The 57,061-nt window shown below is 41.9% G+C and carries 60 protein-coding genes, 2 tRNA genes and 2 pseudogenes (2 of these 64 only partly in view); 37 read left to right on the plus strand and 27 right to left on the minus strand.

Annotation, left to right across the window (positions count from 1 at the left end):
* Positions 1-243, minus strand: the start of a protein-coding gene (gene lnt, locus IKB69_RS06135; protein ID WP_290947397.1) for an apolipoprotein N-acyltransferase. It extends 1,254 nt beyond the left edge of the window; the window shows 243 of its 1,497 coding nt (coding positions 1-243); it begins with the start codon at positions 241-243; its stop codon lies off the left edge, out of view.
* Positions 244-321: 78 nt separating this feature from the next.
* Between lnt and IKB69_RS06140 the strand changes: the two genes are divergently transcribed.
* From IKB69_RS06140 to IKB69_RS06200, 13 genes are all read left to right on the plus strand, one after another.
* The gene (locus IKB69_RS06140; protein ID WP_290947400.1) at positions 322-918 is read left to right on the plus strand and encodes a CvpA family protein; all 597 of its coding nucleotides are present in this window, start codon (positions 322-324) and stop codon (positions 916-918) included.
* A gap of 19 nt (positions 919-937) precedes the next feature.
* On the plus strand, positions 938-2,539 hold the full coding sequence (lysS, locus tag IKB69_RS06145; RefSeq protein ID WP_290947612.1) for a lysine--tRNA ligase: 1,602 nt from the start codon (positions 938-940) through the stop codon (positions 2,537-2,539).
* 9 nt (positions 2,540-2,548) lie between these two features.
* Positions 2,549-3,799, plus strand: coding sequence for a serine hydroxymethyltransferase (locus tag IKB69_RS06150; protein WP_290947404.1), 1,251 nt, complete (start codon positions 2,549-2,551; stop codon positions 3,797-3,799).
* 9 nt (positions 3,800-3,808) lie between these two features.
* Positions 3,809-4,351 (plus strand): DUF1882 domain-containing protein, encoded by a 543-nt coding sequence (locus IKB69_RS06155; protein WP_290947407.1) that lies wholly within the window; start codon positions 3,809-3,811, stop codon positions 4,349-4,351.
* A 16-nt stretch (positions 4,352-4,367) separates the two neighbouring features.
* Positions 4,368-5,219 (plus strand): SPOR domain-containing protein, encoded by an 852-nt coding sequence (locus IKB69_RS06160; protein WP_290947411.1) that lies wholly within the window; start codon positions 4,368-4,370, stop codon positions 5,217-5,219.
* Between the two features lie 47 nt (positions 5,220-5,266).
* Positions 5,267-5,342: transfer RNA gene (locus IKB69_RS06165), tRNA-Glu, on the plus strand.
* A 257-nt stretch (positions 5,343-5,599) separates the two neighbouring features.
* Positions 5,600-6,049 carry a flagellar basal body rod protein FlgB gene (gene flgB / locus IKB69_RS06170; RefSeq protein ID WP_290947414.1) on the plus strand — a complete coding sequence of 150 codons (450 nt, stop codon included), beginning with the start codon at positions 5,600-5,602 and terminating at the stop codon, positions 6,047-6,049.
* Between the two features lie 10 nt (positions 6,050-6,059).
* Positions 6,060-6,554, plus strand: coding sequence for a flagellar basal body rod protein FlgC (gene flgC / locus IKB69_RS06175; RefSeq protein WP_290947417.1), 495 nt, complete (start codon positions 6,060-6,062; stop codon positions 6,552-6,554).
* A gap of 80 nt (positions 6,555-6,634) precedes the next feature.
* Complete coding sequence (gene fliE, locus IKB69_RS06180) at positions 6,635-6,949, plus strand: flagellar hook-basal body complex protein FliE (RefSeq protein WP_290947420.1); 315 nt, start codon at positions 6,635-6,637, stop codon at positions 6,947-6,949.
* A gap of 19 nt (positions 6,950-6,968) precedes the next feature.
* A complete protein-coding gene (locus tag IKB69_RS06185) occupies positions 6,969-8,741 on the plus strand; it encodes a penicillin-binding protein 2 (protein ID WP_290947423.1) in 1,773 nt (590 codons plus the stop codon).
* A complete protein-coding gene (locus IKB69_RS06190; RefSeq protein WP_290947426.1) occupies positions 8,738-9,517 on the plus strand; it encodes a hypothetical protein in 780 nt (259 codons plus the stop codon). Before IKB69_RS06185 ends, IKB69_RS06190 begins: the two co-directional genes overlap by 4 nt.
* 9 nt (positions 9,518-9,526) lie before the next feature.
* Complete coding sequence (locus tag IKB69_RS06195; RefSeq protein ID WP_290947429.1) at positions 9,527-9,940, plus strand: type II secretion system protein; 414 nt, start codon at positions 9,527-9,529, stop codon at positions 9,938-9,940.
* A 139-nt stretch (positions 9,941-10,079) separates the two neighbouring features.
* Positions 10,080-12,311 (plus strand): TonB-dependent receptor, encoded by a 2,232-nt coding sequence (locus tag IKB69_RS06200; RefSeq protein WP_290947432.1) that lies wholly within the window; start codon positions 10,080-10,082, stop codon positions 12,309-12,311.
* 46 nt (positions 12,312-12,357) lie between these two features.
* Here the strand turns inward: IKB69_RS06200 and IKB69_RS06205 are convergent, their stop codons facing one another.
* A complete protein-coding gene (locus IKB69_RS06205) occupies positions 12,358-13,269 on the minus strand; it encodes an NAD(P)H-dependent glycerol-3-phosphate dehydrogenase (RefSeq protein WP_290947435.1) in 912 nt (303 codons plus the stop codon).
* 176 nt (positions 13,270-13,445) lie between these two features.
* Between IKB69_RS06205 and argF the strand changes: the two genes are divergently transcribed.
* From argF to IKB69_RS06245, 8 genes are all read left to right on the plus strand, one after another.
* On the plus strand, positions 13,446-14,465 hold the full coding sequence (argF, locus tag IKB69_RS06210) for an ornithine carbamoyltransferase (protein ID WP_290947438.1): 1,020 nt from the start codon (positions 13,446-13,448) through the stop codon (positions 14,463-14,465).
* Entirely contained in the window at positions 14,441-14,887 is a 447-nt protein-coding gene (locus IKB69_RS06215) for a DUF2603 domain-containing protein (protein ID WP_290947441.1), read from the plus strand. Before argF ends, IKB69_RS06215 begins: the two co-directional genes overlap by 25 nt.
* Positions 14,884-16,281 (plus strand): oxygen-independent coproporphyrinogen III oxidase, encoded by a 1,398-nt coding sequence (gene hemN / locus IKB69_RS06220; protein ID WP_290947444.1) that lies wholly within the window; start codon positions 14,884-14,886, stop codon positions 16,279-16,281. Before IKB69_RS06215 ends, hemN begins: the two co-directional genes overlap by 4 nt.
* Positions 16,278-17,594 (plus strand): (Fe-S)-binding protein, encoded by a 1,317-nt coding sequence (locus IKB69_RS06225; RefSeq protein WP_290947447.1) that lies wholly within the window; start codon positions 16,278-16,280, stop codon positions 17,592-17,594. The genes hemN and IKB69_RS06225 overlap by 4 nt, the downstream gene beginning before the upstream one ends.
* A gap of 33 nt (positions 17,595-17,627) precedes the next feature.
* The gene (locus tag IKB69_RS06230) at positions 17,628-19,346 is read left to right on the plus strand and encodes a hypothetical protein (RefSeq protein WP_290947450.1); all 1,719 of its coding nucleotides are present in this window, start codon (positions 17,628-17,630) and stop codon (positions 19,344-19,346) included.
* A 61-nt stretch (positions 19,347-19,407) separates the two neighbouring features.
* Positions 19,408-19,602, plus strand: a complete 195-nt coding sequence (locus IKB69_RS06235) for a hypothetical protein (RefSeq protein ID WP_290947453.1) — start codon at positions 19,408-19,410, stop codon at positions 19,600-19,602.
* On the plus strand, positions 19,599-19,979 hold the full coding sequence (locus IKB69_RS06240) for a type II toxin-antitoxin system death-on-curing family toxin (protein ID WP_290947456.1): 381 nt from the start codon (positions 19,599-19,601) through the stop codon (positions 19,977-19,979). The genes IKB69_RS06235 and IKB69_RS06240 overlap by 4 nt, the downstream gene beginning before the upstream one ends.
* Positions 19,979-20,860 (plus strand): hypothetical protein, encoded by an 882-nt coding sequence (locus IKB69_RS06245; protein ID WP_290947459.1) that lies wholly within the window; start codon positions 19,979-19,981, stop codon positions 20,858-20,860. The genes IKB69_RS06240 and IKB69_RS06245 overlap by 1 nt, the downstream gene beginning before the upstream one ends.
* Positions 20,861-20,902: 42 nt before the next feature.
* Here IKB69_RS06245 and IKB69_RS06250 read toward each other — a convergent pair whose 3' ends face one another.
* Together IKB69_RS06250 and IKB69_RS06255 are read right to left on the minus strand one after the other, a co-directional pair.
* Positions 20,903-21,595: a 16S rRNA (uracil(1498)-N(3))-methyltransferase gene (locus IKB69_RS06250; RefSeq protein WP_290947463.1), complete on the minus strand. Its 693-nt coding sequence runs from the start codon at positions 21,593-21,595 to the stop codon at positions 20,903-20,905.
* Complete coding sequence (locus IKB69_RS06255) at positions 21,595-22,014, minus strand: hypothetical protein (RefSeq protein ID WP_290947466.1); 420 nt, start codon at positions 22,012-22,014, stop codon at positions 21,595-21,597. The genes IKB69_RS06250 and IKB69_RS06255 overlap by 1 nt, the downstream gene beginning before the upstream one ends.
* A 93-nt stretch (positions 22,015-22,107) precedes the next feature.
* Here IKB69_RS06255 and hemH point away from each other — a divergent pair, with 93 nt between their 5' ends.
* The 5 genes from hemH to IKB69_RS06280 are packed head-to-tail and all read left to right on the plus strand — an operon-like array spanning position 22,108 to position 28,304.
* A complete protein-coding gene (hemH, locus tag IKB69_RS06260) occupies positions 22,108-23,094 on the plus strand; it encodes a ferrochelatase (protein ID WP_290947469.1) in 987 nt (328 codons plus the stop codon).
* Between the two features lie 9 nt (positions 23,095-23,103).
* Positions 23,104-23,688 carry a thioredoxin fold domain-containing protein gene (locus IKB69_RS06265; RefSeq protein WP_290947472.1) on the plus strand — a complete coding sequence of 195 codons (585 nt, stop codon included), beginning with the start codon at positions 23,104-23,106 and terminating at the stop codon, positions 23,686-23,688.
* A 24-nt stretch (positions 23,689-23,712) separates the two neighbouring features.
* On the plus strand, positions 23,713-26,793 hold the full coding sequence (ccsA, locus tag IKB69_RS06270; RefSeq protein WP_290947475.1) for a cytochrome c biogenesis protein CcsA: 3,081 nt from the start codon (positions 23,713-23,715) through the stop codon (positions 26,791-26,793).
* Between the two features lies 1 nt (position 26,794).
* Positions 26,795-27,859 (plus strand): hypothetical protein, encoded by a 1,065-nt coding sequence (locus IKB69_RS06275; RefSeq protein ID WP_290947479.1) that lies wholly within the window; start codon positions 26,795-26,797, stop codon positions 27,857-27,859.
* Complete coding sequence (locus IKB69_RS06280) at positions 27,789-28,304, plus strand: hypothetical protein (protein ID WP_290947482.1); 516 nt, start codon at positions 27,789-27,791, stop codon at positions 28,302-28,304. The genes IKB69_RS06275 and IKB69_RS06280 overlap by 71 nt, the downstream gene beginning before the upstream one ends.
* Before the next feature lie 121 nt (positions 28,305-28,425).
* Here IKB69_RS06280 and IKB69_RS06285 read toward each other — a convergent pair whose 3' ends face one another.
* The 6 genes from IKB69_RS06285 to IKB69_RS06310 all read right to left on the minus strand — a co-directional run bounded on the left by IKB69_RS06285 (position 28,426) and on the right by IKB69_RS06310 (position 31,961).
* Positions 28,426-28,566, minus strand: coding sequence for a hypothetical protein (locus IKB69_RS06285; RefSeq protein ID WP_290947485.1), 141 nt, complete (start codon positions 28,564-28,566; stop codon positions 28,426-28,428).
* A gap of 396 nt (positions 28,567-28,962) precedes the next feature.
* Positions 28,963-29,247: a DUF5710 domain-containing protein gene (locus tag IKB69_RS06290; RefSeq protein WP_363240332.1), complete on the minus strand. Its 285-nt coding sequence runs from the start codon at positions 29,245-29,247 to the stop codon at positions 28,963-28,965.
* 204 nt (positions 29,248-29,451) lie between these two features.
* Complete coding sequence (locus IKB69_RS06295) at positions 29,452-29,775, minus strand: hypothetical protein (protein ID WP_290947488.1); 324 nt, start codon at positions 29,773-29,775, stop codon at positions 29,452-29,454.
* Between the two features lie 318 nt (positions 29,776-30,093).
* Positions 30,094-30,184, minus strand: a tRNA-Ser gene (locus IKB69_RS06300).
* Positions 30,185-30,233: 49 nt separating this feature from the next.
* Entirely contained in the window at positions 30,234-31,391 is a 1,158-nt protein-coding gene (gene carA / locus IKB69_RS06305) for a glutamine-hydrolyzing carbamoyl-phosphate synthase small subunit (protein ID WP_290947491.1), read from the minus strand.
* Positions 31,392-31,409: 18 nt separating this feature from the next.
* On the minus strand, positions 31,410-31,961 hold the full coding sequence (locus IKB69_RS06310; RefSeq protein WP_290947495.1) for a DUF507 family protein: 552 nt from the start codon (positions 31,959-31,961) through the stop codon (positions 31,410-31,412).
* A gap of 19 nt (positions 31,962-31,980) precedes the next feature.
* Here IKB69_RS06310 and IKB69_RS06315 point away from each other — a divergent pair, with 19 nt between their 5' ends.
* The gene (locus IKB69_RS06315; protein ID WP_290947498.1) at positions 31,981-32,160 is read left to right on the plus strand and encodes a hypothetical protein; all 180 of its coding nucleotides are present in this window, start codon (positions 31,981-31,983) and stop codon (positions 32,158-32,160) included.
* On the opposite strand, the gene prpD is transcribed toward IKB69_RS06315, so the two are convergent.
* From prpD to IKB69_RS06335, 4 genes are all read right to left on the minus strand, one after another.
* Positions 32,103-33,557 carry a 2-methylcitrate dehydratase gene (gene prpD / locus IKB69_RS06320; RefSeq protein WP_290947501.1) on the minus strand — a complete coding sequence of 485 codons (1,455 nt, stop codon included), beginning with the start codon at positions 33,555-33,557 and terminating at the stop codon, positions 32,103-32,105. The two genes, IKB69_RS06315 and prpD, sit on opposite strands and share 58 nt — an antisense overlap.
* A gap of 347 nt (positions 33,558-33,904) precedes the next feature.
* Positions 33,905-35,059 carry a 2-methylcitrate synthase gene (prpC, locus tag IKB69_RS06325; protein WP_290947504.1) on the minus strand — a complete coding sequence of 385 codons (1,155 nt, stop codon included), beginning with the start codon at positions 35,057-35,059 and terminating at the stop codon, positions 33,905-33,907.
* Positions 35,060-35,080: 21 nt separating this feature from the next.
* Positions 35,081-35,959 (minus strand): methylisocitrate lyase, encoded by an 879-nt coding sequence (prpB, locus tag IKB69_RS06330; protein ID WP_290947507.1) that lies wholly within the window; start codon positions 35,957-35,959, stop codon positions 35,081-35,083.
* Positions 35,960-35,981: 22 nt separating this feature from the next.
* Positions 35,982-37,895, minus strand: a complete 1,914-nt coding sequence (locus tag IKB69_RS06335; RefSeq protein WP_290947509.1) for a propionyl-CoA synthetase — start codon at positions 37,893-37,895, stop codon at positions 35,982-35,984.
* A 175-nt stretch (positions 37,896-38,070) separates the two neighbouring features.
* Between IKB69_RS06335 and IKB69_RS06340 the strand changes: the two genes are divergently transcribed.
* From IKB69_RS06340 to IKB69_RS06375, 8 genes are all read left to right on the plus strand, one after another.
* Positions 38,071-39,003, plus strand: a complete 933-nt coding sequence (locus tag IKB69_RS06340) for a hypothetical protein (RefSeq protein ID WP_290947511.1) — start codon at positions 38,071-38,073, stop codon at positions 39,001-39,003.
* A 145-nt stretch (positions 39,004-39,148) separates the two neighbouring features.
* On the plus strand, positions 39,149-40,186 hold the full coding sequence (recA, locus tag IKB69_RS06345) for a recombinase RecA (protein WP_290947514.1): 1,038 nt from the start codon (positions 39,149-39,151) through the stop codon (positions 40,184-40,186).
* Between the two features lie 16 nt (positions 40,187-40,202).
* Positions 40,203-41,489 (plus strand): phosphopyruvate hydratase, encoded by a 1,287-nt coding sequence (gene eno, locus IKB69_RS06350; protein WP_290947517.1) that lies wholly within the window; start codon positions 40,203-40,205, stop codon positions 41,487-41,489.
* Between the two features lie 8 nt (positions 41,490-41,497).
* Positions 41,498-41,758 carry a hypothetical protein gene (locus IKB69_RS06355; protein ID WP_290947520.1) on the plus strand — a complete coding sequence of 87 codons (261 nt, stop codon included), beginning with the start codon at positions 41,498-41,500 and terminating at the stop codon, positions 41,756-41,758.
* Positions 41,755-42,369, plus strand: a complete 615-nt coding sequence (locus tag IKB69_RS06360; RefSeq protein ID WP_290947523.1) for an AMIN domain-containing protein — start codon at positions 41,755-41,757, stop codon at positions 42,367-42,369. Before IKB69_RS06355 ends, IKB69_RS06360 begins: the two co-directional genes overlap by 4 nt.
* Positions 42,366-42,887 (plus strand): shikimate kinase, encoded by a 522-nt coding sequence (locus tag IKB69_RS06365; protein WP_290947526.1) that lies wholly within the window; start codon positions 42,366-42,368, stop codon positions 42,885-42,887. Before IKB69_RS06360 ends, IKB69_RS06365 begins: the two co-directional genes overlap by 4 nt.
* A gap of 87 nt (positions 42,888-42,974) precedes the next feature.
* A complete protein-coding gene (locus tag IKB69_RS06370) occupies positions 42,975-43,841 on the plus strand; it encodes a peptidylprolyl isomerase (RefSeq protein WP_290947529.1) in 867 nt (288 codons plus the stop codon).
* A gap of 16 nt (positions 43,842-43,857) precedes the next feature.
* Positions 43,858-44,781 (plus strand): class II fructose-bisphosphate aldolase, encoded by a 924-nt coding sequence (locus IKB69_RS06375; protein WP_290947531.1) that lies wholly within the window; start codon positions 43,858-43,860, stop codon positions 44,779-44,781.
* Between the two features lie 46 nt (positions 44,782-44,827).
* Here the strand turns inward: IKB69_RS06375 and IKB69_RS06380 are convergent, their stop codons facing one another.
* The 13 genes and pseudogenes from IKB69_RS06380 to IKB69_RS06440 all read right to left on the minus strand — a co-directional run bounded on the left by IKB69_RS06380 (position 44,828) and on the right by IKB69_RS06440 (position 54,831).
* Positions 44,828-45,304 (minus strand): hypothetical protein, encoded by a 477-nt coding sequence (locus tag IKB69_RS06380; RefSeq protein ID WP_290947533.1) that lies wholly within the window; start codon positions 45,302-45,304, stop codon positions 44,828-44,830.
* 104 nt (positions 45,305-45,408) lie between these two features.
* Positions 45,409-46,311, minus strand: coding sequence for a stomatin-like protein (locus tag IKB69_RS06385; RefSeq protein WP_290947535.1), 903 nt, complete (start codon positions 46,309-46,311; stop codon positions 45,409-45,411).
* A 131-nt stretch (positions 46,312-46,442) separates the two neighbouring features.
* Positions 46,443-47,690, minus strand: coding sequence for a restriction endonuclease subunit R (locus tag IKB69_RS06390; RefSeq protein ID WP_290947537.1), 1,248 nt, complete (start codon positions 47,688-47,690; stop codon positions 46,443-46,445).
* Positions 47,690-48,453 (minus strand): annotated as a pseudogene (locus tag IKB69_RS06395) (site-specific DNA-methyltransferase). The gene IKB69_RS06390 and the pseudogene IKB69_RS06395 overlap by 1 nt, the downstream one beginning before the upstream one ends.
* Positions 48,443-49,117: a site-specific DNA-methyltransferase gene (locus IKB69_RS06400; RefSeq protein WP_290947615.1), complete on the minus strand. Its 675-nt coding sequence runs from the start codon at positions 49,115-49,117 to the stop codon at positions 48,443-48,445. Before IKB69_RS06400 ends, IKB69_RS06395 begins: the two are co-directional and overlap by 11 nt.
* A 24-nt stretch (positions 49,118-49,141) precedes the next feature.
* Positions 49,142-49,309, minus strand: coding sequence for a site-specific DNA-methyltransferase (locus IKB69_RS06405; RefSeq protein ID WP_290947539.1), 168 nt, complete (start codon positions 49,307-49,309; stop codon positions 49,142-49,144).
* A 71-nt stretch (positions 49,310-49,380) separates the two neighbouring features.
* Positions 49,381-49,581, minus strand: a pseudogene (locus IKB69_RS06410) (DHHA1 domain-containing protein); the annotation flags it as partial.
* Between the two features lie 33 nt (positions 49,582-49,614).
* Positions 49,615-51,276, minus strand: coding sequence for an O-antigen ligase family protein (locus IKB69_RS06415; protein WP_290947541.1), 1,662 nt, complete (start codon positions 51,274-51,276; stop codon positions 49,615-49,617).
* A 3-nt stretch (positions 51,277-51,279) separates the two neighbouring features.
* Positions 51,280-52,332, minus strand: a complete 1,053-nt coding sequence (locus IKB69_RS06420) for a hypothetical protein (RefSeq protein ID WP_290947543.1) — start codon at positions 52,330-52,332, stop codon at positions 51,280-51,282.
* 17 nt (positions 52,333-52,349) lie between these two features.
* On the minus strand, positions 52,350-52,712 hold the full coding sequence (gene dksA / locus IKB69_RS06425; RefSeq protein WP_290947545.1) for an RNA polymerase-binding protein DksA: 363 nt from the start codon (positions 52,710-52,712) through the stop codon (positions 52,350-52,352).
* A 21-nt stretch (positions 52,713-52,733) separates the two neighbouring features.
* Entirely contained in the window at positions 52,734-53,192 is a 459-nt protein-coding gene (locus tag IKB69_RS06430) for a 23S rRNA (pseudouridine(1915)-N(3))-methyltransferase RlmH (protein ID WP_290947547.1), read from the minus strand.
* Positions 53,164-54,039, minus strand: a complete 876-nt coding sequence (accD, locus tag IKB69_RS06435) for an acetyl-CoA carboxylase, carboxyltransferase subunit beta (RefSeq protein WP_290947549.1) — start codon at positions 54,037-54,039, stop codon at positions 53,164-53,166. The genes IKB69_RS06430 and accD overlap by 29 nt, the downstream gene beginning before the upstream one ends.
* Before the next feature lie 24 nt (positions 54,040-54,063).
* Complete coding sequence (locus tag IKB69_RS06440) at positions 54,064-54,831, minus strand: inositol monophosphatase family protein (RefSeq protein WP_290947551.1); 768 nt, start codon at positions 54,829-54,831, stop codon at positions 54,064-54,066.
* Between the two features lie 323 nt (positions 54,832-55,154).
* Here IKB69_RS06440 and IKB69_RS06445 point away from each other — a divergent pair, with 323 nt between their 5' ends.
* Both IKB69_RS06445 and katG read left to right on the plus strand, forming a co-directional pair.
* Positions 55,155-55,421: a hypothetical protein gene (locus IKB69_RS06445; protein WP_290947553.1), complete on the plus strand. Its 267-nt coding sequence runs from the start codon at positions 55,155-55,157 to the stop codon at positions 55,419-55,421.
* A gap of 291 nt (positions 55,422-55,712) precedes the next feature.
* Positions 55,713-57,061, plus strand: the 5' portion of a protein-coding gene (gene katG / locus IKB69_RS06450; RefSeq protein ID WP_290947555.1) for a catalase/peroxidase HPI. Its footprint extends 838 nt past the window's final position; 1,349 of the gene's 2,187 nt are visible here — the first part of the coding sequence; it begins with the start codon at positions 55,713-55,715; its stop codon lies beyond the right edge, outside the window.

The raw sequence follows: 57,061 nt of genomic DNA on the forward strand, positions 1-57,061 counted from the left end.
GAAAAATCCTGCAATAAGCGCAAAAACATAGAGCCACGCACAAAATCCTAGCGCATAAAGCAAGCCAAGCATAAGGCGTGTGAAAAAAAGAGCGCTAGAATCTTTGCTAAAAATCTTGCGCATTCTCACGCGTATGCTGGGGTTAAGAGCGTGAGATTTTAGTGTGATTGTGTGAAAAAGTAGGGAGAAAAAGTAGGGAGAAAAAGTAGATTCTAGCAAGCCTTGCGCAGAAGCTTTTTTCAAAATATTTACCTTGATTTTATGTATCTTTAGTTACAATGGTAGCCTTTTTAAGCTAAATTTTCCGTAAAAAGAGTGGTGATGAATTATATCGATGTCGCGCTGATTGTTATTATTGTCGTAATTGGATTTCGTGGGTTTGCCTCTGGGTTTGTCTCGGAGTTTTGTAGCTTAGTGGGAATACTACTTGGTGTGTATTTAGGCTCAGTATTTGCTAGTCCCATAGGGAATGCGCTGAAAAATGTCTATGATTTTGGCAGTGCCACGATCCATACGACTTTAGGATTTATCATCGTGCTACTTGTGTGCTGGGCGCTATTTACGCTACTTGGAGTTGTGCTAGCAAGCAAGCTTGTATTTTTGCGTTTAGATTTTCTTAACAAGGGCTTAGGCTTTGTGTTTGCTTCAGTTAAGGTGTTTTTCATCTTTAGCTTTATCGCCTATGCTGTATCGCAAATCAACTTTATCCGCGAGAATTTCGCACAAAGTGCTAGAGAAAAGAGTCAAGTGTATGTCAATATGATCAATGTTGCGCAAAAGATTATGCGCCTGCCAGTAGTCAATGAGACAAAGCAAAATCTAAGCAATATAAGCCAAGGCAAAGCAAGTGCGAAGAGCTTTGCGCAAGGAATTGAAGAAATCAAGCAAACTGCGCAGCAAAGCGTAAGTGGCAAGTAATCATCTGTGTGGTTGTGCTATGTTTGATAATACCTACATCGCTCAAAGAGTCCAAAAAGCTAACGCGCTAAGAGAGCTAGGACTCAACCCTTACTCCAACGCACTTACACGCACAATGAGCAATGCTGCATTTTTGCAATGCTACGCGCATTTGCTAGATTCTAACCCCAGCCAAGCTCTAGAATCCACCTCATCGCTAGAATCTACAACATCAAAATCCAATACCTCACAAACCAGCAAGTTAGAATCTAACGCAACAGAGTCGCAACCACTAGAGTCGATTGTGGGGCGCGTGAAGTTTATCCGCATTATGGGGAAAGCCTGCTTCATCAAAATCCAAGATGAAAGTGCGATCCTGCAAGCTTACTTGTCCAAAAATGAGCTAAGTGAGCAAGAGTTTTTAGTCGTTAAGAAATTGCTTGAAGTAGGCGATATTGTTAATATCACAGGCTATGCTTTTGTTACCAAAACAGGCGAGTTAAGTATCCACGCTAATGCGTGTAAGATTCTCACCAAGTCCATTATCCCACTCCCAGAAAAATTCCACGGACTTACTGATATTGAAGCACGCTATCGCCAGCGGTATGTGGATTTGATTATGAACCCTAGCGTGAAGGAGACTTTTATTTTACGATCGCGCATTATCGCGCTTGTGCGGAGATTTTTCGAAGAAAAGGGGTTTTTAGAAGTGGAGACTCCGATGCTCCATCCAATCCCTGGAGGTGCAAATGCCAAGCCCTTTATCACCCGTCATAATGCCTTAAATGTAGATCGCTACTTGCGTATCGCACCAGAACTATATCTAAAACGGCTTATTGTAGGGGGGTTTGAAGCAGTTTTTGAGCTTAATCGCAACTTCCGCAATGAGGGCATGGATCACTCCCACAACCCAGAGTTTAGTATGATTGAATTTTACTGGGCATATCGCACTTATGAAGAACTCATCACACTTACAAAGGAGTTTTTCGCCTACTTGCTAGAGAAACTCAATCTCCCTACGAAACTACCTTGGGGTGATGTGGAAGTGGATTTTAGCAAATGGAGTGTGCTAAGCTACAAGGAGAGTTTGCACTCTATTGGCAACATCCCAGAATCCGCACTAGAGAATGCCAAAAGCCTAGAAACCCATCTCTTGCAAAAGGGTGTAAAGCTAGAATCTAATCTCAACTATGGCAAGTTGCAAGATGTCGCCTTTAGTGAGTTTGTAGAATCTAAACTCATCCATCCTACCTTCATCACACAATACCCTATAGACATAAGCCCTCTAGCTAGGCGCAACGACGAAGATCCAAGCATTGCCGATCGGTTTGAACTCTTTATCGGTGGCAAGGAAATTGCCAACGGATTTAGCGAGCTAAACGATCCACTTGACCAATATGAGCGATTCCTTGCCCAAGTGCGCCAAAAAGATGCAGGCGATGAAGAGGCGCAATATATGGACGAAGACTTTGTCAATGCACTAGGCTATGGTATGCCGCCAACCGCAGGGCAGGGTATAGGGATTGACCGACTTGTAATGTTACTTACAAACAACAAAAGTATTAAAGATGTGCTACTTTTCCCAGCGATGAAGTCCCAAACAAAAGCTACTGACACAGAATCTAGCAAACCACTTACTTAAGGAGTTATAATGAGCTATGAGATAGAACGAGTTGATGCAGAGATTTATAATCTTATCAACGCGGAACTTACGCGCCAAAATGAGCATTTAGAGATGATTGCCAGTGAGAATTACACCTTTCCAGCAGTTATGGAAGCTATGGGTAGTGTGCTGACAAACAAATATGCTGAAGGCTATCCCAATAAGCGGTATTATGGGGGCTGTGAATTTGTCGATGCGATAGAATCTATAGCCATTGAGCGAGCCAAAAAGCTCTTTGGCGCGAAATTTGCCAATGTACAGCCACACTCTGGCAGCCAAGCAAACGGCGCAGTCTATAATGCACTACTTAAACCTTATGACAAGATTCTAGGTATGGATCTAAGCCACGGTGGACATCTTACGCACGGCGCGAAAGTGAGTATTACAGGGCAGATTTATCAAAGCTTTTTTTATGGCGTGGAGCTAGATGGTAGGATTAATTACGACAAGCTACGCCAAAGTGCGCTACTTGTGAAGCCAAAAATTTTAGTATGTGGCTTTTCTGCCTATACAAGAGAGCTAGATTTTGCCAAGTTTAGGGAGATTGCTGATGAAGTGGGTGCGATTTTGATGGCAGATATTGCTCATATCGCTGGGCTTGTGTGCGCAGGTGAATACCCCAACCCTCTCCCCCACTGCGACATAGTGACTTCCACAACACATAAAACATTGCGCGGTCCTAGAGGAGGGCTTATCCTGACAAATGATGAAGACATTGCCAATAAGATCAATAAAAGCGTATTCCCGGGCTTGCAAGGTGGACCGCTTATGCATATTATCGCAGGCAAAGCTGTAGGTTTTAAGGAGAATTTAAAGCCTGAGTGGAAGACTTATGCTAAACAGGTCAAGGCAAACATTGGCAAGATGGCTGAAGTGCTTGTAACTAGAGGGTATGATTTGGTGAGTGGCGGAAGCGATAATCATCTTATTTTACTAAGCTTTTTATCAAAAGATTTTAGTGGGAAAGACGCAGACATTGCACTAGGCAATGCTGGAATCACGGTAAATAAAAACACTGTGCCTGGCGAAAAACGAAGTCCATTTGTAACAAGTGGTATCCGCATAGGCTCTCCAGCACTGACAGCTAGAGGTATGAAAGAAGCAGAGTTTGAATGGATAGCACACAAAATCGCTGATATTTTAGATAATATTACCGATACAAAACTCCAGGAGAGTATAAAAGCGGAAATCAAGGAGCTAAATAGAGGGTTTGTGGTTTATCAAAAGCCCATTTTTTAAGGACGCAATATGACGGAAATGGAATTAAAGCTCATCAAAATGCACAGCGCGTTTTACTTCAAGAAGCTTGATGGTCTTGGTCAAAAGGTGCATTATAATGGGCGTTTGCTATTTGATAAATTCCAGCGCGTCAATAGTATCCTTACAAGCCAAATTATTAGAGATCACTTCGCACGCAAAATCATCATAGCCCATAGCTTGATTTTACCCGGTGATAAGGTAGAAAATATCGTATTTGATTATAATGGTAGAAGCCCTGATCGTTTCTATCACAAAGCACAGCTACTCTTGCGTGATGAAGGCTTTATCAACTTCACTGCATACAATACAAAAACTCCGGGTCATTTACATTTATATATCCATAAGGGACACACAGATTTGAGCGAAGGGCAGAGACTTGCGCGCACGCTTTCACTAAAACTTGGGCAAAAAATGCCACTTGAATGGCGCGTCTTTCCTAATCTTGATTTACCAAGAGACTTTAATATACTTGTTGTGCCCTATGAGGTTTATGCCAAGGAGCGTGGAGCTTCGTGGGCTAGACATATGTAACTAAGGAGAGTATAGTATGGAAGAAAGACAAGAATTAAGCGAAATCCTGCTAGGCAATAGCAAGCAGTCTTCAAGTGGAAAAAAAGCTGTATTTGTTGTCATAGCAGCGATTGTTATTGTAATTGTTGTGGTGTTTTTGGTGTGGAAGTTTCTCATCACTAAAGAAGAGCCACTACCCCAGCCAAAAATTATCGACACAGATGCGATGAAACCAGCAGATGATTTATTTAGTGGCAATTTTGGCACGCTAGATTTTGGGCAAGACATAAATAGCAGTGTGCCAGAACCTGTTGATACATATGGTGTGCCATCTATGCCACAAGATTTGAATTTAGGCTTTGAGCAAGAGCCCATCAATGCTCCTGATGACAAGACTAGCACTGATATTGATAGCGCACTTAATAACATTGAAGAAGTGATTGCTCAAGCTCCTAAGGTTACACCCAAGATAGAATCTAACCCCAAGCCTCAAACTCCTAAGCCGACAGAAAAGCCAAAACAAGAAGCATTAATAAAAAAAGCTCCAGAAGCTCCCAAACCGGCAACTAAACCTGCTACAGAGACACCCAAGATAGAATCTAACCCCAAGCCTCAAACTCCTAAGCCTAGTAGCACACCGACTCAATCTAATGGATCTGCGCCTACGCAAGGATTCTATTGGCAAGTTGGCGCGTTTGAAAAAGAGCCAAATGCAGAGTTTTTAGCACTGATTAAGAAGTATTCTTACAGAATTCAGCATATTGTCTTAGACAATAAACCAAATACGCGCTATCTCTTAGGACCATACAAGAGCAAAGCCCAAGCCCCAAGTCGCGAAGAGATAGCAAAGATTTTTAAAGAAAATCCAACGCCCCTTGAAATCCCATAATTTTGGGGTTTGGATTCTACAAATTCTTCTATAAACACTTTTCATAAGACCCTTTCATCTAGCGGTCAAGGATACTGCCCTTTCTAGGCAGTCACGGAAGTTCGAATCTTTCAAGGGTCGCCATCATTATAGCTTCATATTAAAATCATATTAAGTTCTCAAGCCAAACTCCGCCGAGATAGAATCTCAAAATTAGTTCTAGAGCTTTTGTGTTCTCTAAGTAGATTGCTTCACAAATCCTAAAGTGTTTGCTCGCAATGACAAAGAGCTAAAATCTAGTAAAGTCTCAAATATTAGATTCTATGTGTATAGAATCTAAAGCACCCAATATGGAATCAAATTTGCTTATAACGAGATGAAAAAGCCCCTAAGGAGTATAAATGATTTCTTTTGCGGTAGAGTCTAAAGTCTATTCTCTAGCATACAAGGCATTGGATTTTCGTTCTTTGCGACAAGATTTGATAGCAGGCAATATTGCTAATCAAAATACACCATTTTACCGCCCGAGAGATATAGAATTTACACAAATGCTAGCACTAGAGCAAGCAGAGATTCTTGAGCATAAAAAGCCGCCAATCTTGCATATAGCGCAGACAAAACCTAAGCATTTTAACCTAGACGATAGTCGCACTTCGCGTCATATTTACAAGCCTGATATGTTTTTCCGCGATGGGCATTTGGCAAGAAATGATGGCAATAGCGTGGATTTAGATATTGAGACGACAGAGCTTGGGAAAAATTCTGTTGTCTATCAGGGGCTAACCACCGCACTAAAAAAGCATAAAGGCATTTTAAATTACGCCATCGAAGCTGGTAAAAATATTTCATAAGGAGTAGGCTATGAACTTTTTCAACTCATTTGATATTAGCGGCTATGGGTTATCGGCTCAAAGAATCCGAGCCAACCTAATCTCTGCCAATATTGCTAATGCAAATACTACGCGCACTGATGAAGGCGGACCTTATAGGCGACAAATGATTTCATTCCGCGCATTTGACTTCAATAAAACTCTCAACCAAAAGCTTGAGAAAAACTCTAATGGTATAGAGTATGAAGACCCACTGAATGAAGGAGATTTAGGCAAAACTCCAAAGCCTGCTATAATGGGTGTTTATATCGATAAAATTGTGCGTGATGATCGTGCGCCGATTATGAAATATGAGCCAAACCATCCTGATGCAAACTCCGAAGGTTATGTGGCATACCCCAATATCAATCCCGTTGTAGAAATGGCGGATCTCATTGAAGCTACAAGGGCTTATCAAGCCAATGTTGCAGCGTTTCAAAGCGCGAAAACTATGGCTGGAAATGCGATTTTAATGATGCAAGCATAATGACTAAGAAGCATAGAGTAAATTGAGTAAAGTTACAAAAAACCGATATAATACACAAGATCACAAGCACGGAGAATACAATGGATGAGATTAAGACAATTAGCTTAAATCAAGCGCTTTCTACTACAAGCTCTACAAAGTCTCCCCGTGTCGCTGGGGATGGGAGTGTATCAAATGGAGAGTTCTCAAAGCTTTTGAAAAAGTCCATTGATGAGCTTAATCAAGTCCAAGAAACATCCGACAAAGCTCTTGCCGATATGGCAAGCGGGCAACTCAAAGATCTTCATCAAGCAGCTATTGCCATAGGCAAAGCAGAAACAAGTATGAAGCTTATGCTAGAAGTACGCAACAAGGCTTTAAGCGCATATAAAGAGATTTTACGCACCCAGGTGTAGTTGATTTAGATTCTCGCGCATGCAGTCAGAAAAATCTCGCAGGATTCTTGTTTTTTTTCTACTGCTTTTGGTTGGGCTTATTGTCTTTTTGGCTGTTGTGTATTTTAAGGTCGTTTTACCCCGTAAAATGCCTACTTTAATCATCACCAAGTCTGATATTGCTGTGCGTGGAAGCATTTATACCAAAGACAATTACTCTCTTGCGCGGAGCAAAAAGCTCTATAAGCTAAGCTTCAATCCACGCTCAATAGACCCGGATAAAAAAGAACTTTTCATCAAACTTCTAGAAATATACAGCCACATACCAAAATCCAAGATTTTAGAAGCTTTCGCCCAAACAAACTATACCACACTCTCTTATACCATAAGCCCCAACACTGCCGCTAATCTCAAAGCCCTTAATGGCAAACTGCTGGCTTATGATGTTTTCAAAGAGTATGAAGACAATAATGGCAAGCTTGTGCAAAAAATTGGACTTAGTATCGAAGTGAGCGGGATAGATAGGGAATACCCTTATGCAGACTTACTAGAACCTATTGTAGGCTACACAAAAAAGGAGCAAGAGCTCGGGCTCACAATTCCAAAAGGTGTCGATGGTATCGAAAAATCGCAAGACTCTGTTCTTAAAGCAGTGAGCCACGGGAAAATATCAGGTAGGCGCGACATAGGGTTTAATATCATTCAAAGCAAAGGCGCACTTCAGCAAAAGCGTTACGATGGCTTTGATGTGGTACTAGGCATTCCGCTTAAATTCCAGCAAAAGCTAGAATCTATCTTAGATGATGCCATTAGAGAATTTGACTCAGATGAAGTGATCGCGGGCGTGCTACACCCAAAAACAGGACAGATTCTAGCCCTAGCCACCTCCAATCGCTTCAATCCAAAAGCCATACGCAAGCAAGACTACACGAGCCTAAAAATCCGCGCGATAGAATCCTTTGAGCCCGGTAGCACGATTAAGCCCCTAGTCTACGCCCTATTGCTGGAGAAAAAGCTCATTAACCCTCTAAGTCCTATTGACTTAAACGATGGCTACTATCGCGTAGGACGATATATCATCAAAGATGACTCCATAATGCCCAAAAATCCCACGATAGAAGATGTCTTGTTACGATCAAGCAATGTAGGAATGGTCAAACTCTCAATGCTACTTAGTGGGAGAGAGTTTTATGATGGGCTCAAAGCATTTGGGTTAGCGCAGATTACAGGGGTTGATCTGCCTTACGAAAAAGATGGCATAATCCCATCCGTACGTGAGCTAAGCCAAGAATCTTCCGCGGCGAAGGCTTCAGTGTCTTATGGCTATCGCGTGCGCGTTACCTTTATGCAGCTTTTGCGCTCTTATGGGGCATTTGTTAATGGTGGATACTTGGTTACACCTCATATTACGCAGCATTTTATCGCTCAAGATGACTCCATCTATGTCTCCAATCTGCAAGCCCCAAAGCGCGCGATCTCTAGCACCACCGCACAAAAGATGCAAGAGCTACTCATCAAAGTTGTAGATTCTGGCACGGGTAAGGCAGCAAGAGTGGAGGAAATTATAGTCGGTGGGAAAACAGGCACAGCGCGCGTAGTTTCATCATCTGGAGGGTATGGCGAGACTTATAACGGCTCATTTTTTGGCTTTGCAAAAGATGATGAAAATGCCTATGTCATAGGTGTAGTAACCTTTGGCTCATCTGGGCAACATTACTATGGCTCACAAACTTCTGCACCTGTTTTCCAAAAAATCGCTAAAGAGCTTATCACTCAAGGATATCTTAAACCAATCAAAAAGGATAAAAAATGACCCAATACATTCGCTCACCGCGCGCTCATATTTTGCGCTTGCTTGCTTTTAGCACACTTTGTTTAGGTAGCTATGCAAACGCACTAGATTCTAAGCAGCTAGAATCTACTCTAGAAGCACAAGGGCTCTCTACCAAAGTCGCACTGACCCAAGACTCTGGCTTACAAGGATTATCCTTTGTCGTGGTAGAGCAAGAAGGTGGGCTTTGGATACCACTACTAGCAAATGATAGTGGCAAAATCGCCCTAGGCATATCGCAAAATTTAATCTTTACCACAGATGAGAATTTTAAAGCAAAGCTTGAAACACTTTTGCAAAAGGTAAGCCTAAACAATAAGCAAATCGTTGATAAGGGTGTGCTCGAAGTATTCAAACAGCACCCAAATAGCACGATCACCATCACCAATAAAGCAGCTAAATATACAACCTACATCGTGCTTGACCCTAACTGCCCATACTGCAGAGCTGAAGTAGAAAAACTTGAAGAGTATGCCAAGGATTCTACACTTAAGATTATGGTTGTAGGCATTATCGAGCAAAGCTCCATAAACAAAGCAGCAGCATTTGCCAAGCTTATCCAAGACGCTAAGACAAAGAATGAGCAAATATCGGTGTTAAAAAAGGTATTTAATAAGAGCTTTGACCCAAGTAGCGTGCGCTTTGATGAAGCAACAGAGCAAGGGAATATTAGTTCTACTCTTCTAATAATGGGTCTAAAGCTGCGAAAGGCAGGCTTGCAAGGTGTGCCCCATATCATCAAAGAGCCTATAAAGTAGATTCTATCTATGCGCTTAAGGGCGTTTAGTATGATTGAGCTAGTGTTTGTGATCGCAGTGATTGGTGTGCTAAGTGCCGCATTTATCAAGCAGCTAGATTTTGGCAAGAAAGCTTGCTATACCAAGCTAGCCCACACACTAGCTTCTATGCAAGAGCAGCTATCTATCGTGTATGCGCGCCACAGCCTGCTAGCCACTATACCCACAGAGGCTGAAGTGCGCGCACTTATCCAAGCTCACGCACTAGAATCCCCGCAGTGTCGCATAGGTTTTGTGCGCAATCGCTTCCGTGCAGAAGTAGCAGGTGTAGGAACAAACTTCACACTAGAGCCAAGTGATTTTAGTATCCAACCATCGTTTAAATGCGCATTTTCCAACAATATTGTCTGCAGAGAAATCCTACTACGCATCAAAAAGTTATAACTAATTGACTCTAGAATCCAAATAGATTTTTCTTTACTTGACTATATAAATATTACTTATATACTAAAATTAATACTGAGGTAAGAATAAAATTTATATAATCATATCAGTGTAAAATCTATTAGTTAAAGGCGAGAGAATGATAAAGCCTGTGTGCGTACTCTCTTGTATCCTGCTAGCAAGTGATCTTGACGCACAAGTCTTACACACCACATCTCCACAAGAGCAAAAACTACTTCAAGCAGTTACCACTATTACCACAAAGCTCCCAACTACCATAGAGCAAGCTCCGGGTAATACCACCATAATCAACAAGCACGATATTACAATCCGCCCAAACTATCGCTTCACTGACACCCTACAAGGCTATGAGGGAGTGCTTCAACCTAAGGGCAGAGGGCTAGAAACCTTTGATGGAGCGATGATTCGAGGTATTAACAATGGCGCACTACTTATGGTTGATGGTGTGGTGTTAAATGATATTAATAACAACACCAAAATGCTCACTGCTATGCGCGCTCACGATTTGGAGCGTGTGGAAATTACGCGTGGAGCTAGCTCGGCTCTGTATGGTTCCGGAGCACTTAGTGGTGTAATCAACTTCATCACCGCTATGCCAGATTCTCTAGCAGTATATGGAAGCCTAGGCTATGGAAATCCATTTAGTACAAATGGAGCACCAGAGAATCTAACAAATTGGTATCTAAGCGTGGGGGATAGCTTTTTTAACAAAGTTCTGCGGATTAAAGCTACCTATGGCGGAAGCTTCTCTAGTGGCTATAGCGCAGATAACGCGTGGGTTAATACAAGCGACAATGGCATAGATAACTTAAGCGGAGCTATGCCATCGCACAAAACTGATGGCACGCCGATCCTAATCGTAGGTGATATGGGACACCAGCGATATAACACACACGATGCTAGAATCAAAGCGCAAGCAGACATTGGGACAAGTGGCGTGCTAGATGCGTGGGTGCAGTACTCCAGCTACAACTATATCCATCACCGCCAGCAAAGCTTCTTACGGGATCATTCTGGTAGCGTGGCGTGGGGCAATAAGACAAGTGGCTTTACAAACTCTAATGCTAATGGTAGCGCACCTTATGCGTATGTGGGCGGTATGGGCAATGAGCGTTATAACCAAGTGATCTCTGCCCTAAGCTATAAACACTACTTCCGCAATAATCTTTGGCACACGAGCCTAAACCACATCTATGGCAATGACATTTGGGCAGGTCCTAGTAGCGGGGCTTCTCCCTTTGGAGGAGCAGGGAGTAAGCAAGACCACCACTATAATACCACAAACTTTGAAAGCTACTTCGCACTGTACTTTTCTAAGCACCACAGCCTACTCTTTGGCACGCAAAATCGGCTAAGTAACTACAAGCAAAATGCCTATAATCTTAGTGATTGGCGCAACTTTTCCTCTACTACCGCGCTTGCTAAAACAATCACAGGAGCGCATAATTTCCTGGGCGTGTTTTTGCACTATCAAGGGCAGTTTGGCAAATATCTTAGCACGGGGCTTAGTGGGCGATGGGACTTATGGCAGGGCTTTAACTATACAGACACTACCAAACCCAATGCACCAAATGCCACGCATAATCAGTTCTCACCAAAGTTTTCGCTAAATTTTACGCCATTTTCCAATAATTATGCGACAACTATTATCAAAGCTTCAGGGGGTAGCTCATTTCGCGCGCCAACCTTTAGCCAAAAATTCCGCGACTATGTACGCAATGATGGCGCCCAAACTTCTGGCAATCCCAACCTAAAGCCAGAAGAACTATATAGCTATGATATAGGACTGGAGCAAGCCATCTTTCTAAAATCTAACTTTAATGCACAACTCAAGCTCTACTATTTTGATAGCTTTTTCACTAATGCCATAACAACCATAGGCAAAAATTTAGAAAATGCCCAAAGAGCGCGCATAAATGGCATAGAGCTATCATATAGGCAAAAGCTTTTTGGCTATGGCGGATTGTTTGCAAGCTATACATTTTATAATGCCAAGCTCACCCAAGATCTAGTATCAAATAGTCAAGTAATAACAGCAGGTAATCGCTTGCCCGGGGTCCCAGAGCATTCAGGCTATGTGCAACTCTACTACGATGATAGCAAAGTCCTTGGCTCTTTATCGTGTGAGATGGCAAGCAAGCGGTATAAGGATTTAGCTAATATAAGCCAGAAAGTATGGGGCGTGTATTCTAGCAATGATGCCTACTATTTGCTTGATATGCGATTAGGATATAGAATGAAGTATCTTGAGCTAAGTGCTAATCTCACAAATTTACTAGATTACAAATACTACTCTTACTATCGTGCACCGGGCAGGGCATTCTACCTAGAAGTGGCGAGTAGATTCTAGGCTAGCTTTCAGTAGGCACCTGTTTCTTTGTAGCAAAGCTAAATTACTAGTCTCTTTGCGCCATAAGAGCTAGTATCCCCTCCTTACAAGCCTTGCCATCTAAAATCTGCACCACTTCATTGACAATGGGCGTGTAGATATTTTTACGCATAGCGATCGTGTGAATAGCACGCGCCGTGCGCACTCCTTCAGCCACTTCACCTATCTCTTCTAGCACGCTTTGCAATGCCCTACCCCGTGCAAGTCCTAGCCCCACGCGATAATTACGCGAGAGTGTTGAGCCAGCTGTCAAAAACAAATCCCCAGAGCCAGATAACCCCAAAAATGTCTCTGTCTTTGCTCCAAAAACCTGCCCAAATCGCTCCATCTCCACAAGCCCGCGCGCAAGCAAAGCGGCTTTAGCATTGTTGCCAAGCATTAAGCCATCGCTTATCCCCCCAGCAATAGCTATGACATTTTTATACGCCCCTGCGATCTCTGCACCTACTAAATCATCTCCCACATAAGTTTTCATAAATGCTGGAAAAAGTGTGCTAAAACTTTGGGCGATAAGTGGATCTCGCGCGTGGATAGCTATAGCGCAAGGTAGGCATTGGCGCACTTCTTTAGCAAAGCTTGGACCACTTAGTGCGCAAATCTTACTAGAATCCAAAAACTCCCCAGCAATCTCATGCACAAATGCCCCACTCTCTTCTTCTATGCCTTTTGAAGCAAAGAGATAGCGCGCATTTGGATTTCGTGGAATTGTGGCAAGAAAGTCGCGCAAATATGCCACGCTAATGGCAATCACCACAAGATTTTGTGTGCAAGCTTCTTCTAAGTCAACTTGCCGAATCGCAAAAGGCGTGTCCCAAGCAACATCTAACTTACGGCGTGAAAAAATCTGCACTTCTTGCTTATGCGCCAAAGCAAAAGCAAGCGCACTTCCCCACGCTCCACCACCACATACACTAATCATTGATCCACCTAATGTATTATTTGTGCTTATATTATAAACAAATTCCTAACACTTATGTGCAAGTTACAGGCAACTAGATATTAAGGCATTGATAGCAAACTAAGCAGTATTTTAGTGATTATTAAGTATATTTGAGCCTTCACACATCAATTTGGCTAAAGCTTCAAGGGATCTATATGCGACATTTTCTCACGCTCAAGGACTTTACTAAAGCAGAGCTTTATGAAATTATCGCGCTAGCTTTCGTGCATAAAAGAGCGAAATCCAACTTTAAGGACTTTGTGCCAGCACATTTACAAAAGGCTAGCTTACGCGATAAAAATGTCGCCTTAATTTTTGAGAAGCCCTCCACGCGCACGCGCGTGAGCTTTGAGGCAGGTATCAACCAGCTAGGCGGTAGGGCGATTGTGCTTATGGGCAAAGATACGCAAATCGGGCGTGGAGAGCCAATTAGCGATACAGCAAGAGTGCTTAGTGGTATGGTAGATATGGTGATGGTGCGCACATTCTACCAAGAGACTTTAGAAGAGCTTGCGCGCTTTAGCACCATCCCCGTAATAAATGGGCTCACAGACTCCTACCACCCAACCCAAGTGCTAGCAGATGTGCTCACAATGATTGAGTGTGGATTCTACCTTGATGATTTTTCACACTACTATGCCAATTTCACAAACGAGAATCCAAACACCCCAAAGCTCCCATCTCGTGTAGATTCTCCCATAGTCGCCTATATCGGCGATGGGAACAATATGGCACACTCGTGGCTTAATTGCGCGGCGATTTTGGGGCTAGATTTTAGGCTTGCTACACCTAAGGGCTATGAAGCACAAGCCAGCGTGCTAGCTTGTGCAAAAGAGCTTGCCAAGCACTCACAAGCTACAATCACTTGCACAAATGATCCAATCCAAGCGACAATGGGCGCGCATATCATCATCACTGACACTTGGGTATCAATGGGGCAAGAAGAGCAAAAGCAACGCAAACTCCAAGAGTTTGCAGGATTCTGTGTCGATAGCACACTTATGCGCCACGCGGATTCTAGGGCAATATTCTTACACTGCCTGCCAGCGTATCGCGGCTATGAGGTAAGCAATGAAGTCATCGAGAGTACGCAGAGCCAAGTGTGGCTAGAAGCACATAATCGACTCTATATCCAGCAAGGAATTATGCTATGGTTACTAGCTCAAAACAACTAAATACAGCGCAAATTTTCCATTCCAATAATCTTGCTAAAGCAAGTAAAATCTCTGACACGCAAATGTTGCTTAGTTTAGAAAAAGGCGAGTTTAATCCGCAAGAGGCGTGGCTTATCGAAGATGATGATGGGCAAGAGTATGTCGTAATTCCACAAAACATTTTAAAGCATATTATCGGTATTATCCGCACTGCCCACGAAGAGAAGCTCTACCTAGAACTCTCGCGCGATATTAGTCAAAATATCCCCATAGATTTTGATGATGTGATGGCAGTAGCACTTGAAAACATAGAGTCTAAACGCCTGCCCGATGGCTCTTTGCCCAAAATCAATACTAAATCCCTTGTCAAAACGATTAAAAAACAATATCCCAATCTCTTTCTCTCGCTATCAGAGCGATTTCTCTCAAAGGGTATGCGATGAAAGTAGATTCTAGTACTTCCATAGACTTTGCATTTTTAGCGCGCTACTCCACACAAGCACCGCGCTACACTAGCTACCCAACAGCCGTAGAATTCACACAAGACTTCAGCTATGAAGATCTAAAACAAGCCTTTATAAGAAATGATGAGAAAGCCAAGCAGGATTCTACCCCGCTCTCACTCTATGTGCATTTGCCATTTTGTCGCAGTGCTTGCTACTTTTGTGGTTGCAATGTTATCTATACAAGCAAAGAAGACAAGAAAGATCGCTATATAGGATATCTACAAAAGGAGCTAGCGATTTTATCAAGCCTGCTAGATACCAAGCGCGAAGTGGTGCAGTTGCACTTTGGCGGAGGGACACCAAGCTTTTTTGATGAGAAACAATTAGCGCGTGTGATAGAGCTTGTGCGCGAGACATTTCCAAATTTTGCAACCAATGCTGAGGTGAGTTGCGAGATTGATCCTAGGTATTTTACAGACGAGCAGATGCAAGCCCTGCGCGCAGGTGGGTTTAACCGCCTAAGCTTTGGCGTGCAAGACTTTGATGAAAGAGTGCAAGAAGCAGTGCATAGATTCCAAAGTGTGGAGCTTGTACAAAGGGCTGTAACTATCGCTAGAAATGCCAATATTAACTCTATCAACTTTGATCTCATCTATGGCTTGCCTTATCAAAGCGTGGAGAGTTTTATGCAGACATTAGAAAAGGTAGTAACTCTAAATCCAGACCGCCTAGCGATCTTCAACTACGCCCATATCCCGTGGATGAAAAAGACTATGCGCAAAATCGATGAAAGCGCGCTACCAAGTCCAAAAACTAAGCTTGAGATCCTAAAATCTACCATTGATTTTCTTATACAAAAGGACTATGCGATGATTGGTATGGATCACTTTGCCAAAAAAAGCGATGAGCTCTATCTCGCGCTAGAGTCTCACTCTTTACGCCGAAATTTCCAAGGTTACACAACACGCGGATTTTCACAAACTATTGGCATAGGGCTGACTTCTATCGGTGAAGGCTATGATTATTACGCGCAAAACACCAAAGACCTAGCCGCATATGAAAAAGCCATTGATGAAGGTAGGCTACCACTTGAGAGAGGTATTAACCTAAGTCAAGAAGACATACTGCGCAAAAGTGTCATTATGGAACTTATGAATAATCTACGCATAGAATTTGCACCCTTTAAACAGCAGTGGGGAATTGACTTTGCTAAGCATTTTGACAAAGAGCTTGCAAGCCTACAAGAATACCTTGAGCTAGGTATTTTGATCCATAATGAAAAGGGTCTTTACACCACGCCCACAGGAGCAATGCTTATCCGCAATATCACTATGGTATTTGACACCTACTTGGCTAAATCTCAAAAGCGCGCCTTTAGCAAGACAATATGATAGATTTTAGCTCAATCGCCCAAGCGTGTGTAAAATGCGGGAAATGTATCCCTACTTGCACGATTTATCAAATCCATAGAGAAGAAGTAACTTCACCTAGAGGGTATTTGGATCTAGTGGGAGCATATGCTAGAGGTGAGCTTACGCTTGATAAGCTTACAAAGGAGTATTTTGAGTCCTGTTTCTTGTGCACTACTTGTGTGCAAGCTTGCCCATCAAATCTTAGTGTCGATGTAGCCATTGAGCAAATCCGCATAGATATAGCCAAGCAATATGGAATTGCTTGGTATAAAAGAGTGTATTTTTTCTTGCTTAAACATCGCAAGCTTATGGATATGGTCTTTCGCGTGGTAGCCTTTGTCTCGCCGTGTGTTTTTAAGCAAAATTCTCAGGGAAATACCCTGCCTTTTAGCAAGCGCGTAGTCTTCCCCTTTGCCAAAAAAAGCTTCCTTAATACCCACTTCGGGCTTATCCCAGCCACCACACCCAAATCCCAGAATCTAGCGCATAATAAAGTAGCAATTTTTATCGGCTGCTTGGCGAACTATAATTACCAAAATGTTGGCACAAGCTTGCTAAAAATCCTAGATAGGTTAGGCATTGACGCGCTTGTGCCTAGCCAAGAATGCTGCGGTGCACCAGCATTTTTCACTGGGGATATCGCAAGCGTGCTAGAGCTCATTAAGCGCAATATCGAGTATTTTGAGAGCTTTATCGATGAAGTTGATGCGATCTTAATCCCAGAGGCAACTTGCGCGGCTATGCTTATGCACGATTGGGAGAACGCCCTAAAGCGCGATGAGCAAGCCAGCACGCTGATCACGCGCCTACATAAGCTTACAAGCAAAATGGCTATGGCAAGCCAGTGGCTCTATCACCACACCACTCTTGCCACCCTACTAGAATCTAAAAGTGCGCAAGGTACATCGGCTAAAATAGATTCTAGTGGCGCAGCCACCATCACCTACCACGACCCTTGCCACGCCAAAAAGGTGCTAAAAATCCACCGCGAGCCTAGAGCCTTGCTAGCAAAATCGCACCGCATTATAGAGATGAGCGAGCCAGATAGATGCTGTGGCTTTGGCGGGGTGAGTATGCAAAGTGATCGCTACAAGCTAACACTACAAGCTGGCGCACCAAAGGCACAGATGATAGCTAGCACGCAAGCTCAAATTGTTAGCGCAGAGTGTAGCGCGTGTAGAATGCAGCTTACCAACTCCCTAGCCCAAGCACAAGTAAAAACGGAGTTTATGCACCCTTTAGAGCTAATCGCTAGCGATTTAGACTCTTGCACTTTAGCCCCCCAACTCTAGCCCCAAAGAGCCGACCCACACCAAAGGATCCCAATGTATCCCCTGAATCTCCCCGAAGAAGAGCTTAAAAACAAAGTGGCAGCTGATTTTTTCAGCCCAAATCCACAGAGTGAAAATTTAAAGCTAGACAAAGAGCAAAGGTCCCTTTTGAAAAGCCTAGATTCTACGCAGATTCTAGGCAAAATTGATTTTTGCATAAGCTATAACGCAAAGACACTTTTCCAGCCTATAAACTTTTTGTGGGCAGAAGCCAAAAAGGGCAATAAGGCAGATATTATAGAATCTTTTATCCAGCTAATCCTAACCATAGGCAAGGAAAAAACTTATGAAAACAATCTCCCGCCCATTTTCTTAGGAGCTTTTGATTGTGAGAAAATCGCCTTTATCCCCTACCACGAGCTAGATTCTATCTTCACACAAAATGACTTTAATTGGAATGTAACGCCAAGTAAGCACGACACAAAAGAGTTTAAGACACTCCACGCCCTAGCAAAAGAGCTTTTAGAATCTAAAAAATTGCAATTTAACTTCAAAAGCGATACCAAAGAATTACAATCTTTCATACAAGCAAACTTCACGCTAAATAACGAAAACATCGCCAAAATCCCCATAACCAAAAACAACTTCACCACCATTTATCAAAAGTGGCTTACAAGCGTAGCCCCTAGCATTAGCATAGACTTTGAGGCAGAAAAGCCCGATATCCTAAGCAGTGATTTCTACCTAGCTGATTTGCTTAGTGAAAACAACAACACAAAGGCGATTTTAGACTCTCTTAGAGTCTTGCTACAAAGCGACTTTTATAAAGTTAAGCTTGAAAAACGCGCAAATAGCACAAGCTTTAATTTCACAGAATTTGGCTTTAGTGATAATCAAAAAGCCCACACAGCCTTTTGGAATCTCTATGAGAGACCGCCCAAAGAAGAGTATTGGAGCCATATCATAGAGCGGAGAGACTTGCTAGTGCCTAGCGACATCAGGGAGCGAAAGGGGGCGTTTTTCACTCCGCAAATTTGGGTAGGCAAAGCCCAAAGCTACCTAGAAAAAGCCTTAGGTGAAAACTATCAAAGCGAGTATTATATTTGGGATTGTGCCGCAGGGACAGGCAATCTGCTTGCCAACCTTACAGAATCCCACAGACTCTATGCTTCTACCTTAGATAAAGCTGATGTAGAGATTATGCAAGAGCTTTCAAGTGAAAACGCCCTGCACCTACTGCCAAAGCATATTTTTCAATTTGACTTTTTAAATGATGAGTTTTTTGACAAGCCTTGTGATAAACATACTAAAAATGGACTAGATTCTAAATGCCCTCATTGCGTAGAATCTAAACTGCCAAAATCCCTGCAAGAGATTCTAAAAAATGATGAAAAACGCAAAAAACTCATTATCTTTATCAATCCACCCTATGCGGAAGCCACTTCGGGCACGACACCAGCAGGCACAGGCAAAAATAAAGATGGCGTAGCCTTAGGCAATGCCACTTATGAACGCTACAAAGATTCTATGGGGAAGGCGAGCAATGAGCTTTTCGCACAATTTTTTATAAGAATCTACAATGAGATTCCACACTGCCACCTAGCTGCTTTTTCAAAGCTTAAATATGTCAATTCTAGTAACTTCATAAAATTTAGAGAGACTTTTCAAGCAAAGTTTTTAAAAGGCTTTATCGCTCCAGCTTACACCTTTGATAATGTCAAGGGAAACTTCCCCATAGGCTTTTTAGTGTGGGATTTAAGCCAAAAAGAATAGTAATAAGCTAAAGCACAAATATTTTTGCTAGAATCCAAAAAATACATTAAGGAGTAAGAAAATGACTTTAATACTAGAAAATGTAGATTCTAAACTTTTGCAAGTGATTGAAAGCCTAAAAGGCTTAAAAAGTGATTTAGAGATTATCAAAGAGCCAGAATCTAAAAGCGATTTTGAAAGTGTAAGAGAGCAGTTACAAGCCAAACTACAAGACCCAGAGATTCGCTCAGTATTTGAAAGACTAAAAGATAAATGAGATATTTAAGCTTACAAGAAGTGCAAAAAATCCACGATGATATGCTAGGCGATATAGGCGGATTAAAAGGAGTAAACCCTAAGCAAATCGCCCTTTTGGATTCTGCTTTAACACAAATCCAAAATGATGATTATTACCCAAGCTTTATAGACAAACTTACGCATTTAATGTTTGCTTGTGTGAAGTTCCACCCCTTTGCAGATGGTAATAAACGCACCGCATTGCTGATAGGCGATGCGTTTATAATGCTAAATCACAAAGCGACACCAAAGGACTTCTACCAAAAGCTAGAAGATGTAATTGTAAGCGTAGCAAGTGATGAGATAAGCAAAGATGAGTTAGCACAAATCTTAAGTGCTATGCTAAAAGGGATTTAATGAAAAGCAGCATAACCCTAGATATTTTTAATGAAAATGGTGCGAGTTTAGGGAAAAAGAGATTCTATACAACGCTAGATAATAGAGAGAGTATCAACAAGTGGATTAAGCAATATGATGATAAGGCGGTTACAGAAATGTCATATATGTGTAATCCCTCTCCAGATTTTCAACACAATAGCCAACTCTATATTTCACAAAAGAAAGGAATTGAGCATTTTAATTTTTTCAAACTCTTTAAAAATAATCTTATCGTGGGAGCTGTCTATTTCTCTGTCCGTCATTGTATCAAAGCCACTTGGATAAATGATAGAGACCAGTTTCTAGCCCCAAATAAAAAATGGGAGAAGGATACAGAGTTTCAAAACGACTGCCTTGCCTTTATGCTATTTCACGGACAAAATAGAATCACTTGCAAAGAGGGTGTAAATCACTTTATCCCATTTAGCGAAAAAGATATAGACGCACAAGAAGCCTTTGAATCTCATTTTATGCAAGACTTTTTGCAGGGCAAAATCAAGCAAGATTCTAAAAGCACTGATAGTAAAAGTCTTTTTAACGATGAGCTAGAATCTACCTTTATCCCCACAAAACCACTAGAGTTTAGCGATGAAGCAAAAGAAGTGCTACAAGCAGGAAAAGAGCTTTTCAAGCACTACCACAAACAAACACGAGATTCTAAAGACTATAACGCAAACGCCGCACTCTATGACATCAAAGCCCACTTTCAAGGCTTTAATGATAAAGGCAAAATGAACCTCCCCCAAAAAGCCCAAGATGAAGCCTATAAAGAAAGATTAAGCGCACTCAACTACGCCCTAAAAAACTTAGCCAAAAAGATAGAAGTAAAAGTCTATGAATACGCCTTTTTGCTCCCATAAGCTTTGCAATAGTCATTGAGCAATTAAAGCCTAGCCACCAGCCTACAGAGCCTTTGCCAGCAGGGTGAGCACAGCAGTTTGCGAGCGCAAAATCAAGCCTGTGTCAAATGCCACGATCTCACGCCCAGCAAAAAGCTCTCGCTCCCTTTGGCTAAAGCCCCCTTCAGCACCAATTAGCACCCCAGAATCTAGCCTAATGCTAGATTCTGGCGCACCGCTAGCCACATCGCAAAGCACTTTACCACCAAAATCTAGCACCAACGCCCTAGGATACTTCTCTAGCGCACTCTGCGTATCTGCTAGAATCTCCACTTCGCATAGATCGCTACGCCCGCACTGCTCACACGAGCCAATGAGAATCCTTCTCACTCGCTCTTCATCAATACTCTGCCCCCTTTGAGAAAAGTCCGCCCAGAAGAGACTAAGCCTACTAAGCCCTAGCTCATTTAGACTAGGCAGAGACTTTTCTATCGTCTTACTCTGTGTAATCGCCCAGATGATATGCGTGCGCTTGTGTGGCGCATTTGGCGCGATCTGGCTAGATTCTAACCTAAGCCCAGCACATCGCTTGCTAATAGACTCTACCTTGTAGGTATAAAGTCTATCATCGCGCAAATTTCTTAGAGTGAGATTATGCGTAGCCTTGCTTCGGCGTGCGCTAAAGATATGCGTAAAGCTCTCGCCCTCAAGCACAAGAGATTGTGCCCCAGCTTCAGCGTGGAAGACAAATTGCATTACACAATGATCCGCAGGCTAAAAAGCAACACCAAGCATAACTCTATGCTATAAACCCACTTGCAAAATGCAATATACTTGCGCATTAGCCCTTCATCAGTTCTAGCTAGTTTAAGCCTTTTTAGGCGCACTATCTCCGTAGCAAAAATCAGCACCATAAGCACGATCATTAGCTCAATCTGCCAAGTCATATACCATTGCCTACTTGCTAAGATAAATACCCCACTAAAACTCCCTATCGCCACAAGTAGAAAAATGATAGGCATAACAAACCATAGCTTGATAATCACCTTTTGATAAGTCTTGTAAGTAAAAAGTGTATAGAGATTGATAAGAAAGGGAATGGGAAAAAATGCCATAAAAAAAGCGTGGAAAAACACCATATCATTAAATGCCTTTGCGACCATATCGACTTCCATACAACACTCCTGCTCCATAAATATGCTTGTATTAATTTTAGCATATTATTATTTCAATCCCTTTATTAAGAATAACGACAAGGACCACTCTAGATGACTCAAGCCACCCCACACAAACGCGCTGTTATTTTGCTCAATATGGGTGGTCCTACAAATATCGCTGGGGTAGAGAGCTTTTTGCAAAGTATTTTTAGCGATCCGCTTATTTTGCGTATCAAAAGCCGCTTTATACGCAAAATGGTAGGCTCGATCATCATCGCTAAACGCCTAGAATCTGTCAAGCAAAACTACCAGAAAATCGGTGGCTGCTCTCCCCTACCAGCATACACCTTTGCCCTGTGCAAACAGCTTGAAAAGCTAGATTCTAGCCTTGTTGCCACCTATGTTATGCGCTATACACCGCCCCTAGCCCTTGATGTTTTGCGTTCTTTGCGTGATTCTGGGATTGATGATATTGTGCTTTTTAGTATGTATCCGCAGTTTTCTACTACTACGACTCAATCCTCTCTCCTTGATATACACACCAACCTGCGAGCTCTCTCCTATAATCCCAGAATTAGTGTCATTGAGAACTTTCACGATTATGTGCCATTTTATGAGCTAATTGCTGATACCATCACCACTACACTTGGAACACGCAAGCCACAAGACTTCACGCTCATTCTCTCTGCTCATTCTCTCCCCCAAAAAATAGTCGATCAAGGAGATCCCTATCCTAAGCAATGTCAAAAGGGTGTAGAAATCTTACGCGAGATATTTGCGCAAAGAGATATAGAGTTTGCTAATATCGTACTAGCTTACCAGTCAAAAGTCGGTCCTATGCGCTGGCTTGAGCCTTTCACAAGCGACACTATCGCAAATGCTAGCGGACAAAACCTAATCATCTACCCCATAGCTTTTACTATAGACAATGCTGAGACCATCTATGAGCTAGGCATTGAGTATAAAGATCTAGCAGAGCGAGTGGGTGTGAAAGAGTATCTCCTATGCCCTTGCATGAACGATAGCCTGCCCTTTGCTAAGATGATCTACGCACTGCTACAAGAAAAAGCTTTATGTTCTAGCTCCACTCCATCATAAAGGACACCTATGCTCCCTATACGATCACTCACATTCCACATAGTCTGCACCATCGCTTTGTGTGGCATGCTTTGTGGCTGTAAGGATAGTGAAAATACTACCCTACAAGCAAATGATCTGGACAAAAAAACTTACGCAGGCTTGGAAGATGTTTTTTTAGATACTGGTGTAATTGAAACAAAGGGCAAGTATATGCTCCTAGTCTTTGGGGCAAATGGTTGCACCTACTGCGAAAATCTAAAAAGCGACATCAAAGCCCAACTAAATCTACGCGAAAAGCTAAAAGATTTTAGTGCCTATTATATCAACACGAGCTACAGCAAGCTCCATACATTCCGCATAGGCGAGGGTGCAATGCTACAAGAGCACTCAATCCCCACGCGCAAGCTCGCTGAAATCTACCGCATAGGACCCACGCCAACTCTTGTCTTTGCCACAAAAGATGGTAAGACGATTCTCACCTATCCAAGCTATCTCCCACCAAAACAATTTAGCGCACTGCTAGATTTTATTGCACAAGGCTCGTGGCAGAAAGCAAATGGCGATGAGAGACAAATTGCCACAATGTTACAAGAGCACTTGCAAGCACTCTAACACTTTTGCTATTAAAGGAATGCAATGAAAGATTCTATCCACTCTAGTCCCACTGCGATCCCCAAACTCCTTGCGACAATGACTAAGGCTTTTTACTCCTTTACAGTTATTTTGCCTATGATATTTTTCTACGCAGTTTCGTGCGCAATTGCCACATTTATAGAGAATGATTATGGATCGAGCGCGGCGTATGCGATCGTTTATGGCTCATGGTGGTTTATGCTACTGCATATTTATCTTGCCATTGCCTTAGTGGTTAGCTTTATCCACTCTTGCGCCTACAAACGCAAGAAATACGCATCTATGCTTTTACATAGCTCATTTGTCGTCATTATTATTGGGGCTGGGATTACAAGATATTTTGGCACAGAGGGAATGATGTGGATACAAGAGGGCAAAAGTACAAATTTCTACTACTCTAATGATAACTACATCAATATCGCTGCGCTTGATGATACCTGGCAGAAAGACTACGCCTACATTCCAGCAAATATTAGCGTGTTTAAAGGTTTATTTTCTTCCTCTAGCATTAATGCTAAGGCAATGATTTTTGACAAGCCTGTAGAGATTATCTCTAAAGAAATAGCCTTACTTCCTAATACCAATGTAAAAAATGCCCCAATGCTCTTGCAGCTACTTGTCTCTTACAACGGCGAGACAAAGTCTATCACACTTACCGGAGGCAATGGATTCTCCAACGAGCAAACAGCAGCGCGCGAAGAAATCGGTGGTATGAAAATGAGCTTCCACTGGGGATCTAGACGCGTGGAGTTGCCATTTGCCCTGCGACTGCTAGAATTTGAGAAAAAGACTTATGCCGGTACGGACAATCCATCTTCTTATGCTTCAGAAGTAGAAGTGCTAGATGCACAGGGTGCTATCATTAAACCTTTTAGGATTTTTATGAATAATGTCCTAGATTTTGGTGGCTATCGATTCTATCAAAGTGATTACTACTTCAATGAAGAGGAAAGCAACTACACAAGCGTGCTTTCTGTCAATCACGATCCGGGTAAAATGCCCACCTATATAGGCTACACGATGCTAATTATCGGGGCATTATGGCTACTATTTGACAAAAATGGTCGTTTTATGCAACTAGCGCGCTTTGTATCTAGCCAGAATCTCGCGCAAAAAAGCGTACTTTCTCTTATGCTTGCTCTAGGAGTATTTTGCAGCCCAAATCTCCACGCCCAAGATCCAAATATAAAAACTCACGGCAACAATGGAGCCCCACTTGTAGAGACGAGTTTGCCCCATCCAAATATACAAGATTCTAGCAAGACAAAAGAGCAAGATACCGAGTTGCCTGATAATCTCGCGCAATTTCTTGCTGAGAGATCCCTGCTTAAAGAGCAAACACAAGCCTTTATGCGTGCGTGGGAAGATTTACGCAAGCTCCCAGATACCATTGATCCAGCACATAGACAAGAGCGGCTGGTACTTTTGCGTGATAATGCTAGAGAGTTTGCCTCCCGCCTTAGCAGAATTCAAATCCAAGACTATGCCGGTAGGATCCAACCTCTTGACACGATGGCTATGCACATTATGCACAAAATTTCTAGAAAAAACGGCTTTGAAGGACTTAGCAATATTCAAACGATAATGGGTGCTATGATATTCCCAAATGACTTTGCAAGCGCGAAACTTATCCGTACCAAAACTCCAAAACTACGCACAATCTTAGAAGCACCAAAAAATGAAGCCTATGTGTCGTTTATGGATATATATGATAAGCAAACAGGAGAATCTAAACTGCATAATTACTTCGCCGATGCTCAACACAAAGGAGAGAGTCAATGGAATGAATTTGACAAAGATGTGCGCAAAGTAACAGAGAGTTATGAAATTTTAAAAAGTGTGCAAAATCTCATATTCTTGCGAATTTTCCCAGACCCTAAAACAAAGCGGTGGTTTTCTGTAACAGAGTTGACTTATCTCTATCTACAAGGGCAAATTCCAAAGCAGCAGTATGAAGAAATGATGCACGCAATGGATTCTATGATGAATGCGCTTTTTATGGGTATGATTCTTGGCGTTACCACAAACTCGTGGGAGCTTGGAATCTCCGCATTAAAAAGCCTAGAATCTTACCAAGAGCAAAATGGTGGGCAAGATTATGTCAATCCTAGTCGCATAGAGTGGGAAATCACACTAAACCACTACAACATCTTTGAGATGCTCGCACTGCCTTATGTACTCTTGGGACTAATGGGACTTATCATTGTGCTTGTTTATATCTATAAAGACTGCGCTGTGCCTAAGAGAATCTATCAGGCATTTTTCGCGCTCATTACACTATGTGTTGTTGCGCACACGCTTGGACTTATCGTGCGCTGGTATGTCTCTGGACACTCTCCATGGAGCAATGCGTATGAATCTATGATTTATATCGCGTGGGCTTCTGGGATCGCTGGAGTGGTGTTTTTCCCACGTTTTATGCTAGCCCTTTGTGCGACAAGCTTTTTCTCTGGGGCGTGCTTGCTTGTCGCCCATCTAGGCTATATGGATCCGCAGATCCAAGATTTAGTCCCTGTTTTACAATCTTATTGGCTTAATATCCATGTCTCTGTCATTACAGCAAGTTATGGATTCTTGGGACTTTGCTTTGTGCTTGGAGTTTTTACGCTTGTGCTTTTTGTCTTGCGCAAGGCACACAAGCCAAATATCGATAAAGCCATTATTTCCATTAATGCAATTAATGAAATGACAATGATGCTTGGGATTTTTATGCTAACAATTGGGAACTTTCTAGGCGCGATTTGGGCAAATGAGTCTTGGGGACGATACTGGGGCTGGGACCCTAAAGAGACTTGGGCACTTATCACTATTGGGATCTATGCAATTGTCTTGCACTTGCGATTTATGAGATTTGCTAATATGTCATTTTTGTTTGCTGCAAGCAGTGTGGTGGCATTTTATAGCGTGCTAATGACATATTTTGGCGTGAATTATTATCTAGCGGGTAAGCACTCTTATGCTGGTGGCGATCCTATCCCTGTGCCGTGGGAGATGTATGGGTTTATCGCCATTACACTAGCACTGATTGTCATCGCTAGTTTTAAAAGAACCCTGCCCACACCAGATATTACTAAACAGGAGTAGTATGTATCGCGCGCTTACTTGGGTGGGAGTGTTTGCTTTATGTAGCACTCTAACTCTTGGAGGACTGCTTTTTACCAAAATTGGCAACACGATCTTACTCCCCTTTGCCCAAAGCACACTCAACCACTTCCTACCATTTCAAGTGCAGCTACAAAATCTTACCATTGCATTAGGCTCTGTGCGCACAGATTTTACAATCAACAAAACGATTGCCATTGCACTAGAAGGCGAGTATTCCATAAGTGGTAGCATTAATATGACCGCTAGAGTCCATACACTAGATTCTAATGGTAATTTTGATAGCTCTCCATCACTTGGCTATCTCTCGCTTCAAGGTAGCGCAATAAACTACACCATACAATCTCTCCCAATACCCAAAGATCTCAAAGCACAATCAAACACATTTAAGCTATTTGCTCGTATGAAGCTATTGTGCATACAGGATTATGCCATCGAGCTGCGTGCTGTACCTGTGAAGCAATTGGAGCAGTTTTTTGGCATAGATATTGGCACACAAGGCGCGATCTCCATCTTTGCTCAAGCAGAATCTAGTACTCTACAACTACGCGCTCAAAGCGATGAGTTTTATTTTGGTGGGTTTGCTATGCGTATTAACAATCTCTATTACAAGCGCGATAAGTCACGCCAAGAGCTAGCTGGTACACTCACCCTAAGTCAAGAGACCTTCTCCCTGCTTGGCGCCAGTGATAATGAGACACTACAAACAGCAATTTACTCTTCGCTCCAAACACCTATTGCTTCTGTGCAAACGCGGATTATTGACAAAACTCTAGCGTATAATTTGCACATCACTAATCTCACCGCACTTGGCAGTGCATTTGGCATTGATATAAATGGCAAGCTAGAACTACAAGGCAAAATTAGCGTAGATAATGAAATCGCCTTTAGTGCCACTAGCTCATCTTTTGGCGGAGTAAGCGCACTTACTTTGAAAAAAAAATACCCTAACATTCAATGGCGAAAATCTCTCACTTATGCGTATCTTACAGCTAGCAAAAGCTCCTGCAATTTTAGACTCTACACTTATGGTAACAAGTGTCTATAATCTCGCTTTCCACAAAGGCACAATCACTATCAAAGGGCAAAACTTTGTCATCTTGCTTGATGATCTTGAAACTTATGGTTTAGAAGCATTTGATACGCGAAATAATGCACAAGATGCTTGGGGGGTTGGGTTTGAAAATGCTAGAGCGGATTCTACTATCTCGCTAGATGGGCAGCTAGAACACGCACAAATCGACGCACAAGTCACTATAAAAACACCTAATCAAAGCCTGCACACAAGTAAATGCATGATCAACCTAGCTACACAATCGCTTGATATAGAGCTTTTGGAGTCTTCAATCAAGCTACAAGGGAAACTTAGTCAAATACAAGCACCATTAATAAACACAGGGCAGACAACACAAGAAGATCTGCAAGCGATCTATGAGAATCAAGAAACGATGCAAGAAGAAGTTGAGCAAAAACAAGAAAATCTAGGAATTTAGAAAGTGGCGGACAGAGCGTAGCGGACTAAAGCTATAAAATTGATAGCGATATTATTTTTTACCTTTCCCTTATGCTTGCCTATAATAACTGGGGTTGGTGGCATTTCAACGCTGGCAATCATTAAAGCACATCGGCTAACTGATTATCGCCTACGCTTCGCACTAAAAACACGAATGAAACGCCAAAAGCAAGTAGCAAGCACGATCTCAAAAACACACCAACTTCTTTATTTGGAGTATTAACTGCCTTTTGCGCTAACATAAAGGCTTTGAAAACCCACGCAGGGCCAAGTCCTACTAAGACAATTTTGAAAATTTGACTTTATCTCTCAAGGTTTTTGCTTTTGAACTTGACTTGAGCTTGACTAGTAGGCTCTCTTTGTGGCTCTTGCTTTGATTACATCGCCATACAGATATTATCCCTTATCTCTTGCATATGTATATAGCCTTGCAATATTGGCTTTGCATCTGTTTTATAGCTTTTATTGTCTTTTTCCACTTCATAGTTAGCCTTTAAATCGCTAACTCTTGGGAATGCGTAATCTAAATCACTTATTTTTGCTTCTAGGGCATTATTGTGAGATTTTAGAGCTTCATATTCTGCTTTGATAGCTTTTTTAAATCCACAATCTCTCCCTTGTGTTTCTCTTGTAGTGTTTTAATATCGGTACGCACCTTTATAACTTGCTTCGCGACTTTCTAATAAATCTTGTGCGGTATTGAACTTATGTCTTAAGCTATCAAATGCTTCATCTTGTTGTGCTATTTTCTCGTGTAGCTCTACGATTTCTTGGGACTTTGTCTTAAAGTTTGGTAGCCGCCATTTAGTAAAGAGGGCAGAATCCACTTGTGGTATATACCATTGCTTTTTATCTATATCCCACTTAGTTCCTAGCTTATTAGCTTCGTCTTTTTTAGTATATGGGACATTGAGATAGATTATCTCGCTTCTATCACTTGTGAGCTTGGGGGCGTTTTCTTTTTTATTCTCTTATTCTTGTTTGATATTTTGTTCTATCTCCAATCCCTCAAGCTCTTTGGCTTGTGCTTTATGGCGATATTGGCAATGATTTAAATGATAAGCCCCTATAAGATGCTTATCGATGCCACGTCCATACCCAATATTTGCAAGACTTCAGTTTTAAAATCACTTAATACTTTTTGATTGACTTGTGCCACCTATTCTTTCTAGTATTTTTTCTAGCGCGATAAACTCAAAATGCGTGTGGTGATTGATTACTAGAGATGCGGGATCGCCTTTGGCATTTTTAGGACAACATCCTTCATCTCTGTGGATAGCAATTTGGTGGCATTGGAATCCATATTTAGACTTAAAATGCCTTGTTGCCGATTCTAAAACTTGCATTGTAACTTGATAAGAGCCTACGGAATGACCATAATCTTTGGCTTTAAATTTTGGAACTCTTTTGCTTTTGTTGGATTCATAGACTTCTGCGGCTTTTTGTATCATTTGCTCCTTAAGCCCTAGGCTTCACAGCCATTCTATTGACTTCAAAGTCTCTATCTTTGATATATTCTGCTCTCAATGAGTGGCAATTGTACATTAAATTGTTTTTATGCTTTTAAGTTAATACAAGAGAATAGTTGAGAGCGTGCGCGTAATACAATATGTGCGAAAAATTTACCTTTCCCTCATACTCTCCCATAAAAACTAAAGTTTTTTACAAATGTTTCGATGCAACAAGCAAAAAAGTAAAAGGTCAAATTTCGATCAATAGGGTATTTGCTGACATTTTTGCAAAAAAGTGAGAATGCAATAAATACGAAGTGGCGGACAGAGAGGGATTTGAACCCTCGAGACCCGGTTAAGATCTGCACCCTTAGCAGGGGTGTGGTTTCAGCCACTCACCCATCTGTCCCTAAGTGAAATAAGGGACAAATTGTAGAACAAAACTAATAAAACAAACCTTAACGGCTTGTAACTCGCCTTTGCTCATCAATAAGCATGGCAAACTGCTCAAAAATATTGCGAGACTCTCTAGGTCCGGGGCTTGCCTCTGGGTGATGCTGCACAGAAAAAATCGGTGCATTTTTATACGCGACTCCTTCAATGGTATCATCAAAGAGATTTCTATGTGTTACAACAGCAATTTGCTCAATGGATTCTGGGACACAATAATTGTGGTTTTGCGATGTAATCTCCACAGAATCATTCGTAAGATTTTTTACAGGGTGATTGCCGCCGTGGTGCCCAAACTTTAGTTTGTAAGTTTCATACCCATGTGCAAGTGCTAGAAGCTGATGCCCTAAGCAAATCCCAAACATAGGGATTTTTGCTTCTATGAGCTGCTTGATCTCGCTCACTTCTTTAGAGAGCATCTTAGGATCGCCCGGACCATTTGACAAAAATACTCCATCAATCTCCCCTTGCGCAAATGCCTCTACAATCTCCTTAGCACAAAAATTATGTGGATAAACCACCACTTCAAGACCTACACTCACAAGCTCATTTAAAATATTTCGCTTGGTACCAAAATCAATAACGGCCACTTTGTGGCGCGTAGTAGGTGCACTATAAGAAAGACTGGAAAAATCAAATACGCCATCTTTATGTGTAAAGCGCGTAGTTGTAGAGATATTTTTAATATAGTTTTGTTGCTCAATCGATGGAGATTCTCGCAAAATTCTAGCCAACTCATTTCTATCACTAATTTCATTAGAGACAACAATCATCATCGAGCCTTGCGTGCGGATCATTTTCACAAGAGCGCGTGTATCCACACCACAAACCCCAAGAGCATTACGCTTATCAAGAAAGTCTTTTAGGCTCTCTTGTGCGCGAAAATTTGAGGCAATATTATTGTAGTGGCGCACTATAACGCCTGAAGCAAACACTGCTCTACTTTCACAATCTTGGTCATTTACACCAACTATACCAATCTCTGGCATAGTAAAAACGATAAACTGCCCCGCATAGCTAGGATCCGTGATGATCTCTTGATAGCCACTTAGTGAAGTATTGAACACGATTTCCCCCACCATTGTCCCACTTCCAGAAAATGTCTGCGCACCAAAATACAAGCCATTAGCACAATACACCCAAGCCGGTCTTATGCCATCTGCCATATCATCTCCTTAGCTAGGCTACACAAAGCCTTTTTTGCGCAACTCTTCTTCATAGAGCTTGTCATAAATCAGCTCATACTCATCTGTCCCAACAAGCAATTTTCTCTTATAATTTTTGATTTTTTCGATAATTTCATCTTGAATATCATCGTGCATTTTGGCAAAGCTATCAATAGCTTTAAAAATAATATTTTTGATTTGATTTTTATTGACACTAAATTGCACATACTTTTTCTGAAGCAATGTATCTAAAATCCTATGTGAAAGGGCGTTATATCGATCATCCCAAAAGAGTAAAAACCGCCGCTCATCAGCAATCTGCCGCTTAATCATACCAAAGAGCTTGCGCTCATCAACGCGCAAAAACTCGACTTCACTTTGATTTTTTTCAAGCAATTCTTGCGCCTTTTGATCGATAGCCAGCTCATCTTTCACATCAGCTTCAAGAATATCTTTTGCTACCTTTGCGATGCTCTCAATAGGAACCTGCAAAGCAAGCAAGCTAGAATTGTATAAATCAAGTGCAATTTTATTGGCAATATACCCAGTTTGATTAAGTCGCAAGCGCATAGTACAACCTTGGATAAGAATGCGTTATTATAGCATTATTTACAACAATGAAAACATCTTGCCACTAGAATGTGTAAGATTACTTGAAGAGTTCTCGCTAGGTAGAATCCAGCCTAAGATTCTACCTAAGAAGCTTAAAGATTACAGAGCAAACAAATCGCTAAATTCATTAAATGCCATAGATTCTAGCTTGGTCTGATCCTCACACACCGCCTTAATCTGCTCACATTTTTTGGGGCTAAGTTTTAGAGCAATATTGCGTTCAAACTTAGCTACAAGCACTGGGATTCCTTCACTTCTTCGGCGTTTATGCCCGATAGGATATTCCACCTCTACCTTTTCACTCTTGCTACCATCTTTGTAGAAAATCTGCACCGCGTTGGCAATGGAGCGTTTATCAGCTTCTAAATACTCGCGTGTATATCGGTCATCTACTTCTACCACCATTTTATCACGCAGAGCGTCAATGCGTTTATCACTTGCCACAGAGTCCTCATAATCTTCAGCAGTTAGTCGTCCAAACACCAGTGGCACAGCCACCATATACTGAATGCAGTGGTCTCTATCGGCTGGGTTTGCAAGCTCACCAACTTTATTGATGATTCTATGTCCAGATTCTTGAGTGGTAATCACAATTTTTTCAATAGAATCTAGCTTATCTTTGACCTCATTATGTAATTTCAAAGCACATTCTACCGCCGTTTGTGCGTGGAACTCTGCTGGGAAGCTAATTTTAAATAACACATTCTCCATTACATAACTGCCGAATTCTTGTGGGATAGTAAGCTTTTTACCTCTCATTTTCACATCTTCAAATCCCCAAAAATCCGCACTTAACGCACTTGGATAGCCCATTTCTCCGCTTAAGGCTTTTAGAGCGAGATTTACACCCCTTGAGCTCGCATCACCTGCTGCCCAGCTTTTGCGTGAGCCTGTATTTGGTGCGTGGCGATATGTCCGCAAAGCACCACCATCAATGAATGCGTGGCTTACTGCATTTCGCACTTCTTCAAAGCTTCCACCAAGCATAGCACACGCTACTGCAGTAGAAGCGATTCTAACAAGCAATACATGGTCTAGCCCCACTTTGTTAAAGCAGTTCTCTAGCGCCAGCACACCTTGAATCTCGTGAGCCTTAATCATCGCGCTTAGCACATCTTTAACCTTCAAAGGCTCTTTGCCCTCTGCAATATTTTTGCGACTTAGATAGTCCGCTACCGCCCAAATTGCCCCTAGATTATCACTTGGGTGCCCCCACTCCGCGGCTAACCAAGTGTCATTAAAGTCAAGCCATCTAACCATTGCTCCCACATTAAATGCCGCTCTCTCCGGCTCTAGCTGATAGCTAGTCCCGGGGATTTTTGCTCCCAATGGGCGAAACTCCGCTCCTTCTACAACAGGTCCCAAAAGCTTTGTGCAAGCTGGAAAATTTAGTGCCAAAAGTCCGCAACCTATGGTATCCATAAGGCAATATCTCGCCGTCTCATACGCTAAGGGAGAGTTAATCTTATACTCCAGTGCATAACGCGCAATTTTTGTTAGCAACTCATCAAATTCTGGTCGCTTTGTATCTAGTGTTCCCATATCAGCACTCATTGTGTTCTCCTTGTATTTAAAGTTAAAATTATGTCCGCCTTGTTTTGCGGTTAAAATTGTGGATTCTGCGTTCGCCAACTTCGGTGCTATCGCTTAAGATGGCTTCTTGTTGGCTCACTTGAAAACCACGATTTTTCTCACAAAACAAGGCGTAGCAGAAGATTTTTCAAATCAACTAGCCCTACTATTTATGTTATTTTAGAATCTATAAGTGACAAGATTCAAGCCACCCAAGAATTAAAGGTTTTGCAATGATTTTGTGGGTTGTCAAGTTGGAGACAAGGAAACTAGCTTAGCAAGGCAATAACCATGGCTGACAACACAGACCCCACAAAAGCGCACAAAAATTAACGCTTATCCATAGGTACAAATGTTTTATTGTCTGGTCCTGTATATTCCGAACTAGGACGGATGAGTTTGTTGTTCCCCCTTTGCTCAAAGATATGTGCCAACCACCCTGCCGTGCGCGAAAAGATAAAAATCGGCGTGAAATATGCTGTGGGAATCCCCATAAAGTGATATGCACTCGCACTATAAAAATCAAGATTTGGGAAAAGCTTTTTTTGTTCCCACATTACCTTTTCTATGGCTTCGCTGATTTGATATAGTCCTTTTGTGTCTTTCACATCTTCGCCCAGTCTTTTACTCCACTCTTTAATCACCACATTGCGTGGGTCTTTCTCCACATATACGCGATGCCCAAAGCCCATAATCTTATCTTTTCTAGCAAGTTTATCTAAGATTCCTTGTGTGGCTTGTTCAGGGCTAGAGAACTCTTCGATTAGCTCCATCGCCGCTTCATTTGCCCCTCCATGTAACGGTCCCCTCAATGCCCCAATTGCCCCTGTGATACCCGCATACACATCAGACATTGTCGCAGTAATCACCCTTGCAGTAAATGTAGAAGCGTTAAACTCGTGCTCTGCATAGAGAATAAGACTTGCGTGCATTGCCTTTACCCATAGCTCTTTTGGTTCTTTTTGGTGTAAAGATTCTAGGAAATATCCAGCGATAGAATCTTGCTTAGATTCTGTACTTATTTCCTTGCCATTTGTGTGATAGTGATGCCAAAAAGTCAGCACACTTGGGAAAATCCCTAAAAGCCTTGTGCCAATTCTTTGCTGATTTGGAAAAGATGCTTTAAACACATCATACTCTTCTCTCTCCAAACAACCAAGCGTAGAACACGCGCTTCGCATAATATCCATAGGGTGCGCGTCTTTTGGCAACAGCTTTAGCACTTCTTTTAGCTCTTTTGGTAAGCTCCTTGCGACAATTAGTTCTTTTTTGAAAGATTCTAACTCCGCTTTATTTGGTAGCTTTTCTTTCAAAAGCAAGTATGCTACTTCTTCAAACTCACAATGCTCTGCTAAATCATAAATATCATAGCCCCTATAATTTAGCCCGTGTCCTGTGCCACAAGTGCAAATTGCGGATTCTCCCGCACTTATTCCTGCTAGTCCGCCTACTTTTTTTGCTACTTTTTCTGTCGGTGCTGCCATAGATTCTCCTCTTCTTTGAAGTTATTTTTTGCTTTTAAAAAGTGTATCTAGCTTTTGCTCATACTCGTGGTAACCAAGCATTTCATACAGCTCATCACGGGTTTGCATAGAATCTATGCTATTTTTCTGTGAGCCATTATTGATAATATCTTTAAACACCGCTAGTGCTGCTTTATTCATCGCCCTTGCTGCTGAGAGTGGATAAAGCACCATAGAGATTCCTACATTTTTTAGCTCATCTTTTGTGAAATAAGGCGTTTTGCCAAACTCTGTAATATTTGCTAATACCGGCACTTTAATCACATCAGTAAATTGCTTATACTCTTCTAGTGTGTGTATTGCTTCAGCAAATATCATATCTGCCCCCGCTTCCACATATGCTAATGCTCTTTCAATCGCTGCATTCTGCCCTTCACTTGCGTGTGCATCAGTCCTTGCCATAACTACAAAGCTAGAATCTAGCTTGGCGTCCATTGCCGCTTTTATCCTATCACACATTTCTTCTTTGCTTACAAGCTCTTTATTTGGGCGGTGCCCACAGCGTTTTTGTGCGACTTGATCTTCTATATGGCAGCCTGCTGCACCACTTCGCGTTAGGTCCTTAATTGTCCGTGCGATATTAAAAGCCCCACCCCAGCCGGTATCCGCATCTACAAGCAAGGGTAAATCACTTACTGCTGTAATTCTGCGAACATCAATACACACATCTTCTAATGAGCTGATGCCAAGGTCAGGTACACCTAGGCTCATCGCCGCTAATGCTCCACCACTTAAGTAAAGGGCTTTTGCGCCACTTTTTTGCGCTTGTATGGCAGAATATGCGTTAATCACACCTACAATTTGCAAAGGATTATTATCCTTTAATGCTTCTCTAAATCTCTGTCCTGCTGTTTTTATCATTTCTTTCTCCTTTGATTTGAGATTAGGACTTTGCAATCGCTTCTTTAGGCTTTGGATAGCCAAGATTCTCTAATGCCTTTTGTATCTCCGGCAAGACATTAGAGTCTTCAATCGTGCTAGGCGTTTTCCATTCATTGCCATCGGCAATATCGCGCATTGTGCCCCGCAGGATTTTACCACTTCTCGTTTTTGGCAGCCTTGCTACCACTGCTACAATATGTAATGAAGCCACGGCACCAATCTCTTCTCTCACAAGTTGCACGACCCCTTCACACAAGCTTTGCGCATCTCTTTCTAGCCCATCTTTTAGCACGACAAAAGCTAGTGGAATCTCTCCTTTTAATTCGTCATTCACACCAATGACTGCACACTCTGCAATATCTGGGTGTTTAGAAATAGCCTCTTCCATACCACCCGTTGAAAGTCTATGTCCTGCGACATTAATGACCCCATCCATTCGCCCCATTACAAACACATAGCCGTCTTTATCAATATAGCCACTATCACCGGTGAGATAGTAGCCCGGGTAATGATTAAGATAAGAGTTTTTATACCTTGTGTCATCACCCCAGATTCCCATTAGACACGCGGGTGGCAAAGGTAGTTTAATCACAAGATTCCCCAGCTTTCCAGCCTTGCACTCTTTGCCATTTTCATCTAGCACTTTTAGATTAAATCCGGGCATTGGCTTCGTGGGAGAACCCGGCTTTATTGGCATTTGCTCTAGTCCTATCGGATTTGCTGCTATTGCCCAGCCTGTTTCTGTCTGCCACCAGTGGTCAATCACAGGCTTTTTGACTAGCTTTTCAATCCATTTTAGTGTATCACTATCGCATCGCTCCCCAGCGACAAAGACTGCCCTAAGCGAGCTAATGTCATGTTTTTTCAGCCACTCACCCTTAGCATCTTCTTTTTTAATCGCTCTAAATGCAGTAGGTGCAGAAAATAAAATATTGACTTTATATTCTTCCACCACACGCCAAAATGCCCCCGGATTTGGTGTTTTAACTGGCTTACCTTCGTACACAATTGTCGTGCAGCCATTCATCAAAGTCCCATACACAATGTAGCTATGCCCTACAACCCAGCCTACATCGCTTGCCGCCCAAAAAACATCACCAGGCTTTGCATTGTAGATATTGTCCATTGACCACTTCATTGCCACAGAATGCCCACCATTACTGCGGATAACACCCTTTGGTTTCCCAGTGGTCCCAGAAGTATAAAGCACATAAAGCGGATCAGTTGCATCAACAGGCACACACTCAACCGGCTCTGTTTTCTCTTCTTCACTCTCCCAATCCACATCACGCCAAGGTAGCATATTGGCCCGCTCTTGTGGGCGTTGCCAAATAAGGCAAGTGGTAGGCTTATGGCTAGAGCTTTTAATGGCTTCATCTAAGATGGGCTTATACTTTATTACGCGAGAAATCTCTATTCCACACGAAGCACTCATAATCACGCGCGGCTTTGCATCTTCAATCCTAGCGGCTAGCTCGTGTGCAGCAAATCCACCAAAGACAACGCTATGAATCGCCCCAATCCTAGCACAAGCAAGCATTGCAATCACTGCTTCTGGAATCATAGGCATATAGATAAGCACTCTATCACCTTTTACCACGCCTTTATTGACTAAGATTCCAGCCGTTTTTGCCACTCTCGTGCGCAGCTCTTTATAAGTGTAGGACTTTTTTGTATCCGTTACAGGTGAATCATAATGCAATGCCACTTGATCGCCCCTACCATTTTCAATATACAAATCAAGGGCGTTATAGCAAGTATTCATACAGCCACCTACAAACCACCGATAATGATCATTTACAACATCAAGCACTTTATCCCATTCATGATACCAATGCACTTTTTTAGCGGCTTCCGCCCAAAAGGCTTCTGGATTCTCAACGGATTGTTTATACACTTCTTGATATGTGGGCATCCTACCTCCTTTGAAAAGTTTTGGCTAGGGGTTTATTCTAGCTAGAATGTTGGGATTTGTTATGAACAATTTTTGCGTTTTTAGAGTTACACTTTGGACATAAATAACATAATTGAACAATTTTTGTGCAATTATTGTAAGATACTACCAAAATCTATACATCAAAGTAGGCATTATGGCATTTACTACATTAGAAAGACTCATCACTATTTACCAAAACTCCGGCTTAAGCGTGTCAAAATTTGCTCAAATCATCGGTAAGGACAGACGCACGCTCACCTCGTGGATTGATAAAAGTGTTACAAAAGCACCGCAAGCAGAAGTGCTTAATGCCATTAACACTTTCTTTCGCTATCCCAACAGAATCTGGGAGCAAGACTGCGATGAAGATGAGTTTATCTCACTTCTTAAAGCCTTGCCACAAAGTGAGATAACAATCATAGACAAAGGCTATGAAGGGGGATTAGAATATATTTTAGAGAAAGAGTCTAAAAGACGCTTTGTAATCCACCCTCGCTTCCCCTCTCCTGCTTACCGCGATAAAGTTGTTACCTTTCCCTACAAGTTTGGTAACTCATCTCGCGCAGAAGCATTGCGCAAAGTCCGCTATGAGCGAATGCTAGAGCATAGCTTTGAAAGCATAGAGTGGCATAGCATAGAGTCTTTGCTTCGCTTTGGATTCTGCCCTATTGGAAATCTTTTCACACCAAATGAGCGTATAAGTATGCTTGAGCTGATGCTACAAAGCCTAGAAGATAACTACAACAAATCCTTATATTTCTTTGATTCTTATAGTGCTAAACTCTTTGGGATTGATAGCGTCTATCTCTCGTTATTGCCAGATGATGGACTGATGTTTCTAAAAATGCCCATAGATTCTATGATCTTAGAGATCAACAACGCCACCTTAGTGCAAAGAATCCATAAGCACTTCACCTCGCCTAGCCACGCCCCAAAACACACACAAAGCCAGCATAGTCTGCACATTGTACGCACACTTATAGATACACTCAAAAGCCGTGGCGATCTCCTAAGCTTTTGTGAAGTCATCGCAACATCCACGCCATATAGCACGCTTTTTTCTAATAATATCCAGCAAGCTCAATAGTATAGCCCAAGTGTCCTAGACCTAGAATCTAGGCGGACAAGCATTAAGGAAAATTTGATAAAAACTAGCTTATAATCCAGCCCTTTACACTAAGGTCAGAGCGCAAGATCACACCCCAAAATCATAACTTAAATTAAGGATTTTTATGGCAATGGATGAAAACAAAAAGAAAGCAATTGATTTAGCATTAAAGCAAATCGATAAAGCCTTTGGTAAAGGCGCGCTTGTTAGGCTTGGCGATAAGCAGGTGGAGAAGGTGGATTCTATCGCGACAGGCTCACTTGGGCTTGATATGGCACTAGGGATTGGGGGTGTGCCAAAAGGACGCATTATTGAAATATATGGACCAGAATCTAGCGGGAAAACGACACTTTCACTACAAGTTGTCGCGGAGTGTCAGAAAAATGGCGGTATCGCAGCCTTTATCGATGCGGAGCACGCTCTTGATGTGTATTATGCCAAAAAGCTAGGGGTCGATACGGAAAATCTTCTGGTCTCCCAACCTGACAATGGTGAGCAGGCATTAGAGATTTTAGAGACACTTACGCGTAGCGGCGCGGTGGATTTGGTGGTTATCGATTCTGTAGCAGCCCTTACACCAAAAGCAGAGATTGACGGCGATATGGGCGATCAGCATGTAGGCTTGCAAGCACGCCTTATGAGCCACGCTTTGCGCAAAATTACGGGCGCGTTGCACAAGATGAATACCACGCTTATTTTTATCAATCAAATTCGTATGAAAATCGGTATGATGGGTTATGGTAGCCCAGAGACTACCACAGGTGGGAATGCGCTTAAATTCTACGCAAGCGTGCGCATAGACATTCGCCGCATCGCATCACTCAAGCAAAATGAGCAACATATTGGCAATCGTGTCAAAGCAAAGGTTGTCAAAAACAAAGTTGCCCCACCTTTTAGGGAAGCAGAGTTTGACATTATGTTTGGTGAGGGGATTAGTAAAGAGGGGGAGATCATCGACTATGGTGTAAAACTTGATCTCATCGATAAAAGTGGCGCGTGGCTTAGCTACAAGGATCAAAAACTAGGGCAAGGCAGAGAAAACGCTAAACTTCTGCTTAAAGAAAACATAGCTCTAGCCCAAGAGATCACTCAAAAAATCAAAGAGCAAATTGGCACAAGTGAAGAAATTCTCCCTCTTCCAGACGAGCTAGAATCTAACTAACTTATAGGAGTATCCAATGATTTACATCGATAATATTTATGCCCAAGAAGTATTGGACTCTCGTGGGAATCCAACCATTTGTGCAAGTGTCTCGCTAAGTGATGGCACAAATGCTAGTGCGATTGTGCCAAGTGGTGCGAGCACAGGCAAGAGAGAGGCTCTAGAGCTACGCGATGGAGATAAAAAGCGTTTCCTTGGCAAGGGCGTGCTAAAAGCGTGTGAAAATGTCGATACCACAATTTCTGATGCGCTTATTGGCTCTACGCCCTTTGATCAAGGGCTTATTGATGGGATTTTAAAAGACATTGATGGCACGCATAACTATGCAAACCTTGGAGCAAATGCTGCGCTTGGTGTCTCTATGGCAGTTGCGCGTGCAGCGGCGAAGAGCCTAAATCTCCCACTATATCGCTACCTAGGCGGAAGCAATGCCATAACAATCCCTGTACCAATGCTCAACATCATCAATGGTGGAAGCCACGCGGACAATACGGTGGATTTCCAAGAGTATATGATTATGCCTCTAGGATTTGATACCTTTGATGAAGCTTTACGCGCAAGCGCAGAGATCTATCAACACTTAAAGCAAATTCTCCATAAAGCCGGACATATCACAAGCATCGGCGATGAGGGAGGCTTCGCTCCTAATCTTACAAACAATGAAGAACCTATTGAAGTGATACTAAAAGCCATAGAATCAGCGGGCTATAAACCCGGAGAGCAAATTGCCATAGCACTTGATGTAGCGAGCAGTGAGCTTGTCGATGATGCTGGAATCTACCATCTCAAAGGCGAGGGGAAAAAGCTAGATTCTAGTGAGCTTGTGGGTTATTATGAAAATCTTTGCACGAAATATCCCATTGTCTCTATTGAAGATGGACTAAGTGAAGATGATTGGGATGGCTGGAAGCTACTTACACAAAAGCTAGGGGAAAAAATCCAGCTTGTGGGTGATGATTTGTTTGTAACTAATCACGAGATTCTAGCCCAAGGGATTAAAAGCAACATTGCCAATGCAGTTTTGATTAAGCCCAATCAAATTGGTACGGTGAGTGAGACAATGCAAACCGTACGCCTTGCTCAAAGATATGGCTACAAATGTGTTATGAGTCACCGAAGTGGGGAGAGCGAAGACCACTTTATTGCAGATTTTGCTATCGCGCTAAATACGGGCGAGATTAAAACAGGCTCGACTGCTAGAAGCGAGAGAATGAGCAAATATAATCGCTTGCTATTTATCCAAAAAGACATCGCTAATGCGCAGTATCTAGGCAAAGCATTGTTTGATAAAAGTCTCTTATAAGATAACTTATGCGCGCTTATCTCGCATTGCTTAAAAATCATCGGTTTTGGTATGGAGTCTATACACATCGAATCTATATCTACGGATTTATCGTGGTAGTTTGTGTGGGTGCGTATGTGGGGTTTTTGCTCTTTGGAGACAATTCACTTGATGTGTTGCTAAAAAACATCACCCAGCGCGATGAACTCATTGAAGAAGTGAGCAATCTCCAAGCTAAAAATGCGCGATTGCAAAAAGATTTATTTGAGTTAAAAGGACTTGAGCCATGAACTTTAGAAGAGTGGAGCGGGGTTATCTAGGGCTTTTATGTGTGCTAGTGCTTACAAGCCTGCACGCTAGGGAAAATCCATTTGAACCAGTAATACAGCCTAAAGAAGACAACTTTATCCAAAAAAACGCCAAGGACCCCTTTAGAGACTTAGACTTCAAACTCCCAAGCACCGCTAGAATCTTAAAAAGCATTACCATCACTTACCAAAACATTGATGGCACCATAGGGACAAAAACAATCCCCATTGATGAGAGTATAGATTGGCACTATCCACTGCTACTTACGCAAAAAGGCGCGATTTTAAACGAAGATGTGCGCTACTGGACCATTAAGCCATTTCAATTTTTCACGCAAGGGAGTAAATTCTATCTCCACACTAGCTCTGCAATCCTGCGCTCTTTTGTCCTCCCAAGCCCCTATCGCATTGTGCTAGACATGGAGAAAAAGGATGAGACTCCAAGTGGATCCGTACAACTTGGTGTCAAATACTTCACCAAAGCATCATTAGGCGTACATAAGGACTTCTACCGCCTTGTTATTACCCTTGATGGGCAATACCCCTACGAAATTTCACGCGATGGGGACTACTATATCATTTCCGTGCGATGAGTGCGACAAATATCGTACTAATTGGCTTTATGGGCAGTGGGAAAAGCACTTTAGCCATAGAATTGAGTAAAGCTTGCGGATGGTTTGCGCTAGACACTGATAAAATCATTGAGCAATCTAGCGGGATCAGTGTGAGAGAATATTTCGTGCGATTTGGTGAGCAAGCGTGGCGAAAGAGAGAAGGGGAGTTTGTCAAGTGGGCAAGCTCACATATCCGGCGCGCTATCATCGCCACAGGTGGCGGTATGCCTATATACCACAATGTTAAGCCTATGGGGGTAGTTGTGTTTCTATCCATTAGTTTTGAGGTAATTTGCGCGCGCCTAAGTGAAGAAGAGCGTGGCTATCGCCCACTCTTTAGCAATCTCGCTCAAGCAAAAAAGCTTTTCGCACAGCGACAAGATAGCTACAAATATCAAGCTGATATTATCCTTGATGCCACAAAGCCCAATCTAACACAAAGCCTACTAGAGCAGCTCGCACAAGAGCATAGTCTCAAGCAACTACTAACCCCATAGGTAGCCACTGCCGTTAGAGATAATTTACAAAAAACCGCTACAATTTCTGCACTCGCACGAGCAAACCTACCACTTGGAGAACATTAAATGAAAAAAAATGCGTATAGCACAATCAAGCATAGTCTAGTAGCCACCATACTCACCTGCTCTCTTGGTCTAAACATAGCAGGGGCGAAAGTGCTTGCAACTGTTGATGGTACACAAATCACAGAAGAAGTATTTGATGAGATTAAAGCGCAAAACCCCGGTTTTGACTTTAGTAAGCTACCCAAAAATCAGCAAAAAGAGCTACTTGATCAAGCAATCAACAATGTCCTAATTGCCAAAGAAGCCAAGCGTGCCAAAATTGACACCACACCAGAATTTACACAAGCATTTGACAAAATCACGCAAAACATCAAAGACCGCTTGCTAGTCCAAGCGTGGGCACAGCGCGAGATCCAAGCGATCGCTAGCAAAGGTGGAGTCACAGAAACCGAAGCGCGCGCCTATTACAACTCTCATAAGGCTGAGTTTAAAAAGCCCAATGTCCGCGCTCGCCACATTGTAGTAAAAACAGAGGCGGAAGCGCAAAAAATCATTGATGAGCTTAACAAAGCTCCAAAAAGCAAAGTAGAATCTACTTTCATCACGCTTGCCAATCAGCGTACGATTGATCCAGGCAATAAGCAAGCCCAAAATGGTGGCGATCTTGGCGCATTTGAGAAAGAGCATATGGTGAAGCCATTTTCTGATGCAGCATTTGCGATGAGTGCTGGCACATACTCTAAAGCCCCTGTAAAAACAGACTTTGGCTACCATATCATCTATGTCATCGACAAAGCAGATGAATATGCCTTTGACTCCATTAAACAGCCACTTATCAATATGCTTAATGAGAAAAAAGTCTCTGAAACAATAAAAAGCAAGGTCGATAGCCTACGCGCAAAAGCTAAGATTCAAACTTCTCTCTAAACACAAGGAGCAAGCAATGCTAGTCAATGGTAATGAAATTTTACAAAAGGCGCACAAAGAGGGTTATGGCGTAGGAGCATTTAACTTCGTCAATTTTGAAATGCTAAATTCCATTTTTATGGCGGCAAATGAAGCTAAATCGCCTATCATCGTTCAGGCAAGTGAAGGGGCGATTAAATATATGGGGATTGATATGGCAGTAGGTTTGGTAAAGATTCTATCTAATCGCTATCCGCATATCCCTGTGGCGTTGCACCTTGACCACGGCACAAGCTTTGAATCTTGCAAAAAGGCAGTGGATGCGGGATTTACTTCTGTGATGATTGATGCCTCTCACCACCCTTTTAAGGAAAATTTAGAGACAACAAAAGAAGTCGTACAATACGCGCATAGCAAGGGTGTGAGTGTGGAAGCGGAGCTTGGGCGACTTATGGGGATTGAGGATAATATTTCTGTTGACGAAAAGGACGCAGTGCTTATTAATCCTGATGAAGCAGAAGAGTTTGTCAAAGCCACAAAGGTGGACTATCTAGCTCCAGCTATTGGCACAAGCCACGGTGCATTTAAGTTTAAAGGTGAACCAAAGCTTGACTTTGAGCGATTAAAGGAAGTTAAAAGACGCACAAATATTCCGCTTGTTTTGCACGGTGCAAGTGCAATACCTGATTATGTAAGAGAATCTTTCTTAGCCACAGGTGGGGATTTGAAAGGCAGCAAGGGTGTGCCATTTGCATTTTTGCAAGAAGCGGTAAAAGGTGGGATCAATAAGGTAAATATTGACACAGACTTGCGTATTGCCTTTATCGCTGAAGTACGAAAAGTGGCTAATGCTGACAATACACAATTTGACTTGCGTAAGTTCTTCACCCCTGCAATGGAGTCTATCACTAAAGTTATGGTAGAGCGTATGGGCGTGTTAGGTAGTGCTGGGAAGATGTAGCTCCTAGAATCTAGCAAAGCGACTTGTGATGTAATGAAGCTAGATTCTAACTCTTAGCTAACTTAATCGTTGCCTTCCCTTTCTCTATCGATAAAACTTCTACTTTATCACCGTCGCGTAATGTCCCAGAATCTAAAGATCTAAGGTCTATCTCGCTAGATTCTAGACTTTTCTTTGACTCTAATTCATACGCCCATAATGTGCCTTTGAAATACACCATTCCCTGCTGTATCTCACCTACACCGCCACCACTTTGCAAAGAATCTTCATAGACCTGCGAGCCTTTAAACCACGATTTTATAGGTTTTCTTAGCACAATAAGGCAAAGAAAGGAAAAGGTGCAAATACTTGCTGCCTGCCACATATACACGCTCTCCACACTGCTACCGCCAAAGCCTACAATATACTCGATCCCTGCTGTGATACATAGCCCTAAACCAATGAAAAATAAGAAAAACGAGCCAAAAAATATTTCAGCCACAATAAAGCCAATACCCAGCCCCAAAAGTGTAAGAGCAGACATCTCATTTCCTTTGTTGTTGTGCTACTTTTTAGAAAAACTACCGTAAGAGTTTTGGATTCTAGGATTTTGCTTGATCAAATCCTAGAATCCAAAACATACCCAACCTACGCCTTTTTACCCTTACCTAGAAATTCACCTATCACACTAAGCCCACCGATAAATTCACTCGTTTCATAGGGGATGATCACCTTATCCTTGCTTGGATTCTTACTTAGCTCTGTGAAAGCTACAATCCGCTCTTTTGTCAGCAAAAACTCCGCTGCTTGTGCGTTTTTGTTCATTTGATTAGCAATAAGCTCCATCGCATCGCTTTGTCCTTGTGCTAGGGCTATTTGCTCATACTTTTTGGCATCTGCCATACGCTCAATGGCTTCTGCTTGTAGCACTTTCTCTTGCTTTAGGGCTTCAGCATTACGGATTAGAGCTTCTTTTTCTGCTTGTGCTTTTAGCTCAATGGCACGCTTCTCCCGCTCAGCTTTCATCTGCAGATTCATCGCATTTTCTATATCTTTTGGCACAGAGATTTCACTAATCTCCACGCGCATAATCTTAACACCCCAGTTATTTGCCGCATCACCTAATGCTACTTGCAAAGCAGCATTAAGCCTATCGCGAGATGAGAGAGAATCATCTAAATTTATCCGCCCTATCTCACCACGAAGTGTCGTGGTAGCAAGGTTTGCAATAGCTTGTTTATAGTCATTGACGCTATACACTGAAGATTTTGCATCAAAGACTTTCAAAAATACAATTCCATCAATATTGATATTGACATTATCTTTGGTAATCACCTGCTGTCGCCCGATGTCTATCATCTGCTCCCTAGCACTCACCACCGCACTTATCCTATCAATCACAGGGATAATGAAGTGAAACCCACCATCAAGCACTTTATGAAACCGCCCCAATCGCTCCACAATAGCAATATCAGTCTGCGAGATAATCTTTACCCCAAAAAACAGCACCGCTACACATAAAGCCAGCACCACACCAGCAACAATAAACATTTCACAACTCCTTTGTTGCATTTATGGCGATATTATAAACGAGATTCCTAAACTAGGCTTATTTTGTGATTGTATTTGATTAAAATTTATACGCTCTCTTTGAGGTGTCATTAACAAAGGATTCTATAAAGTTAAATTGATATTTTAGAGTCTAAAATGCGTTTATTATAATCCAGCATAAGTTCTTGTTTTTCTGTGTCGTATTTTATATTTGTATTATTTTCACAATGCACAATACAATCATTAAAATCACTAAAATTTGCATCATTATTTTCAAAGTTTAGTCGCATATTTGCATTATTATTTTGTGTGATTTTTGCGTGCGAAAAAGCGTCTATATAAACCATATTTTCCCATTTATCAATGATTTGAAATTCAGCCCTACTTGCAGCCAAACACAAAGGCACAATATGATGCAACTCAAAGCCTTTTTCCTTTGTGATATTATGCTTTTTGAAATATAAATACTTTTCTTTAATGGAGCGTTTAAGCTTGGTATTGTCTTCATAGATTCCATAAGTTCCTGTGCGGATATAAAGTTTTAAATCGTGTTTGTTATATTCAAAATACGCCATTTGTGTTAAGAGACTTAGAATCTGTTGTGTTTCGTTTAAAAAGTTATGAAAATCTCTCTTTTGTGTTTTATCACCGCTAAAATTTTTAGGCTCACAATAGGCTTTTATTTTTTCAATCAAAGCTTGTTTTTGAAATTTGCTTAAAGTTCTATAATCTCTAATGAGTGAGATAATATCACTACGATTATAGGTTTTAGAATCTAGTTTTTGATATAAAAAAGTCACAAAAAATAATACTTCATAGAGTGTCAAATAATTACTCCCTAATTCTAAAATAATATGCAAAATCTCTTCACCAAAACCTTGCATAAGATTTTCTAAAGCCCTTGTAAAAAGTAAATTCTGCGTGAAAATATCTGTGCTTTGTAAAAACTCTATGCCAAAATCTGTAAGAGCAATATATTTTTTCGTGCCATTATCAAATGGATTTAATTGTTTCTTTTTAGCGTTAAATCTATCAATAAGCCCCATTCTATGTAAATCTACAAAGATATTTTTACGCAAAGAATCTTGTGTGCATCGCCCAAGCTTTGAAGAGATTTTTGTTGTAAGCTCAGCATATTTTTCTTCACCTTCAATATTATAGGGTCGCTTGCTTAAATCACTTGTGCGGATTTGCAATAATGTATTAGAGCAAAGCTCATAAATCTCTTGTAAAATCACTAGAATTTCTTTTTGCGTATAGCGATTATGTTGTGAGATTTGCAACCCTCTATAATTATCACTTTGCACTCGTTTTACTAGAAATTTTATACACTCTCTACTAGAATCTATTTGTAAAATCTCTTGTAAAACTTTATCCATTAGCACTCCCTTATATTTAAGCTAGAATCCACATATTCAATACTCGCTTCACAGCCGATAAAATTCCGCCCTAGCTCCCTTGCCACTAAGCTTGTCATTCCACTTCCGCTAAATAAATCTAGCACTAAATCCCCTTTTTTAGAACTCGCCTTTATCATTCGCTCAATCATCTCTTTAGGCTTTATGGTTGGGTGATGCAATTTTTGCGTTTTGCCATTGATTTTTTGCTTGTGTCTTTGACTAGTGATTTCCCATACATCAGGGCAGAGTTTGCCATTTTCATTTGGATACCATCTTTTGCCATTTTTTAGGATTCCATTTTTTTAGCGTGTTCTATGCGACTTGTTGATTCATAAGGCACACGGATAGATTCAGGATTAAAATAATAATTTTTAGAATCCATTGTGTAAAATAAAATAGATTCTTGGTTATTGGCGAAGCGTTTTTTTGTATAGCTTAAGCCGTCTTTTTTATACCAAGTGATGAAGTTTTGAAACACAGCTTTTTCTTGTAAGTAATGCAAAAATAATGCACAATGATAAGGGGTATTAAAGATATAAAAACTCCCGCTTTTTTTCATTTTTAGCAGTAATAAATCTATCCATTTATAGCTAAATGCTAAAAATTCTTTTTCACTTTTAAAACTATCCCAACTTGCTACTTTTAGATTATAAGGTGGGTCAATTATGGCTAAGTCAATGCTAGAATCTGCCAAAGATTCTAAAAAGCTAAAGCAATCTTGTATATAAATTTTATTGAGCATTTTCCTGCCCTTGCATTGCAAATAATCCACTCTCTCCAAGCTTTTCTTCAATCACGCTTTTATAATGCGGATAAATCTCATAGCCTATGAAATTCCGCCCTAGCTCCCTTGCCACTTTTAGCGTTGTCCTACTCCCAGCAAAAGGGTCTAGCACAATATCCCCTATAAAAGAGTAGAGTTTAATAAGGCGGTAAGGGATTGCTTCAGGCATAATGGCAGCGTGTTTGCCAAAGGCAGAATCTGCTTTATTTGGTATAGGTATATCCCAGATTTGCTTGGTAAATTGCACCCATTCTTTTTGAGTGAGCTTGCTTCGCTCTTTTAGCTCTTGTGAAGTATGATTTGTAGGCTTACCATCTTTGACATAAATCGTAATAAATTCGCTTGTATTTTGTGCGTAAAAATTGCGTGGGTAAGGGTAGCTTCCAAACATCAATTTTTTAGTCGTATTCGTGCGATTCCATATATATAAATCAAGCAAAAAGAGAGAAGTAGCTTCTAAAATGCTATGTTGTATATCACTTTGCAAATCAAAAATATGGCGATTATAATGCGTGTTTAAGTCCCTTTTAAACATCGGCATTAAAGGCACATTGATACAAAGCTTGCCATTTGGCTTTAGCACCCGCTCACATTCACGCCATACTTTTAAAAGCTCTTTAATGTAGGTTTTGTTTTCTGTACTAACCTAAAACCCCCCCCCCCCCCCCGCAACTGCAGAGTGTTTTACATTTTGATAGCCATCTTTTGAGTAGTCTTTGATATTAAAATACGGCGGTGAAGTGATGATTAAATCCACACTACAATCACCCACTTCACACATACTTTTACTAGATTTATAAAAGATTGTATTCATTTAACTTAAGCCTTTACCCATTTTCATATCTCATTTATACTTAAATTCTATACTCAACTTTAAGTCATACCTTAGCTTAGCTTCTCTCTTGCAATGCTTTTTGCTAAATCTAGGGCTTCTTGTATTGCATTAGAATCTGTTATCTTACCTCCAGCGATAGCAAAGTCATCTCTGCCCCCACCATTGCCGACTAAGATTTGTGCGACTTCTTTTACCCACGCACTAGCTTTTAGTCTAGATTCTATGCCTTTTACTCCAGCAAACAAATCAATAAAGCTAAACTGCATATTGCTTCTCTTTGGATTTTATTTAGATTCTATTGGTTTTTGTTGCACTAGCGAGTCTTTGGCTGCTAGCACAACTCCAAATAACACAAACAAGTAAGTCGTATTCCACCGCCACAGCAAGCAGTCAAAGATCATTGCCACACTAAGTGCTACGATAAACACCACCCCACTTACAAACACGATCCCATAGCTATTGCGTGCTAGAGCTTGGCTAAAGGAGAGCGCGCTACTAGAGCTAGAATCTAGCCTAGACTCTAGCGCATGCATAGCGGGGCGCAATTTATGGAAAAACACCATATAGCAAAAGCCCCCAATCGCTACCAGCCCCAAGATAGAAATCTCAAAAGCAAGCGATAGGATCTGATTATGTGGATGTGGATAGCCAGCTGGGCGATCAGGGAAAGAGAGTACATAGCTGTGGTGCAAGGAGTCTCTAGGGAAAATTTGCTCCAAATTATCCACATAAGTCAAAAAACCAAGTCCATTAGGGCGTAAAGGGTTTTGCCAAATGGCTTGCAGGACAGATTTATTCATCGATAGGCGTGCTAATGAGCTATGCTCCCACGAGAAACTCTCATCTTTTGGGAAAGAGAAACGCGAGCAAAGCAACCAGCCATAGTACCTAGATGCGTGTAAATATGCTCTTTTAATCGCAATGTTGGCGCTAGATTCTAGCGCGCTAAACTCCTTGATAAGCGCAGGGATAGCAGCATACTTGGTAAAAAAGAGAGAGTTGTGATTATAAGCGTGAAATGCAAGGGGCTTAGTGAAGTCGAAGGCATTGTTGTAGAAAATCACTTCTGGTGTGCAAGCTTTGTCAAACCGCCCCATAGACGCAGGCTCAAAGCTAAGGACATAAGAAAGATGATTTACCATTTTGTGGAAGTTATACCGCTCATTCCACTGCGCACTAGCGACATACACTACTGCCACAAAGATTAGAGCCAACCCTCCCACAAACATTAAAATCCACCTTTTATACGCAAATCTAAACAATAAAAACGGCAACAAAAGAGCTATAAACAACGCCGCAAAGACGAGTCGAGAATTGTTCGCCAAAATCGCAAGCAGCGCTATGACAAACAACCCAGCACTATACACGCGAGCCTTACTGCGAGTGAGCCAAAGCATAGCAATAGAGAATGCAACAGCAAGGAGCAAAATAAAGCTATACACCAAAGCTTGATCGTTTTTAAACCCAGTAGCACGCGTATTGACAGAAATGTTGTCATTAACATAGTCAATGCAAAAATCCACAATCGTAGCCACAGGCTGGATAAACACTACCACAAGCAACAGCATAAAAAAGATAGAAAACCCTCTAGAATCTAAACGCTTAAGCGCAAGATAACTAATAAGCATAAATAGTCCATCAAATGCCAGCCTACGCACATTCTGCAAAGTTTCATAGCTGTTTGTGCTATATAGGCTTGAGAGTACGCCGAGTGCTAGCACTATGGCAAAAAATCCTATAAGGGGGCGGATTATGACTTTTACGCGTGCGAAATCACGCCAAAATGCCAGCATAAACACTCCGCTTGCCACATACAAAAGATTAATAGGGAATGATGATTTAATATAAATCACACTACCAGAGAGTGGCAGCAATGCTAGGGCGGTGAGTATCAGCCCCACACAAAACAGCAGGCAATATTCACGCCATTCTTGTTTATATACCATAGATTATCCTGCGATAACAAAGGCAGAAATGGGGTAATGCTTCCCTAATCGTTTTAGCTCGATATATGCGCGCAACCCTGTCATTTCACCTATACCAAAGCCTTTAAGCTCTTGCTCAAGTTTGCTTACCATCTCTAGCTCAACTAGCACAAACAAATACGCTACAAGCGCGCACTCATCATTACTCATTAGATTCTCAAAATACTTAAGCCACTCATCAGGCGTACAGAGATTTTGCATAGCCTTTGCCAAAGCAAGATATTCGCCCCCACCAAAGCCTGCTTGCTTGCAAAGTCCAGCAATATGTACAGAATCTTGCTCAATGTCTAGCTCCTTACACAGAAGCAAAGCCTGCTGCAAAGAGCTAGAATCTAGGCAGTTAAAAGCATTAACATTTAGGGCTTTTTGTAAATCTTTGGCATTTTTAGACTCACAAATAAGTCCAAAGGCATAGGCGCGTATAGAATCACTCTTGCTTGTATCACTAAAAATTTCTAGTGCGTGTTTGCTACTTGTTAAGGCGTAATTTTTGTCGTTTTGTAGGGCGAAAGGATTATCGTGCGCTAGGTGGTATTTACGCATATCTTCTAGCGATCCTTGTGCAATAGTATGATAGAGCGAAAATAGCTTATCAATCTTAGCATTACCAGAGTCTTGCGAACCAAGAGCTGGCACAAGGTGGAATCTAGCAATCACAGCGGAGAGCTGCTTGTTATTAGTATGGTACAGTAAGGCTTGTGTGTATGGAGAATGTGTAGATTCTAGTGGATTTAGCTGACTTAAGGAGAGAGCATTCGCTTGGGTGCAGATTTGGTCGATTAGGAGAGAGAAGTCTTTTTGCGCACGCTTTTGTCCAATAAATGTATGCAAATTTTTATAAAAGAGTAGCGCGCTTGTGCAGATGAAAAACACCCCTACAGGCGCACTCACCCAAAGCGCAATCGTAAATGCCAACGCCATCTCTAGCTCATATTGCCGCACACATACCCCAAGTGTGATAGCAAATACCACGATACAAAACACCAATGAAAAAAGTGTGTAGCCTATAAAGTTCATCACATCTCCTTCAATAATTACGACTTGGGCTGATTTTTCTCATACAGCTCCCTACAAGTGATGCAGTAGCGCGCGTGGGGCTTGATTATAAGTCGCTCTTTACTAATCATTTCATCACACATTTCACAAATTCCATAGGTATTATCAGTAATTTTTTGCAATGAAGCTTCAATCTCGGCAAGCTCTATAGTGTATTTCTCAATGATTAGAGAATCTAGCTTGCCTTGTATCTCTGCTGAAATCAAATCACTATCATCAGTCAAGCTACTTGCGTGCAAGTCTTTGATATTCGTGTTCCCCAGGGCTAGAATCTCTAGGAGATCAAGCCTACGCGCAAGCAAAATTGCCTTAAACTCCTGTATATCGATCGTATTTTCCACGCACACTCCTTGTTGATGTAGTCATTTGTGGTAGGGGTGGTTTGCCAGCAGGCTACACGCACGGTAAATCTGCTCTAGCACAATCACCCCCACGATTGTATGGCTAAAAGTCAGTGGGCTTAGGCTAATGGGCGTAGTCCTATCAAGAAATGCCTTCTCAAAGCCAAATGCCCCACCGATGAAAAATGCCAACCGCGTTTGATTAGAAAAAAGCTTGGCAAAGCCCTGAGAATCTAGGCTAGCACCCTGCGGGTGAAGCGCGATATTTGCCTGCTTGCTTGGCAGTAGTAGCGGAAGCAGAGCCTTGGTGTAGGACTCTTGCGCACATTTGGAGCTTTGTTTTTGAGCTTTGGCTACTGCACTTGGGAAGATATACTGCATTATAATCTCCACGCCAAAGCTTCTGCAAAGCTTGTGATAATGCTCTTCTAGCTTTGTCTGGGATAGTGGCTTAGATATGGTGTAGAGCTGGATTTTCATAGCTGAATGGATTGAGATAAAGACTTAAATCACTCAAAGTCTTGCGTAAATCACCCCTTGATACGACCATATCAATAAGCCCGTGCTCTAAGAGAAACTCTGCAGTTTGAAAGCCCTCTGGGAGATCTGTGCCAATTGTTTGCTTAATCACCCTAGCCCCAGCAAATCCTATCATAGCACCCGGCTCTGCGATAATCACATCACCTAAGAACGCAAAACTCGCACTCACCCCACCAAAGGTAGGATCTGTAAGCACAGAGAAAAATGGCAAAGAGTGCTCGCTTAAGCGATTAAGCGCAGCAGAAGTTTTTGCCATTTGCATAAGAGAGTAGGTGGATTCTTGCATTCTAGCTCCTCCACTTGTAGAGACGATAACTAGCGATTGATGCTTCATCACTGCACGATCAATGGCGCGCACAATTTTCTCCCCCTCCACAGAGCCAAGACTCCCACCCATAAACGCAAAGTCAAAGAATACAATCTGCATAGGCACACCCAAAATACGCCCTTCCCCAGCAATCACCGAGCTTGGGCGGCCTGTCTTTTGCTCGTATTTTTTCACGCGTTGCTTATAGCTCTCTTTATCTACGAAGTTAAGCGGATCCACAGGAGCTAGGGATTTATCATACTCTATGAAGCTTTCACCATCGCAGAGAATTTGGATTCTATCGCTTGCAGAAATGCGGAAATGATAGTTGCATTTTGGACAAACTTGCCCAAGTGCTGCTACTTCTTTGTAATACATAAGCGCACCACATTTGCTACACTTGACCCAATGGCTTGAAGTGTCTTTGGCACTTCTTGCTTCATCACGCTTGATGTTTTTTAAAAACTCCATAAATCCCATCGCCTATGCTCCTTACAATCTCACTTAAATCTGCTTAATATGGTGCTTGGAAAGTATTCTCTCAATCATACCAAAAACTTGCTTATTTTGGCTTACAAGCAAAAAGTCCGCGCCCCTAGCGATCTGCAAATTACGGCAGAGAAAGAGCCCTGCTAATGCGTCATACTTGCGTATCTCCCCACAAAAAAGGAAGAAATTATGCTCTAAAGCATAAGCGAGAGAGAGTGCGCTAGCCCCCAAAGAGCGGAATTTAAGCTTATGGATATAAAACTCTCTAGCAATATCTGGGTAGGAATAGGCTTTTTCAAAGACTCCGCATTTGGCGTGAGTGGGGACTATGGGAGAATGCTCTTGTGTGAAAATATGGATTCTACTTGCATAGGGCGCACTGCTATGATCATAGATCACTTGAGCACTGCAGAAATTCACCACCGCTGCTTCTAGCACTGCTCCTGTGCCATCGCACAACGCAAGTGAAGCGCCATAGTAGGGAATATTAGAGAGATAGTTGTCGCTGCCGTCGAGTGGATCTAGCACGATTGTGGGAGCTGTCCTAGAATCCATTTTTTTTATCTGCGCGCTAGCTGCGATAAGCCCGCTTTCTTCGGAATCAATATGCCCAATATGCGATAAATGCTTGGTAAAAATCTCTTCACATAGCAGATCTGCGCCTATGCTTATATCTCCGCCAACTCCTTTTGAGCCCGCTTGCAGCAAATGCTCTTCACGCATAGCAAGCAGGGGGATAATCTCTCTAGCTGCATTAAGAGTCGCGTATAAAAACTCGCTCATATCGCTCCTTTGGCTTTGGGGGATTGGTGTGAATTGTGGTGGTAAATGATCGTGGCATTGTAGCGTATTGTCATACAAATATTTTGTGGATACTTTAATCACTTTAAGATTGTTTTGAGCATAAAAGCTTGAGTTGCGTTTTTTTGATATTATCGCAATTTTATTTTGAAGGGCGTGATGGAAAATCTCATAAACAATTAAGCAAAACGCTCTCCAAAGATTTGAAGCTAGATGTTGAAAGTATAGGGAATTTGCTGTTGTTTTGCCCAAATGTTGGAAAAATATTGTTTCACTGATACATTCTACTATGTGCATAATAGTGTTTGGATAAATTTAGATTTTGTGCGTGTTGTAGTGGTGCACAAGATGTCAATGGTGAAAATGATATTGCAGGCGAGTGGTTTTGCTCTACTATATGCGAGAATATCGAGCAGGCTTGTATAGAACTCAGCAATACAATCAATCCAATTATGCCTAAGAATGAATCTTTGAAATTGCAGAAGCTCAGGAAAAACTATCAATCAGGCTTTCGACATAAGGTATGTTATTACCAAGAAAGAGATATAAAAAAGGCTTTGCAAGAATCTTAGCTTGTGGTAGCGCGCTAGAATGATAAATGGCAAAAACACCGCGCACATAGCACGATCTAAAATGGGGTGATTTCTCGGCTGCAAATAGTGGGTTACCAATCTTGTTGCCAAACTAGAAAAGACAAGCGTAAATGTTTCTATGAGAATGCATCTTGGTAAGTTTTTGATACATTTTAATAATTATTATACTTTTATAATTATTATTAAAATGTATTGACTTTAAAAACAAACATGATTATAATCCTAAGCGCAACTTGCCTTAAATTAAATTGAAAAACCTGGAGGTAAATTATGAGTGAATCGAAATGCCCTGTGACAGGGCACAATTCTCGACCTGTAGCGGGGTCTGGGACACAGAACAAGGATTGGTGGCCAAACAAACTTAACTTGAAAATCTTGCACCAAAACTCAAATCTTAGCGACCCGATGGGTGAGGGCTTCGACTATGCAGAAGAGTTCAAAAAACTTGATTTGACTGCGGTGAAAAAAGACATTTTCGAGGTGATGACGACTTCTCAAGACTGGTGGCCTGCAGACTACGGTCATTACGGTCCGCTTTTTATCCGAATGGCCTGGCACAGTGCTGGCACATACCGCATGGGCGACGGCCGTGGTGGTGCCAGAGACGGCACACAACGATTTGCACCACTGAACAGCTGGCCGGACAACGCCAATTTGGACAAGGCACGCAGGCTTTTGTGGCCAATCAAAAAGAAGTACGGCAAGCAGATTTCTTGGGCGGACTTGATGATTCTTGCAGGCAACTGCGCTCTTGAGTCAATGGGTTGCAAGACATTCGGCTTTGCGGGCGGTCGCGCCGATGTGTGGGAAACACAGGACGATGTGTATTGGGGCAGCGAGAAGCAATGGCTTGACGGTACTTGGCAAGGAGCTCGCGCGGACGAAAAACCGCTCGCAGCCGTGCAGATGGGCTTGATTTATGTCAACCCAGAAGGACCTAACGGAGTGCCTGACGCAGTTGCTTCTGGCAAAGAAGTGCGCGAGACTTTCTGGCGTATGGGCATGACTCCAGAAGAGACAGTCGCTCTCATCGCTGGCGGTCACACATTCGGCAAAACTCATGGTATGGCAAAATCGGAGCAAATCGGTCCTGAGCCAGAAGCCGCTCCAATCGAACAGATGGGCTTGGGTTGGAAAAGCAGTATGGGTAGCGGCAAAGGCAACGATATCACAACTAGCGGCATTGAAGGTGCATGGAAGCCGAACCCGACAAAATGGGATATGGGCTATTTGGAGACGCTTTTTAAATATGACTGGAACTTGGTGAAGAGTCCTTACGGAGCGTTCCAATGGGAGCCGACAGATCCAGAAGCTGCCAAAACTGTTGTCGATGCACACGACCCAACAAAAACTCACAAACCGATTATGACAACCGCAGATATGTCGTTGCGCTTTGACCCGATTATGGCACCAATTGCCAGGCATTACAAAGACAATCCAGAGGAATTCACCGATGCGTTTGCACGCGCTTGGTTCAAGTTGACGCATAGGGACATGGGACCAAAATCACGCTATTTGGGCAGCGAAGCACCAAAAGAAGACTTGATTTGGCAAGACCCAGTACCTGCCGCCGATTATCAGCAAATCGACGGAGCTGATGTTGCAAGGCTCAAGATAAA

The organism is Helicobacter sp., assembly GCF_017502485.1.
In the GTDB taxonomy this organism is placed as follows: domain Bacteria; phylum Campylobacterota; class Campylobacteria; order Campylobacterales; family Helicobacteraceae; genus Helicobacter_B.

What these genes read in the sequence shown, in the direction of transcription:
- IKB69_RS06140 (WP_290947400.1), top strand. Translation starts at nt 322, where the DNA reads ATGAATTATATCGATGTCGCGCTGATTGTTATTATTGTCGTAATTGGA.
- lysS (WP_290947612.1), top strand. Translation starts at nt 938, where the DNA reads ATGTTTGATAATACCTACATCGCTCAAAGAGTCCAAAAAGCTAACGCG.
- IKB69_RS06150 (WP_290947404.1), top strand. Translation starts at nt 2,549, where the DNA reads ATGAGCTATGAGATAGAACGAGTTGATGCAGAGATTTATAATCTTATC.
- IKB69_RS06155 (WP_290947407.1), top strand. Translation starts at nt 3,809, where the DNA reads ATGACGGAAATGGAATTAAAGCTCATCAAAATGCACAGCGCGTTTTAC.
- IKB69_RS06160 (WP_290947411.1), top strand. Translation starts at nt 4,368, where the DNA reads ATGGAAGAAAGACAAGAATTAAGCGAAATCCTGCTAGGCAATAGCAAG.
- flgB (WP_290947414.1), top strand. Translation starts at nt 5,600, where the DNA reads ATGATTTCTTTTGCGGTAGAGTCTAAAGTCTATTCTCTAGCATACAAG.
- flgC (WP_290947417.1), top strand. Translation starts at nt 6,060, where the DNA reads ATGAACTTTTTCAACTCATTTGATATTAGCGGCTATGGGTTATCGGCT.
- fliE (WP_290947420.1), top strand. Translation starts at nt 6,635, where the DNA reads ATGGATGAGATTAAGACAATTAGCTTAAATCAAGCGCTTTCTACTACA.
- IKB69_RS06185 (WP_290947423.1), top strand. Translation starts at nt 6,969, where the DNA reads ATGCAGTCAGAAAAATCTCGCAGGATTCTTGTTTTTTTTCTACTGCTT.
- IKB69_RS06190 (WP_290947426.1), top strand. Translation starts at nt 8,738, where the DNA reads ATGACCCAATACATTCGCTCACCGCGCGCTCATATTTTGCGCTTGCTT.
- IKB69_RS06195 (WP_290947429.1), top strand. Translation starts at nt 9,527, where the DNA reads ATGCGCTTAAGGGCGTTTAGTATGATTGAGCTAGTGTTTGTGATCGCA.
- IKB69_RS06200 (WP_290947432.1), top strand. Translation starts at nt 10,080, where the DNA reads ATGATAAAGCCTGTGTGCGTACTCTCTTGTATCCTGCTAGCAAGTGAT.
- IKB69_RS06205 (WP_290947435.1), bottom strand. Translation starts at nt 13,269, where the DNA reads ATGATTAGTGTATGTGGTGGTGGAGCGTGGGGAAGTGCGCTTGCTTTT.
- argF (WP_290947438.1), top strand. Translation starts at nt 13,446, where the DNA reads ATGCGACATTTTCTCACGCTCAAGGACTTTACTAAAGCAGAGCTTTAT.
- IKB69_RS06215 (WP_290947441.1), top strand. Translation starts at nt 14,441, where the DNA reads ATGGTTACTAGCTCAAAACAACTAAATACAGCGCAAATTTTCCATTCC.
- hemN (WP_290947444.1), top strand. Translation starts at nt 14,884, where the DNA reads ATGAAAGTAGATTCTAGTACTTCCATAGACTTTGCATTTTTAGCGCGC.
- IKB69_RS06225 (WP_290947447.1), top strand. Translation starts at nt 16,278, where the DNA reads ATGATAGATTTTAGCTCAATCGCCCAAGCGTGTGTAAAATGCGGGAAA.
- IKB69_RS06230 (WP_290947450.1), top strand. Translation starts at nt 17,628, where the DNA reads ATGTATCCCCTGAATCTCCCCGAAGAAGAGCTTAAAAACAAAGTGGCA.
- IKB69_RS06235 (WP_290947453.1), top strand. Translation starts at nt 19,408, where the DNA reads ATGACTTTAATACTAGAAAATGTAGATTCTAAACTTTTGCAAGTGATT.
- IKB69_RS06240 (WP_290947456.1), top strand. Translation starts at nt 19,599, where the DNA reads ATGAGATATTTAAGCTTACAAGAAGTGCAAAAAATCCACGATGATATG.
- IKB69_RS06245 (WP_290947459.1), top strand. Translation starts at nt 19,979, where the DNA reads ATGAAAAGCAGCATAACCCTAGATATTTTTAATGAAAATGGTGCGAGT.
- IKB69_RS06250 (WP_290947463.1), bottom strand. Translation starts at nt 21,595, where the DNA reads ATGCAATTTGTCTTCCACGCTGAAGCTGGGGCACAATCTCTTGTGCTT.
- IKB69_RS06255 (WP_290947466.1), bottom strand. Translation starts at nt 22,014, where the DNA reads ATGGAAGTCGATATGGTCGCAAAGGCATTTAATGATATGGTGTTTTTC.
- hemH (WP_290947469.1), top strand. Translation starts at nt 22,108, where the DNA reads ATGACTCAAGCCACCCCACACAAACGCGCTGTTATTTTGCTCAATATG.
- IKB69_RS06265 (WP_290947472.1), top strand. Translation starts at nt 23,104, where the DNA reads ATGCTCCCTATACGATCACTCACATTCCACATAGTCTGCACCATCGCT.
- ccsA (WP_290947475.1), top strand. Translation starts at nt 23,713, where the DNA reads ATGAAAGATTCTATCCACTCTAGTCCCACTGCGATCCCCAAACTCCTT.
- IKB69_RS06275 (WP_290947479.1), top strand. Translation starts at nt 26,795, where the DNA reads ATGTATCGCGCGCTTACTTGGGTGGGAGTGTTTGCTTTATGTAGCACT.
- IKB69_RS06280 (WP_290947482.1), top strand. Translation starts at nt 27,789, where the DNA reads ATGCGTATCTTACAGCTAGCAAAAGCTCCTGCAATTTTAGACTCTACA.
- IKB69_RS06285 (WP_290947485.1), bottom strand. Translation starts at nt 28,566, where the DNA reads ATGTTAGCGCAAAAGGCAGTTAATACTCCAAATAAAGAAGTTGGTGTG.
- IKB69_RS06295 (WP_290947488.1), bottom strand. Translation starts at nt 29,775, where the DNA reads ATGATACAAAAAGCCGCAGAAGTCTATGAATCCAACAAAAGCAAAAGA.
- carA (WP_290947491.1), bottom strand. Translation starts at nt 31,391, where the DNA reads ATGGCAGATGGCATAAGACCGGCTTGGGTGTATTGTGCTAATGGCTTG.
- IKB69_RS06310 (WP_290947495.1), bottom strand. Translation starts at nt 31,961, where the DNA reads ATGCGCTTGCGACTTAATCAAACTGGGTATATTGCCAATAAAATTGCA.
- IKB69_RS06315 (WP_290947498.1), top strand. Translation starts at nt 31,981, where the DNA reads ATGCGTTATTATAGCATTATTTACAACAATGAAAACATCTTGCCACTA.
- prpD (WP_290947501.1), bottom strand. Translation starts at nt 33,557, where the DNA reads ATGAGTGCTGATATGGGAACACTAGATACAAAGCGACCAGAATTTGAT.
- prpC (WP_290947504.1), bottom strand. Translation starts at nt 35,059, where the DNA reads ATGGCAGCACCGACAGAAAAAGTAGCAAAAAAAGTAGGCGGACTAGCA.
- prpB (WP_290947507.1), bottom strand. Translation starts at nt 35,959, where the DNA reads ATGATAAAAACAGCAGGACAGAGATTTAGAGAAGCATTAAAGGATAAT.
- IKB69_RS06335 (WP_290947509.1), bottom strand. Translation starts at nt 37,895, where the DNA reads ATGCCCACATATCAAGAAGTGTATAAACAATCCGTTGAGAATCCAGAA.
- IKB69_RS06340 (WP_290947511.1), top strand. Translation starts at nt 38,071, where the DNA reads ATGGCATTTACTACATTAGAAAGACTCATCACTATTTACCAAAACTCC.
- recA (WP_290947514.1), top strand. Translation starts at nt 39,149, where the DNA reads ATGGCAATGGATGAAAACAAAAAGAAAGCAATTGATTTAGCATTAAAG.
- eno (WP_290947517.1), top strand. Translation starts at nt 40,203, where the DNA reads ATGATTTACATCGATAATATTTATGCCCAAGAAGTATTGGACTCTCGT.
- IKB69_RS06355 (WP_290947520.1), top strand. Translation starts at nt 41,498, where the DNA reads ATGCGCGCTTATCTCGCATTGCTTAAAAATCATCGGTTTTGGTATGGA.
- IKB69_RS06360 (WP_290947523.1), top strand. Translation starts at nt 41,755, where the DNA reads ATGAACTTTAGAAGAGTGGAGCGGGGTTATCTAGGGCTTTTATGTGTG.
- IKB69_RS06365 (WP_290947526.1), top strand. Translation starts at nt 42,366, where the DNA reads ATGAGTGCGACAAATATCGTACTAATTGGCTTTATGGGCAGTGGGAAA.
- IKB69_RS06370 (WP_290947529.1), top strand. Translation starts at nt 42,975, where the DNA reads ATGAAAAAAAATGCGTATAGCACAATCAAGCATAGTCTAGTAGCCACC.
- IKB69_RS06375 (WP_290947531.1), top strand. Translation starts at nt 43,858, where the DNA reads ATGCTAGTCAATGGTAATGAAATTTTACAAAAGGCGCACAAAGAGGGT.
- IKB69_RS06380 (WP_290947533.1), bottom strand. Translation starts at nt 45,304, where the DNA reads ATGTCTGCTCTTACACTTTTGGGGCTGGGTATTGGCTTTATTGTGGCT.
- IKB69_RS06385 (WP_290947535.1), bottom strand. Translation starts at nt 46,311, where the DNA reads ATGTTTATTGTTGCTGGTGTGGTGCTGGCTTTATGTGTAGCGGTGCTG.
- IKB69_RS06390 (WP_290947537.1), bottom strand. Translation starts at nt 47,690, where the DNA reads ATGGATAAAGTTTTACAAGAGATTTTACAAATAGATTCTAGTAGAGAG.
- IKB69_RS06405 (WP_290947539.1), bottom strand. Translation starts at nt 49,309, where the DNA reads ATGAATACAATCTTTTATAAATCTAGTAAAAGTATGTGTGAAGTGGGT.
- IKB69_RS06415 (WP_290947541.1), bottom strand. Translation starts at nt 51,276, where the DNA reads ATGGTATATAAACAAGAATGGCGTGAATATTGCCTGCTGTTTTGTGTG.
- IKB69_RS06420 (WP_290947543.1), bottom strand. Translation starts at nt 52,332, where the DNA reads ATGAACTTTATAGGCTACACACTTTTTTCATTGGTGTTTTGTATCGTG.
- IKB69_RS06430 (WP_290947547.1), bottom strand. Translation starts at nt 53,192, where the DNA reads ATGAAAATCCAGCTCTACACCATATCTAAGCCACTATCCCAGACAAAG.
- accD (WP_290947549.1), bottom strand. Translation starts at nt 54,039, where the DNA reads ATGGGATTTATGGAGTTTTTAAAAAACATCAAGCGTGATGAAGCAAGA.
- IKB69_RS06440 (WP_290947551.1), bottom strand. Translation starts at nt 54,831, where the DNA reads ATGAGCGAGTTTTTATACGCGACTCTTAATGCAGCTAGAGAGATTATC.